The sequence below is a fragment of the Kitasatospora sp. NPDC036993 genome, assembly GCF_055607525.1.
In genome coordinates, this window is the sequence record NZ_JBVJRP010000003.1 from 458102 (window position 1) to 513199 (window position 55098).

Below are 55098 nucleotides of genomic sequence, written 5' to 3' on the forward strand. Positions count from 1 at the left end.
CGGGTCTTCGTGGACCTCTCCCGGAACCGGTCCCGGCGCTACTGCGACAGCCGCACCTGCGGCAACCGGCTGCACGTCGCCGCCTACCGGGCGCGCCAGCGGTCGGCGGAGGCCGTCCCCTCCGCCTGATCCGCCGGCCTGACCCGCCAGGTCGATCCGCCGGACCGCCGGCTCAGATGCCGCGCTTGCGGAGGATCTCCTCGACATCGGCGAAGTCACCGAGGGCGTCCTCCCGCTTGCCCCCGGCCGGCTTCTTCGGGGCGGCCTTGGGCGTCGGCGTCACCGCCGGACGCTCGGGGGCCGCGGCCGCCGGGCGCTCCTGAGCGCCCTCCACCGGGGTGCCGCGACGACTCACCCAGCGGGTGGTGACCAGCAGGACCGCCGAGACGCCCAGCAGCGCGATACCGGTCCACACCCGGGGGTCGAGGACCAGCTTGGTCGCCCAGTCCGCGAACTCCCGTGCGATCGTGCTCGCCAGCGGGAAGAGTCCGGTCAGGTAGATCCCGGCGGGCAGCAGGGCCACCGCGAACCAGCGGGTCGCCGACAGGAAGCGCCGCCGGTAGGCCCGCAGCCCCGCGAAGGCCACCCCGCCCGCCGTGAGGATGAAGCTGATCGCCGCGCTCAGCACGGGGCCGCTCCTTCGTGTCCGGTCGTTCTCGTCATCGGTCTCTTCCTCTCGGTCCGCCCTCGGGCGCACCTCCGGCCGGAGCGGGCGCCCACTAGTGGAACACTGGGGGAATGATCGATGGTTCCCTCCCCCGCCTCGAGTTCTGGTGCGACCTCCAGTGCCCGGACTGCCACGCCGCGCTGGACGACGTACGGGCGCTGCGCGCGCGGTACGGCGACGCGCTGTCCGTGGAGCTGCGGCACTTCCCGCTGGAGAAGCACAAGCACGCCTACGCCGCCGCGGAAGCGGCCGAGGAGGCGTTCGCGCAGGGGCTGGGCTGGCCGTTCGTGGAGGCGCTGCTGGCCCGCACCGAGGAGCTGGGCACCCGCGGACAGCAGGTGCTGCTGGACGTGGCCGGGGAGGTCGGGGCCGACGTCGACGAGGTGGACACCGCGCTGATCGACGGCCGGCACATGCTGACCGTCGACGCCGACCAGGCCGAGGGCAAGGCGATCGGCGTCACGGGCACGCCGACGTACGTGATCGGCGGCAGGCGCCTCGACGGTGGCCGGAGCCAGGACGGGCTGCGCGCGGAGATCACGGCCGTCATCGAGGCGGCGAAGGGTTCCTGACGACACGTCGGATCACAGCGGCTTGCCGTAGCGGCGCTCGGTGACCTCGTAGCCCAGCGAGGCGTAGAGCCGGGCGGCGACCTCGTTGCGGGCGAAGACGTTGAGGCCGAGGTTACGGACCCCGGCGGCCAGGCACTCGCGTTCGGCGACCAGCATCAGCGTGCGTCCGTGTCCCCGGCCCCGGTGGGCCGGGGACACCTCGACGCCGCACACCCAGGCGAGCGGTTCGCCGTCCGGCAGGTCGTACAGGCGCAGCTGCACCCAGACCGATCCGTACGGGCCTTCGCCCTCGGCGCCGTACAGCCTGCGCATGACCACACCGGGGGTCTCGGCGCCCTGCGGGACCGAGGCCGGCCGGCCGCCGCCGGCCCTGGCGCGGGCCTGCTCCTCGGTGAGCCCGGACTCGACCAGCGAGCGGCGGTAGTCCACCGTGGAACGGGCGAGCCAGCCGTCGAAGTCCGCCGGGTCGAACGGGCGCACGCTCACCCCGGCGGGCAGGTCCGCGACGGCGGCCAGCCGCTTGGACATCAGCAGGGCCCGCTCGGTGTAGCCGAGGGCGACGGCGAGCCCGCGGGCCGTCCCGGCCCGTTCGGGGACGCCGACGTCGACCCGGGCGCAGCCCCAGCCGCGCAGCACCTCCTCGGCAGCCAGCCCGCCGAACGTGCCCCGGCCCCGCCCTCGCCCCTCGGTGATCTCCAACTCGGATATCTCGCCCCAGAGTTGGTCGGCCTGCGGTTCGGCAGTGGTGCGCAGCGCGCCCACCTGGCGGCCGTTCGAGAGGATCAGCCAGCGTCTGGTGCGGCCGCCGGCCGCGGTGGGTGTCTCCGGGCCCTCGGGGCGCAGCGTGGTGGTCATGTGGTGCTCCCTTCCCTGCCGCTCGGAGGGTTATCCACGTGGCCGGCGCGCTCTCTCCCGGCCGGGGCCCGCCCGGAGGGGGATCAGGGGTCGAGGTCGTCGCCGCCGCGCTCGGCGAAGACGGCCATGGCCTTGGCGGTGACCGGGCCGGTGCCGGGCAGTTCGCGGTCGTCGACGCGGGTGACGGCCTGGACGTCGCGGGTGGTGGAGGTCAGGAAGACCTCCTCGGCGTTCCGGAGGACGTCGAGCGGGAGGTCGGCCTCCTCGGCGCCGCACCAGTCGACGACGAGCTGCCGGGTGATGCCGGCCAGGCAGCCGGAGGCGAGGGTGGGGGTGAGCAGGCGTCCGTCGACGACCACGAAGACGTTGGAACCGGTGCCCTCGCAGAGCAGGCCGGCGGTGTTGGCGAACAGGGCCTCGGAGGCGCCGGCCCGGTGGGCGGCGGCCAGGGCGACGACGTTCTCGGCGTACGAGGTGGTCTTGAGGCCCGCGACGGCGCTGTGCTCGTTGCGGCGCCAGGGGACGACGGCGACGGCGGTCTCGTCGGGGCGGCGGCCGATCGCGCCGAAGGCGACGACCAGGGTGGGGCCGGCGGTGCCGCGCTCGGAGCCCAGCGGGCTGTCGCCGCCGGTGTAGGTGACGCGCAGCCGGCCGAGCGGCGCGGGGTTGGCCGCGAGGACCCGGGCGCAGGCCTCGCGGACCAGGTCGTGGTCGGGGTCGGCCAGGCCGAGGCCGCGGGCGGAGCGGGTGAGCCGGTCGAGGTGGCGGGTGACCGCGAAGGCCCGGCCGTCGACCGTCTTCAGGGTCTCGAAGACGCCGTCGCCGGTGGTGAGGCCGTGGTCGAGGACGGAGACGGCCGCATCGGCCGAGTCGACGAGGGCGCCGTTGACCCAGCTCGTGCTGCTGGTGTGCATCGAGTACTGCTCCTAGGCGGTGGGGCTCAGGCCCCGGTCGGGTCGAAATCGCTGCCGGGTTCGCTGCCCGACGCTATCGCGACCAGGCGGGCCGCCTTCAGCTCGGTCTCGGCCCACTCCCGCTCGGGGTCGGAGCCCCAGGTGATGCCGGCGCCGGTACCGAAGCGCAGGACCGGAGCGCCGGGGTCCTCCCGGTCGATCCAGAACGTGCGGATGCCGACGGCGAGTTCGGCCTCGCCGCGGTCGGCGTCGACCCAGCCGACGGCTCCGCAGTACGGGCCGCGCGGGGCGGTCTCCAGGGCTTCGATGATCCGCAGGGCGCTGGACTTGGGGGCGCCGGTGACGGAGCCGGGCGGGAAGGTGGCGGCGAGGAGTTCGGGCCAGCCGGCGCCCTCGCGCAGGGTGCCCTCGACGGTGGAGACCAGGTGGACCAGGCCGGGGTGCTTCTCGACGGCGCAGAGGTCGGGGACGGTGACGCTGCCGGTCCCGCAGACCCGGCCGAGGTCGTTGCGGACCAGGTCGACGATCATCACGTTCTCGGCGTGGTCCTTGTCGAGGAGGTCGTCCTCGGTGCGGCCGGTGCCCTTGATCGGTCCCGAGGAGACGGTGCGGCCGGCGCGGCGCAGGTAGAGCTCGGGCGAGGCGGTGGCGATCTCGACGCCGTGCCCGGGCAGCCGGATGGTGCCGGCGTAGGGGGCGGGGTTGCCGCGGGCGAGCAGGCCGGTGAGGGCGTCGACGTCACTGCGGTCCGGGTCGGGCAGCGGCGCGGACAGCACCCGGCAGAGGTTGGCCTGGTAGACCTCGCCGGCGGCTATGTGCTCGCGGATGCGGCGTACGCCCGCGGTGTAGGCGGCACGGTCGAGGGAGCTGTGCCAGCTGCCGGCGTCCGGCCCGCGCCAGCCGGCGCCGGAGGGCGGGGCGGGGGCCGGGCGGACCTCGTCGAAGCGGGCGCAGGTGAGGCGGCCCTCGAAGTCGTGGGCGACGGCCCAGTGGCCGGCGGAGTCCAGGGCGGCCGGGTCCGAGGTGACGTCACGCAGTCCGGTGGCCAGGCGGCCGCCGAAGCGGGCGAGCGGGGTGCGGGGGTCGGGGTGGCCGGACACGGTTCTCCTGCTCGGTGGCGCTGGGGCGGTGCCTGAAGTGTAGGTCGGGGGGCGTGGGTCGGGGTCGGCTCACGCCCCCGCGCGCGAGCAGCTGTGTGCGTCGCGCGGGTGTGCGCCGGGTGACCTGCGGATGATCGTCCGGGAGCGCCGCAGGTGGTGGCGGGTGACCCGGGAGGGCTGACGGGACGGCACTCACCGGCCATTCCCTCGGCATGCTGCGGGAACGGATTTTTAGCTGGCCCGGGAATCCGCTAGAGTTCAACACGTCGCCAGGGAGCGCAGCCGCAGAAAAGCGGTGAAGGTCCCCGGGAGACAGGCGGACGTGGCTCAGTTGGTAGAGCATCACCTTGCCAAGGTGAGGGTCGCGAGTTCGAATCTCGTCGTCCGCTCGGTGGAGAACAGTGTAAGATCGTTCTTCATGTGTTGCCTGGTGGAGTGGCCGAGAGGCGAGGCAACGGCCTGCAAAGCCGTGTACACGGGTTCAAATCCCGTCTCCACCTCCAAGAGGTTCCCCCGGTTCGCCCGGGAGGCCTCCCCGCGCGATTAGCTCAGCGGGAGAGCACTACCTTGACACGGTAGGGGTCACTGGTTCAATCCCAGTATCGCGCACGTCAGGCCCTTCGAGGCCTGCTGCGACACCGCCGCACCAGGCGCGATTAGCTCAGCGGGAGAGCACTACCTTGACACGGTAGGGGTCACTGGTTCAATCCCAGTATCGCGCACAGTAACGGATCCTCCGGGGTCTGCTGCAACACCGCCGCACCAGGCGCGATTAGCTCAGCGGGAGAGCACTACCTTGACACGGTAGGGGTCACTGGTTCAATCCCAGTATCGCGCACGTCAGGCCCTTCGAGGCCTGCTGCGAGACCGCCACATCAGGCGCGATTAGCTCAGCGGGAGAGCACTACCTTGACACGGTAGGGGTCACTGGTTCAATCCCAGTATCGCGCACAGTGAGGACCGGGGTCGTGATCCGTGAGGATCGCGGCCCCGGTCCTTTTGCGTTTCTCCGGCAAGGGCCGGAAAAGGAGAAGAGCCGCGCACGGACGCCCTCACCGACGTCCGCACGCGGCATCTCCGCCTGCCGGGGCGCTCTGCGCACCGCTCTCGCCCGTCCGCGAGTCGTCGCGGCCGCGGCCCTCCCCGGCGACACCGTTCCCCGTCCCCAGGGGTTCGGTGTCAGTCTTCGGCCGGCCCCTCCGAGCCGGTGTCCTTCCTTCTTCCTGCTGCTCCTCCCGCTCAGCGGGTGATCAGTTCGGCGACGGCCTGGGCCTGGTTCGCCATCTGGTCCCACCCGCCGAAGAGCAGCATCAGGAGCACGGCGCACGGCAGGGCCATGGCCAGCGCCACGGCGGGGTGCCGCGTGGGCTGCTCGGTGGACCGGGACTGGACGAAGGCCTGCCGGCGGCGGTGGGGGTTTCCCGTGAGCTGCGGTGGCATGTCCTTGCTCCTGATCCGGTCGAGTTGGCGCGGTGAACGGCTTACCTCGGGGGACGAGCTCCCCGTCCACCGCTGAACACAACGCTATTGGTCAGGGGGCCTTCCGGGCGTCATGCCGTCGTACTGTTCCTCGGACGTACCGGAGGATGACGAGCGGTCCCGGGACCTACTACCGCAGGGGGAGGGAAGGCTCATCCGACCCCCGAGGGAACCCTGAGGGGCAACCCCGAGAAACCCTCCGGCGACTCCGTGACCTGCGAGACCGTGCAAGATCGGACAATCGCATGGTGGCTTCAGGTGTTGCGTATCAGCACACCGCAGCAGGCAGTCCGTAAGCTGTGCCAGACAGGAACTGACGATGGCCCAACCGACGGGGCCTCACCCACAGGCTGACGGGGAACGGAACATGGCGATGATGCGGCTGAGGCGTGAGGACCCCCGCATCGTCGGGCCGTACCGCCTGCACCGGCGACTCGGCGCCGGCGGCATGGGCGTGGTGTACCTCGGGTCCGACCGCCGCGGGCAGCGCGTCGCCCTCAAGCTGATCCGCGCCGAACTCGCCGAGGACCTGGAGTTCCGCACCCGTTTCGCCCGCGAGATCGCCGCCGCCTCCCGGATCCGGGGCGGCTGCACCGCACGCGTGGTCGGCTCGGACATCGAGACCGAACGGCCCTGGCTGGCCACCGCGTACGTGCCGGGCCCCTCGCTCTACAAGCGGGTCGGCGACGAGGGGCCGATGAGCTGGCCCGAGGCCGCCAGGATCGGGGCCGCGCTGGCCGACGGGCTGGTCAAGGTGCACGAGGCGGGGGTGGTCCACCGGGACCTCAAGCCCTCCAACATCCTGCTCTCCCCCCGGGGTCCGCGGATCATCGACTTCGGCATCGCGTGGTCGCGCGGCGCCAGCACCCTCACCCACGTGGGCACCGCGGTCGGCTCCCCCGGCTTCCTCGCGCCCGAGCAGGTCCGCGGGGCCGCCGTCACCCCCGCCACCGACGTCTTCGCCTTCGGGGCCACGCTCGCGTACTCCCTCACCGGGGACACCCCGTTCGGGTCAGGGGCGTCCTCCGAAGTGATGCTGTACCGGGTCGTCCACGAGGAGCCCGACCTGTCGGCGGTGCCGCCGCAGCTCGCGCCGCTGATCCGGGCCTGCCTGGCCAAGGAGCCGGCCGAGCGGCCGGGGGCGGCCGCACTGCACGAACGGCTCACCGAACTGGCGTCACGCGGCGCGGCGATGGGAGCCGCCGGTGGCGGGGCCCGCGGGGCACGTCCCGGGCGGGGCGGCGCCGCGGCGGCTCCGCCTCAGGCACCGGCCCGGCAGGAGGGGGGCCGGCAGGGTGTTCCGGCGCCCGGACGCTCGCCCGAGCCTCCGGGCGCGGCACGGCCCCGGGCGGCTGCCGGCCGCCCCGGTGCGCAGGCGGCCGGGGCCGCCGGGCGGCGCCCGCAGGGGCCGACCGCTCCGCTCCCCCGGCCCGAGGCGACGCCGGTGACCCGCCCGCTGCGGGCCCGTCCGGACCGGTCGCAGACCCCTCCCCCGGCCCGGCCCGGTCCCCGCGACCGGGCGCGTCCCCGGGACCGTCAGCACACTCCGGCCCCCGGCGGTCGGCCCGGCACCGCGCGGCAGCGGCTGCTGCGGCAGCGGCTGGTGGTCTTCGTCACGGTGACGATCGGGGTGGCGCTGGCCATCGCGGCGGCGCAGGGGTGCGAGAACCGGGGCAACCAGAGCGTGCGGCCGCCCACCGGCGTGGTCACGAGCGCGGGTTCCGGCGCGAAGACCGCCGCGGGTGGCGGCGAGCAGGCCGTGCCCGGGACGTCCGCCGACGTCGTGCCGCAGTCCTCGGCCGCGCCGCTCCCGGCCGCCGCCCGCGCGGGTGCGGACGGCGGACTGACGTCCCCGCAGGTGCCGGTGCCGGCGGTGGACTGGCCGAACCGCAGCTACCCCGACTGGGCCGGCGGGCCGGCCATCGTGCTGCAGAACGGGCACTCGGCCGCGGGCGGGCCGCAGGTCGCGCTGAGCGCGGTGCTGCCGGCGAGGTACAAGGGCCTGCCGGCCGCGGTGGTCGTGCTGCGGCGGGCCGACGGCTCGGCGCCGGTCGACCTCGTCCAGCTCTACACCTTCGCCGGGGACTCCCCGGTCGCCGCCGCCTCCCGCACCTCGGTGGCGGACCCGCAGGCGGCGGCCAGCTGGCGGCTGGAGGGCAGCACGGTCGTCCGCGAGGAGCACGCGGCCGCCACCGGCGCGGTCACCTCCACCCGCTACACCGTCCGCGCCGACGGCACCCTCGACGAATCCTGGCCCGGCGCCACCACTCCGCCCCCCGCCGCCGCCCCGGCCCCGCCCACCGCCCCCACGGGCTGACCGCGCGACGTCGGGCAGGCCTGCTTCAGGCTGGCGGGTTTCCGGCTGGCCGCTTCCGGCGCGGGGCGGTTCCGAAGGCGCAGCGAACACGCACGAGACGTCGGACCGGCCGACTTCTCGAGCCCCGGCGCGGGTGGAGGGACTACGGGGTGGCGGTACTGACGGCGTAGAACGCGACGGCCGCGGCGGCGCCGACGTTGAGCGAGTCGATGCCGTGGGCCATCGGGATGCGGACCGGGTGGTGGGCCGCGGCGATGGCGTGGGGGGTGAGGCCGTCGCCCTCGGCGCCGAGCATCAGGGCCGCCTTGGGGAGGCGGTCCGGGGTGAGGGTGCGGAGGTCGACGGCGGTGTCGGCGGGGGTGAGGGCGAGCAGGGTGAAGCCGGCCTCGCGGACGGCGTCCAGGGCGGCGGGCCAGGGGTCCAGACGGGCGTACGGGACCGCGAAGACGGCGCCCATCGAGACCTTGACGGCACGCCGGTAGAGCGGGTCGGCGCAGTCGGGCGAGAGCAGCACGGCGTCCATGCCGAGGGCCGCGGCGCTGCGGAAGATGGCGCCGAGGTTGGTGTGGTCGACCAGCCCTTCCAGCACGGCGACCCGGCGGGCCCCGGCGAGCACGTCGGCGGCGTCCGGGAGGGGCTTGCGCTCCATCGAGGCGAGGGCGCCGCGGTGCACGTGGTAGCCGGTGACGGCCTCGGCGAGCCCGGGCTCGACCACGTGGACGGGGGCGTCGGCCTCGGCGATGACGTCGCCCATCGCCTCCAGCCACTTGGCGGTGAGCAGCATCGACCGCATCCGGTAGCCGGCGGCGAGGGCGCGGCGGATGACCTTCTCCCCCTCGGCGATGAAGAGGCCTTCGGCGGGCTCGCGGCGTCGGCGCAGCTCGACGTCGGTGAGGCCGGTGTAGTCGGCGAGGCGCGGGTCGGCCGGATCGGTGATGGTGCGGGGTTCGGACACCCTGTGATCTTGCCAAGCCCTGCCGGGGAAGGCCAAACGGCCGGGGAGCGGGGTGGTCCCCGGCTAGCCGTAGTGCAAATATGACCGTATGGCCCGAAATTCGGGCCGATCCTGGGCTCCGTCGGCCTCTGCCGCCACTGGCACCGCCGGCTCCTCCGGTGGGCGCCCACACGGTCGGCCGCAGCTGCCGCACGCGAAGCGGCGGTGGTCGGTGTGGCACCGTTCGGTGGCGGGGCAGGTGTTCGCGCTCCAGGTCCTGGTCGTACTGCTGCTCGTGGTCGCGGCCGCGGTGGCGCTGGTGGTGCAGTCCCGCAACGACACCGAGCACGAGGCACGCAACCGTTCGATGGCGGTGGCGCAGACCTTCGCCGGCTCCCCCGGCATCGTCGACGCGCTGCGCTCCCCCGACCCCACGGCCATCCTGCAGCCGAGGACGCAGTCCGCCCGGATCTCCGCCGGCGTGGACTTCATCGTCGTGCTGAACAACCAGGGCATCCGCTACACCCACCCGAACCCGGAGCGGATCGGCCAGAAGTTCGTCGGCACCTATCAGCCCGCGCTGCGGGGGCACGTGGTGTCGGAGGAGGTCGCGGGGACGCTTGGTCCGCTCGTGCAGGCGGTGGTGCCGGTGTACGCGCCGGACGGCTCGGTGGTCGGGCTGGTCGCGGCGGGTGTCACGCTCAGCAGCGTCAGCAGCGCGAGCGAGCGGCAGCTGCCGGTGGTGCTGGGCGCGGCGGCGGCCGCGGTGGGGCTGGCCACGCTCGGGACGGCGCTGATCAGCCGGCGGCTGCGGCGCCAGACGCACGGGCTCGGACCGGTCGAGATGACGCGGATGTACGAGCACCACGCGGCGGTGCTGCACGCGGTGCGCGAGGGCGTGATGATCGTCGGCGGGGACGGGCGGCTGCTGCTCTGCAACGACGAGGCGCGCCGGCTGCTGGACCTGCCGCCGGACGCCGAGGGCAGGCCGGTGACCGGACTGGGCCTGGAGCAGGCGCCGCTGGAGCTGCTGACCGCCGGCCGGCCGGTGACCGACGAGGTGGTGCCGTCCGGGGAGCGGCTGCTGGCGGTGAACGTCCGGCTGATCGACCGGCCCGGCGACCGGCCCGGCTGCGTCGCCACGCTGCGCGACTCCACCGAGCTGGCGGCGCTGTCCGGCCGGGCCGATCGCGCCCAGCGCCGGCTGCGGCTGCTGTACGACGCCGGGGTGACGGTGGGCAGCACGCTGGACGTGACGCGGACCGCGGAGGAGCTGGCGCAGGTCGCGGTGCCGCGGTTCGCGGACTTCGTCACGGTGGACCTGGCGGACCAGGTGCCGGCCGGGGAGGAACCGCCGCCCGGCCCCTCGCTGGGGCGGATGCGCCGCGCCGCGTTGGCCGGCGTACAGGACGACGCGCCGTTCTACCCGGTCGGCACGGTGCTGGACGTGGTGCCCTCGACCCCCCTGGCCGGGGCGCTGAACAGCGGGGAGCCCGGCATGGAGCCGCGCCTGGCGGAGGCCACCCGGTGGCGGGAGCAGGACCCGGAGCGGTCGGCGCAGGTGCTGGCGTACGGGGTGCACTCGCTGGTCCGGGTGCCGCTGCGGGCGCGCGGGGTGCTGCTGGGGGTGGCCAGGTTCTGGCGGGCGCAGCGGGCGGAATCGTTCGAGCCGGAGGACCTGGCGCTGGCCGAGGAGCTGGTGGCGCACGCGGCGGTGTGCATCGACAACGCCCGCCGCTACACCCGGGAGCACACCATGGCGGTGACGCTCCAGCACAGCCTGCTGCCGCGCAGGCTGCCCGAGCAGACCGCGCTGGACGTGGCGCACCGCTACCTGCCGGCCCAGGCCGGGGTGGGCGGGGACTGGTTCGACGTGATCCCGCTGCCGGGCGCGCGGGTGGCGCTGGTGGTCGGGGACGTGGTCGGGCACGGACTGCACGCGGCGGCGACGATGGGCCGGCTGCGCACGGCGATCCACAACTTCTCGACCCTGGACCTGCCGCCGGACGAACTGCTGGGGCACCTGGACGAGCTGGTGAACCGGATCGACCAGGACGAGGCGGCGGGCGGCGAGCGCGCGGAGCTGGCCGGGGCGACCTGCCTGTACGCGATCTACGACCCGGTGTCGCGGCGCTGCACCCTGGCCACCGCAGGGCACCCGCCGCCGGCCGTGGTGGACCCGCAGGGCCGGGTGGTGTTCCCGGAGCTGCCGACCGGGCCGCCGCTGGGTCTGGCGGTGCTGCCGTTCGAGACCGCCGAGCTGGAGCTGGCCGAGGGCAGCCGGCTGGTGCTGTACACGGACGGGCTGGTGGAGGACCGGAAGCGGGACATCGACGAGGGGCTGGAGCTGCTGCGGGCCGCGCTGGCCGGATCGCCCCGCACGCCCGAGCAGACCTGCGCGGACGTGCTCGGGGCGATGCTGCCGGTGCACCAGCAGGACGACATCGCGCTGCTGGTGGCGCGGACCAGGGTGCTGGCGCCGGACCAGGTGGCGCAGTGGGAGGTGCCCTCGGACCCGGCGGCGGTCGGCGAGGTCAGGGCCGCGGTCGCGGAGCGGCTGACGGCCTGGGGGCTGGCCGAGGCCGCGTTCGTCACCGAGCTGATCCTGAGCGAGCTGGTGACCAACGCGATCCGGTACGGCTCCGGACCGATCCGGGTGCGGCTGCTGCGGGACCGCTCGCTGATCTGCGAGGTCTCGGACGGCAGCAGCACCTCGCCGCACCTGCGGTACGCGGCGACCGAGGACGAGGGCGGGCGCGGGCTGTTCCTGGTCGCGCAGTTCGCGGACCGCTGGGGGACGCGCTACACGGCCACCGGGAAGGTCATCTGGACGGAGCAGCCGCTGGAGTAGCCGTGGGGCGGGAGGCCGGCCGGGCGGGCTTCCCGCTCCGGCCGGCCTCCTGCCCCGGGCCGGCCTACGGCCGGAAGGCGGCGGCCAGCACGTTGACGACGTCGCCGACCACGATGACCGCCGGGGGCTTCACGCCCTCGGCCTCGACCACGGCGGCGACGGTGCCGAGGGTGGCGTCCACCCGGCGCTGGGCCGCGGTGGTGCCCTCCTGGACGACCGCGACCGGGGTGTCCGCCGGCCGGCCGTACTCGACCAGCCGGGCGGCGATCGCGCCGATCTTGTCCACGGCCATCAGCAGCACCAGGGTGCCGCTCATCTTCGCGGCGGCCTCCCAGTTGGTGAGCGAACGCTCGTCGTCCGGGCCGACGTGGCCGGAGATCACGGTGAACTCGTGGGTCATGCCGCGGTGGGTGACCGGGACGCCGGCCGCCGCCGGGACGCTGATCGAGCTGGAGATGCCCGGGACGACGGTGACCGGCAGTCCGGCCTCGACGCAGGCCAGCAGCTCCTCGCCGCCGCGGCCGAAGACGTACGGGTCGCCGCCCTTGAGCCGGACCACGAACTTGCCGGCCTTGGCGTGCTCGACCAGGGTGCGGTTGATCGCCTCCTGGGCCATGAACCGGCCGTACGGGATCTTGGAGGCGTCGATCACCTCGACGTGCTCGGGCAGTTCGGCGAGCAGCTCGCGCGGGGCGAGCCGGTCGGCGACCACCACGTCGGCGTCGGCGAGCAGACGTCGGCCGCGCACGGTGATCAGGTCGGGGTCGCCGGGGCCGCCGCCGACCAGGGCCACGCCGGCGCCGTGCGCGCGGTACTGGCGGGCGGCGAGCGAGCCGTCCCGCAGGCCGTCCACGATGGTGTCGCGCAGGGCGGCGGAGTGCCGCGGGTCGCCGGTGAGGACGGCGACGGTGGCGCCCGCGTCGCGGCCGCTGGCCGGGGTCCAGGCGGTGGCCGCGGCGGCGTCGTCGCTGCGGGAGCAGAACACCCGCTCGCGCTCGGCCTCGGCGCTGACCGCCGTGTTGACGGCCTGGTCGTCGGTGGCGACCAGGACGTACCAGGCACCGGCCAGGTCGCCGTCCCGGTACGGGCGGGCGTGCCAGGTGAGTTCACCGGTGTCGGCCATGGCCTGGACGGCCGGGGTGGTGACCGGCGATATCAGGTGCAGTTCGGCGCCGGAGGCGATCAGGGCGGGCAGCCGCCGCTGGGCGACCTGGCCGCCGCCGACCACGACGACGCGGCGGCCGGCCAGCAGCAGGCCGACCGGGTAGGGGGTACGGCCCTCGGTGCTCGGGTGCGGGGTGGGCGCGGTCATCGGCGGTGCTCCTGGATCGGGGGGAGGGTGTGGGGACGGTACGGCACGACACCGCTCCGCGGTCCGGCGCGCCCTCGGGCCGGTCCACGGAGCGGTGACGGGGTGCGTCAGGCCTTCTCGGTGACCCCGGCGGAGTCGAAGGTGGCTACATCGTGCATCGCCCGGGCCGCGCTCTGCACCAGCGGCAGGGCCAGCAGGGCACCGGTGCCCTCGCCGAGCCGCAGGTCCAGGTCGATCAGCGGACGCAGGCCGAGCTTCGCCAGCGCGGCCTGGTGGCCGGGCTCGGCGGAGCGGTGGCCGGCGATGCAGGCGGCCAGCACCTCGGGGGCGATGGCCTTGGCGGCCAGCGCGGCCGAACCGGCGATGACGCCGTCCAGGACCACGGGGGTGCGCAGCGACGCGGCGCCCAGCAGGAAGCCCGCCAGCGCGGCGTGCTCCAGGCCGCCGACGGCCGCGAGGACGCCGACCGGGTCGCTCGGGTCGGGCCGGTGGAGGGCCAGCGCGGCGCGGATGACCTCGATCTTGCGGGCGTGGGTCTCGTCGTCGATGCCGGTGCCGCGGCCGGTGACCTCGGCCGGGTCGAGGCCGGTGAACACCGAGATCAGGGCGGCCGAGGCGGTGGTGTTGGCGATGCCCATGTCGCCGGTGACCAGCGCCTTGTTGCCCGCCGCGACCAGGTCGCGGGCGGTCTCGATGCCGACCTCGATGGCCTTGAGGGCCTCCTCGCGGGTCATCGCCGGGCCCTGGGTCATGTCGGCGGTGCCGGGACGGACCTTGCGCGGCAGCAGGCCGGTGGCGCGCCCCTGCTGGACGGCGTCCGGCAGCTCGGCGGCGACGCCGACGTCGACCACGCAGACCTCGGTGCCGATCTGCTTGGCGAAGGAGTTGACCACCGCTCCCCCGGCCAGGAAGTTGTCGACCATCTGGGCGGTCACCTCCTGCGGCCAGGGGCTGACGCCCTGGGCGTGCACGCCGTGGTCACCCGCGAAGATCGCCACGCAGGCGGGCTCCGGGATCGGCGGCGGGCACTTGCGGGACAGGCCGCACAGCTGGGCCGAGATGATCTCCAGCATGCCGAGCGAGCCGGCCGGCTTGGTCATCCGCTTCTGCCGGTCCCAGGCCTCGCCGAGCGCCTTGGCGTCCAGCGGGCGGATGCCGCGCAGGGTCTCGGCGAGCAGGCTCTGCGGCTCCTCGCCGGGCAGCGCGCGGTTGCCGTACTGCTCCTCGTGGACGACCCAGGACAGCGGGCGCTTCTTCGCCCAGCCCTGCTGCTCCAGCTCGGGCTCGTCCGGGAACTCGTCGACGAAGCCGACGCACAGGTAGGCGACGACCTCCAGGTGCTCGGGCAGGCCGAGCTCGCGGACCAGTGCCTCGTCGTCGAAGAAGCTCACCCAGCCGACGCCCAGGCCCTCGGCGCGGGCGGCCAGCCAGAGGTTCTCGACCGCCAGGGCGGCCGAGTACGGGGCCATCTGCGGCTGGGTGTGCCGGCCGAGGGTGTGCCGGCCGCCTCGGGTGCGGTCGGCGGTCACCACGATGTTGACCGGGGTTTCGAGGATGGCCTCGATCTTGATTTCCTTGAACTGCTTGGCCCGGCCCTTGGGCAGCGAGTCCGCGTACGCCTCGCGCTGGTGCTCGGCCAGGGCGTGCATCCGCCTGCGGGTCTTCGCCGAGCGGATCACCACGAAGTCCCAGGGCTGCGAGTAGCCGACGCTGGGCGCGGTGTGGGCGGCCTCCAGGACGCGGATCAGCACCTCGTGCGGGATCGGGTCCGGACGGAAGCCGTTGCGCACGTCGCGGCGCTCGCGGATCACCTGGTGGACGGCCTCGCGGCCGGCCTCGTCGTAGCCGGGGGCGGCCGGGCCGCGCGGCTCGGCGGGCTCCTCGGGCTGCGGCTCGGGCTGCTCCCCCGCCTCGTCGGCGGCGGGCTGCTCGGGCTGCTGGGCCTGCTGCTCGGCGGCGGGCTGCTCGACGGCCTCGGCGGTCTCGGCGACCTCGACGGCTTCGGCGACCTCGGTGGCGGGCTGCTCGGTGGCTTCGGCGGGAGCCTCGGCGCCCTGCCCCGCGGCCTGCACGGCTTCGGCGGCGACGGGCTCCGCGACGGCGACGGGCTCGGTCCCGGCCGGGGCCTGCGCCTGCTCGGCGGGGGCCTCGGCCTCCGGAGCGGCGGCCGGCTGCCCGGCGGCGGCCTCGGCGGGTACCACGGCCTCGGCGGCCTCGGCAGGGGCGGCGGCGTCGGCGGCGGGCTGCTGCTCGGCCGTGGCCTCCGGCGCGACGGCTTCGGCGGGCTGCGCCGGCTCCGTCCCGGCGGCGGCCTCGGTCGCGGCCTCGGTCGGCACCTCCGCGACGGGCTCGGCGGCGACGGTGGCGTCAGCCGCCGCGGGCACCTCGGCGGTCTGCTCCGCGACCGGCTCGGCGGGCGCCTCGGCCGGGGCCGCGGCCTCCTGCTGCGGCTGCTCGGCCTCGGCGACGGGCTCGTTCACGGCCTGGCCCGAAGGCATCTCGCCGGTGCCGGCGGCGGTCTCGGCGACCGGCTCCACCACGGGCTCCTCGACGGCCTCCGGCGCGGTCCCGGCCGGCTGGGCCTGCTCGGCGGCCGGAGCGGACTCGGCGCCCGCCACGGCCTCGACGAGCTGAGCGGCCTCGACGGCATGGACGGCCTCGGCCGGCCCGGCGGCCTGCGGCGCGTCGGCGGCCGCTATGGGCGCGGGCTGCTGCGGGGCCGCTTCCTCGACGGCCGGAGCCTGCGCGGGCGCCTGGACCTTGGGCAGGCCGTGCGGGGTGGGCGCGGCGAGGAAGGCGGAGATCCGGCGCGGCTGACCGGCCGGGGCCGCGGCCTCGGGCTGCTCGGCGGGCAGCGCGGCGCCGTCGGCGGCAGCGCCCTCGACCGCGGCGGCCTCCGTGACGACGGGCTCGGCGACGGCGGGCTCGACGACGACGGCCTCGACGGCGGGCACGCCGGCCGCCTCGGCCACCGGCGGCACGGCCTCGGCCGGCTCCGCCACGACGGCCTGCGGAGCGACCGCGACGGCCTCCACCACGGCCTCGGGGACGGTCCCCTCCCGAACGGCCTGAACGGCCTGGACGTCCTGGACGTCCTGGACGTCCTGGACGTCCTGAACCGCGGCGGCCTGGACGACCTCCGGCATCTCGACGACCTCGATCACCTCGATCGCCCCGACCGTCTCGACGGACGGCACGGCCTCGACCGGGTACGCGTGCAGCGGCACCTGCTGGACCTGCTGCGCCTGCTGGGGCTGGTGGAAGTCCGGCGCCTGCGCCGGCTGCTGCCCGTCCACGACGGGAACGCCCGGGGCCACCGGAGCGACCGGCGCCACCGGGACGGCCTGCGGCGCGGCGACCGGAGCCTGGGCGACGGCCTCGGCCACCGGCGGACGGCCGACCACCGGGATGCCGTGCGCGGGCGTGCCGCCCTGCGAGGGGCCGCGGTCGGCCAGCGAGCGGACCGGCACCTGGCCGGTCATCAGCGACGGGTCCGGGATCGGCGGCCCGGCGTGCAGCGGGCGGCGCGGCTGCTGAGCCTGCGTCATCGGCTGCTGCACCTGCGGCTGCGTCTGGACGGGATGCCTGCCGTGCTCGGCGCCGAGCACCGGCGGGTCCACCGGCGGCCAGGACGGCTCGACCGGCGTGCCGTCCTGCTGCGGCGCGAGCGGCACCTGCTCGGCCGGGACGGCCGCCAGCGGCTCGCCCCAGGAGCCCTGCGGTCCCGGCATCAGCAGCACGTCGTCATCGTCGTCCAGGCCGTCCGGCGTGTCGGGCTGGTCGAGGAAGTGGAAGGCGGGGCGCGGGGCGCCCTGGTCGACGGCCCAGCCCTCGCCGGGGTGGCCGGGCTGGGGCATCCCGGGAACGCCGTAGCCGTGCTGGCCCTGCGGCGGGATGACGCCCGCGCCCGGGGGCATCGCACCGGACACGCCGCCGATCGGGGCCGCCGGGTTCGGGATCACACCGCCGTCCGTCACGAGGCCCTGGAGGGGTGCAACGCCCGCGACGCCCTCCGGTCCGCCGAGCCCGTCGGGCCCGGCGTGCAGGTGCTCCGGCATTCCCTCGCCCGGGACGTGGCCGCCATCGGTCATTGTCAAAGCTCCTTCCAGGCCGCTGCCGCGCCCTCGGCGACGCGATCACCGATCGCAGCGCCCATCCGCGCGGGCCGAACCAGCACCGACCCGCCCCTCATTACATGTGGCCGCCGCGCCGTGGCGCTGCGGCCCAAGTCCTTCCGGCGCACTGCGGCACCCGGCCCGGTGCACCTCCCGTACGGGACGGCACGTCGTCTGAAACAACGACAACCCGGAGCAACCGGCACGACCGCACCGGACCCTACGGCATTCTCCAGGTCCGGCACGAGGCCCGTCGAATTGCCCACACTCCGAACGGAACCGGGTTGCACCGCGTCAAAAAGGTGACAAACCGACTGAATCGGGTGGGTCGCCGACCGATGCAGCCGCCCAGGACGTCACACTACCGGCACGGCGCGGTCACCTCTCGAATAGGTGTCCGGATGCGACCTGGATCACCGTCCACGCCCGCGGACGGTCCCGGTGCACGCCCCCGGCCCGCCCGCCGGGGATCCGCCGGACGGGCCCGAGGCCTTCACACGATCTGCTCACCCCAGAGCACCAGCGCGCCGGTTCCGGCCGCTCCCAGCGCCAGCCCGTCGCCCTCCCCCACCGGCCGCAGCGGGGTCGCCTGGAGCAGCGCGCCGTCCGCCCGGTAGCCGGCCCCGTCGATCGCCCGGCGGACCTCCTCCGCCTCGGCGAGGGTCCGGGGCAGCGCGACGAACCGCTCGGGCCGGCGGGCCAGCACCGCGCGCACCACGTCGAGGCCGCCGGACTCCACCACCGCCGCGTCCGGCTCCGGCAGGCCGCCCAGCACCTCGGGGCCGCTCCCGTACACCGCCTCCACCTCGACGCCGTAGCGGCGGGCGTTGACGGTCAGCCGGGCGCAGGCCGAGCGGGAGCCCTCGACCGCGACCACGGCGGCGCCGAACCTGGCCGCCTCCACCGCGAGGGCGCCGCTGCCGGCGCCGACCGACCAGACCAGGTCCCCCGGACGGGCACCCAGACGGGCCAGCACCAGGGCGCGCACATGGGCGGGGAGCGACTCCGGCGCGCCCGGTGCGCCCGGTGCGCCCTCCACGCGCCCGGCGCCCGCATAGGCGTCACCGGGGAGCGCCCAGCCGCGTTCCGCGCCGGGGTAGCCGACCGGGCGCCCGGCGAGCCAGCCGGCCGCCTCGGTCACCGCGGACTGGGCGGCGCCGCCGATCACCAGCACCACGTTGGGGTCGCGCCACACGTGGTCGGCGATCCGGTCGGAGGTGAGGACGGTGACGTCCTCGTCCGGCGTGCCGAGGGCCTCGCAGACCACGAAGGTCCGGTGCACCCCGCGCAGCATCAGGGCGAGTTCGGCCGGCCCGGCGCCCGGCGCGGTGAGCACCGCGACCTTGGGGTGGGCCCGGCAGATGTTGGCCGCGCGGCGCAGCCGTCCGCCGTGCACGCTGACCACCTGGGCGTCCTCCCAGGGCATGCCGGCCCGGGCGAAGGCGGTGGCCACGGAGGAGACGGCGGGCAGCACCTCCAGTTCGAGGCCGAACTCGGGGCGGCGCAGGGTGCGCACCACGCCGAAGAAACCCGGGTCGCCCTCGGCGACCACGACGGCCGCGCCGCGGTGCTCGGCGATCCTGCGGGCGGCCTCCCGGATGCTGCCGAGGGTGATCCGCTCGGCGGCCTCCGGCACCGGGAGGGCGTTCAGTTGGTAGGGGGCGCCGGCCACCAGGGTCGCCGCGGCCAGGGCCGCGCCGGCGGCCTCGGTCAGCGGGGTGCCGTCCCACCCGATGACCGTGATCCGGTCAGCCATCTGCGGCCGTTCTCCCTCGACTCGGTGCGCCACTCGATCCGCCGTCGTGCGGTGCCGGAGCCGAGGCTACCGGGTGCGTTCGGCCGGAGCCCGACAACTCGCACACATGTCCGCGCTGGGTGAACGGCCCGCGCGCCTCAGTCGCGCAGCACGTAGCGGTGGTCGCCGTGCCAGCCCGCGCGGTGCAGCTCGGGCGACTCCAGGTCCTCGGGGAGCAGGCTCCACAGGATGAGGTCGCTGCGGCTCTCTCCCCCGGTCCGGTGGCCGGGAGGTGCCGCCGGCACCTCGCCGGACTCCCCGCGCACTATCCAGGCGCTGCGCAGCACGCCCTCGCTGATGCCGCCGACCTTCTGGGCGACCTGCTGGGCGGCCGTGTTCCCGGCGGCGGTGCGCAGTTCCAGGCGCAGGAAGCCGCGGTCCTCGAACAGCCACTGGGCGACGCCGAGGACGGCCTCGGGGGCGTAGCCCTCGCCGCGCGCCCAGACGGCGGTGACGTAGGAGATCTCGGTGCTGCGCAGCCGCCAGTCGGTGTTGCGCAGCTCGACCAGGCCGACCAGGCGCTGGGTCAGGTGCTCGGTGACGGCGAAGACGATGCCGCGCCCGGCGGCCCGGTGGCCGGGGGCGAGGGTGCGGGCGAGCTCGGCCGCGTACTCCTCGGTGAAGGGCTGCGGCAGGTCGGTCCAGGCGAGGACGAGGTCGTCGGCCATCATCGTGGCCAGGCCGGGGGCGTCGTCCTCCGCCAGGGGGCGCAGCAGCAGCCGTTCGGTGCTGATGGCGGTCTCGGGGAAGCTCGCTGCCATGCCGTCTCTCCTCGCCGGGTCGTGAACACAACACCGTACGCCTCCGTCGTGCCCCGGATGCCACGCGGTGCGCCGCCCGCACGACGGTACGTCAGATCGCGGCCGGCCGGAGTGTCCCTGGTGCATACTGCCCGACCGGGCCCCCGCCGAGGTGCGGCGGGGGCCCGGTCGGGATCGGGGCGTCGGGCGGGGGCGCGGCTCAGAACGCCGGGATGACCGCACCCTGGAAGGTGTCCTCGATGTACTTCTTGACCTCGTCGGAGTGCAGCAGCTCGGCCAGCTTCTTGACCCGCGGGTCGTTCTCCTTGCCCTTCTTGACGGCGAGGATGTTGGCGTACGGGTTGCCCTCGGCCTTCTCCAGCACCAGGGCGTCGGTGGTCGGCTTCAGGCCGGCCTCGATCGCGTAGTTGCCGTTGATGACGGCGGCGTCCAGGTCGGCGATGGAGCGGGGCAGCTGGGCGGCCTCCAGCTCCTTCCACTTGAGGTTCTTCGGGTTGCCCGTGACGTCGGCCGGGGTGGCGGCGGTTCCGGCGCCGTCCTTGAGGGTGATGAGCTTGTTGTCGGCGAGCAGCTTGAGCGCGCGGCCCTCGTTGGTGGCGTCGTTGGGCAGGCCGACGGTGGCGCCGTCCGGCAGGTCGGCGAGCGACTTGACCTTCTTGGAGTAGGCGCCCAGCGGCTCCAGGTGCACGGTCTCGACCGAGACGATGTCCGTGCCGTTCTTCTTGTTGAAGTCCTCCAGGTACGGCAGGTGCTGGAAGTAGTTGGCGTCGGCCGAACCGTCCTGCACCGCCGTGTTGGGGGTCACGTAGTCGGTGACCTCCTTGATCTCGAGCTTGAGGCCCGCCTTCTCCGCGAGGTTGTCCTTGACGTACTTCAGGATCTGGCCGTGCGGGGTGGGGGTGGCCGCGACCTTGAGCGGCGCGTTGGGGTCCGAGGAGGAGGACCCGGAACTGCCGCAGGCGGCGAGCGAGAGGGCGATGCCGGCGGTGGCGAGGATGCTGGTGAACTTCAGGGCGTTGCGCACGAAAAGTGCCTTTCTGCGTCGAACGGGGAGCCGCGTCCGGGGTCGGACGAGGGGAGGTCTAGTGGGCGCCGAGGTCCTCGTCGGCGGTGGTGGCGGGACGCGGGCGCAGCAGGCGGGTGCGTCCACCGCCGTGGCCCCGGCCGGCCAGCCGGCGCACGGCGTAGTCGCCGGCCAGCTGGATCACGGTGACGATGATCGCGATCTCCGCCACGATGATCCACATGAAGGAGGTCTCGAACCGCAGGTAGCCGTACCGGTAGGCGAGGTCGCCGAGACCGCCGCCGCCGACCGTGCCGGCCATCGCGGAGTAGCCGATCAGCGCGATGACCGTGGTGGTGACGGACGCGACGATGCCGGGGAGGGCCTCGGGGACCAGCACCTTGCGGACCAGCGTCCAGGTGCCGCCGCCCATCGCGTGGACGGCCTCGATCAGGCCGCGGTCGACCTCGCGGACGGAGGTCTCGACCAGCCGTGCGAAGAACGGGATCGCGCCGACGGTCAGCGGCACGGTGGCCGCCTGCCAGCCGAGGGAGTTGCCGGTCAGCCAGCGGGTGAAGGAGATCAGCGCGATCATCAGGATGATGAACGGCATCGAGCGCGTGAGGTTCACGATCGCGCCGAGCACCTTGTTCACCGGCTGGTTCTGGAGCACCCCGCCCTTGGAGGTGAGCACCAGCAGGATGCCGATGGGCAGCCCGAGGAGGACGGTGCAGAGGGTCGAGACCCCGACCATCTGGAAGGTCTCCTGGGTGGCGGGCCACATCAGTTCCTGCATCTGGTCCCAGGTCATGCCACCGCTCCGTTCGCCGCGTCGACCACGTCCACCTGGAGGCCCTGCTCGCGCAGGTAGCCGATCGGCACCACGTTGTCCTGGTGGCTGCCGGGGAGTTCGACCCGCATCCGGCCGACCATCCGGCCGGCGATGGTCTCCACCGCGGCGCCGAGGATGTTGATGTCGATCTGGTAGGTGCGGGCGAGCTGGGAGACGAACGGCTGGGCCGAGCTGTCGCCCTGGAAGGTGATCTCCAGCACGGTGGAGCCGGTGTGGCCGGTGCCGAACTCGCTGAGCGGGAACAGCTCGCGGGCCAGCTCCGACCCGGGCCGCGCCAGCAGGTCGGTGAGCTCGCCGGACTCGACCACCCGGCCGCCGCGCATCAGGGCGGCGGAGTCGCAGACGGACTTGATGACGTCCATCTCGTGGGTGATCAGCAGGACGGTGAGGCCCAGCTGCTGGTTGAGGTCGCGCAGCAGCTTGAGGATCGAACGGGTGGTCTCCGGGTCGAGCGCCGAGGTGGCCTCGTCGGAGAGCAGCACCTTGGGGTCGCCGGCCAGTGCCCTGGCGATGCCGACGCGCTGCTTCTGACCGCCGGAGAGCTGGGTGGGGTAGCTGCGGGCCTTGTCTCCGAGGCCGACCAGGTCGAGCAGCTCGGCGGCCTTGCGGCGGCGCTCGGTGCGGTCCAGGCCGATGATCTCCAGCGGGAGCTCGACGTTCTGCTGCACCGTCCGCGAGGAGAGCAGGTTGAAGTGCTGGAAGACCATGCCGATCCGGCGGCGGGCCTCCCGCAGCTCGCGGCCGGCCCGGTTCTCGCCGCCGGACAGCGCGGTGAGCTCGACCCCGTCCACGGTGACCGTGCCGGAGGTCGGGCGCTCCAGCATGTTCACGCAGCGGATGAGGGTGGACTTGCCGGCACCGCTGGTGCCGACGACTCCGTAGACCTCGCCCGGGCGGACGTGCAGGTCGACGCCGGCGAGGGCGGTCACCTCGCGGCCTCGGGAACGGTAGACCTTCGTCAGGTCCGTGGTGGTGATCACAGCGGCTTTCCGTGGGTCGGGGGCGCGGGCGGCGCGGGACGACCGCCCGACCGGGGTGCGGTCGGCGGCATCGTCACGGCGCTGCGCCGGGGGGATCCGGGCTCGCCACCCCTTGATCGTGGCCGTTGGACGGCCGGGCCCGCGGGCACGGCAGGGGGAGGAGTCCGGGAGGAGGGGCGCGCTCGCACGGGCGGGAGCGGCGCCGGATTCTCGCTTCGGGGCGCGAGGGGAAGGCGCCCTCAGGGGGGCGCCGGGGGCGGTGGCCCTCAGCAGTGACACATTCGACGACACATGGCACGCTCACCTGCCGGCAGGGTGCCGGTGGGGGTCCAGTTCGTCGTCGCAGTCATGTGAGCCAGTAAAACAGATGGGTCGATATCCGCCCAATCATTTGGCGGAGCTGTCCGCAATGCGGACATGCATCGCCGCCACCAGTACGGAGACGGCCCGGCGCCGCCACCGTTGGTCCGGATGGCGGCGGCACCGGGAACGCGCGCGGGACCGCGGGCTCAGGCCGTCGCGGCGAGCGGCGTCATGGCGGGCTTCGCGAGGTGGACGAAGCTCAGCCGGCCGTCGACCTGCTCGACCCGGGTCTGACAGTACCCCTGGCGGGCGTACAGCCGCAGGTTGCCGAGGCTGCGGTGGCCGGTGAACAGCTCGTAGGCGTTCACCGGGCCGTCCTGGGCCATCCGACGCTCCAGCGCGTCCAGCAGCCGGCCGCCGAGGCCGTGGCGCTGCATCCGCGGATGGACGACCAGGCGCCCTATCCGGCCGACGCCGTCGGCGCCGACGTGGCCGCGGACGGTGCCGACCACCTCACCGCCCAGCCGGGCGACCAGGACGTGCTGCTCGGACAGTTCGGCGCGCAGGCTCTCCAGGCTCTGCGTCAGGGGCTCGATCGCCCAGTCGCCGTACAGCTCGGCCTCGGGCTGGTAGCCGAGGTACTGGAGCTTGAGGATCTGCTCCGCGTCCTCGACCTCCGCGGCCGAGATGATCACGCTCTTGCCCATGTGGAGGGGCCTCCCCAGTCGTCGTGCGCGGCGCGCAGAGGGTGGCGCGCTCACGCTCAGTATCCGAGTGATCGCGTCACCGTCAAGGGCTGCGTTCGCCAGCGCTCTACCCGGGCGTCAGCTTCCCTCAACCTTCCGGGGGGCATACGTGAGGAGGGTCACCCCGGGTGCCGCACGGGTTCCGTACGGCCGTTCCCGGGCCGTTCAGGGGTACCGCTCCGCGTGGAGCAGCATCCGCAGGCAGGCCAGGCAGCGGGAGCGGGTGGGGCCGATCGAGCCACGCGGCATGCCGAGCCGCTCGGACAGCTCACGGTACGTGGGCGGCGGGTCCTCGGCGAGGGCGGCGATCAGCTGCGGACATCGGCCGGGCAGGGCGGCCACGGTCTCGCGGACCACACGGCGGCGGCGCTCGGCGAGGTAGACGTCCTCGGCGGAGGGGACGGGTGGGATGGCGGTGCACACACCGTGCATGACGGCGCCGGGCGGGGCCGGTTACGCCCGGGCCGGGGCGCGGACGCGGGAGGGGCGCGCCGGTCGGACCGCCGCGCCCCTCCCCCGTGACGTCAGGGATCGACGCCCTCGCCGGGGCCGGCCCCTCCGTCGGGGATCAGCCCTGTGCCCACTCCCGCTGCCGCGCCAGGTCCGCCTTCACCTCGGCGAGCTGGACCGCGACCGCCGAGGGGGCCGTACCGCCGCGCCCGTCGCGGGAGGCGATGGCGCCGTGGACGCTGAGCACCGAGCGCACCTCGGGCGTCAGGTGCCCCGAGATCGCGGCGAACTGCTCGTCCGTCAGGTCGGCCAGTTCGATGCCCTCGGCCTCGCAGACCTTGACGCAGGCGCCGGCCACCTCGTGCGCGACCCGGAACGGCACGCCCTGCTTGACCAGCCACTCGGCGATGTCGGTGGCGAGCGAGAAGCCGGCCGGGGCCAGCTCCTCCAGCCGCTCCCGGTGCACGGTGAGGGTGGCCATCATCCCGGTGAACGCGGGCAGCAGCACCTCCAGCGTGTCGCAGGAGTCGAAGACCGGCTCCTTGTCCTCCTGGAGGTCCCGGTTGTAGGCGAGCGGCAGCGCCTTGAGGGTGGCCAGCAGGCCGGTCAGGTTGCCGATCAGCCGGCCGGACTTGCCGCGGGCCAGCTCGGCGATGTCCGGGTTCTTCTTCTGCGGCATGATCGAGGAGCCGGTGGAGAAGGCGTCGTGCAGCGTGATGAAGCCGAACTCCTTGGTGTTCCAGATGATCACCTCCTCGGCGATCCGGGAGAGGTTGATCCCGATCATCGCGGTCACGAAGGCGAACTCGGCGACGAAGTCGCGCGAGGCGGTGCCGTCGATGGAGTTGCCCACCGAGCCGCCCTCGAAGCCGAGTTCGGCGGCGACGGCCTGCGGGTCGAGGCCGAGCGAGGAGCCGGCCAGCGCCCCGGAGCCGTACGGCGAGACGGCGGTGCGGGCGTCCCACTGGCGCAGCCGCTCGGCGTCCCGGCCGATGGCCTGCACGTGCGCGAGGACGTGGTGGGCGAAGAGCACCGGCTGGGCGTGCTGGAGGTGGGTGCGGCCCGGCATCGCGGTGTCCGGGTGCGCCTCGGCGAGGCCGACCAGGGCCTGCTGGAGGTCGAGCAGCAGGCCGCCGATGGTCCTGGCGTGGTCCCGCAGGTACATCCGGAACAGGGTGGCGATCTGGTCGTTGCGCGAGCGCCCGGCCCGCAGCTTGCCGCCGAGGTCGGGGCCGAGGCGCTCCAGCAGGCCGCGCTCCAGCGCGGTGTGCACGTCCTCGTCGGCGACGGTGCCGGTGAAGGTGCCCGCCTCGACGTCGGCGAGCAGCAGGTCCAGGCCGGCCAGCATGCCGGCCAGTTCCTCGTCGGAGAGCAGGCCGGCCTTGTGCAGGACCCGGGCGTGGGCCTTGGAGCCGGCGATGTCGTACGGCGCGAGGCGCCAGTCGAAGTGGACCGAGGCCGAGAGCTTGGCCAGCGCCTCGGACGGGCCGTCGGCGAAGCGCGCGCCCCAGAGGCGGACGTCGGCGGACTGCTGGACGGTCATCGCGGTGGCTCCTTCATGCATGTGCAGTAGGTGGCATAAGTATGCATCAGGCCGTATGAAACACAAAACCCCGGCCGATCGCTGTCTCCGTCGGCCGGGGTCGTCCCGGGGAAGGCCCTACTGGGCCTTGGCCTGGGCCAGTTGCATGAGGTGATCGGCGAGCGCCTGGCCGCCGGCCGGATCACGGCTGATCAGCAGCACGGTGTCGTCGCCGGCGATGGTGCCGATGATCTCGAACACCTCGGCCTGGTCGATCGCCGAGGCCAGGAACTGGGCGGCGCCGGGCGGGGTGCGCAGCACCACCAGGTTGCCCGAGGCCGTCGCGGAGACCATGAGTTCGCCGGCCAGCCGGGCCATCCGGCCCTCGCTGGCCGACTCCCCCATCGGCGCCCGCGGCGTGCGGTCGCCGCCCTCGGCCGGGACCGCGTAGATCAGCGCGCCGTCCCGGTTGCGGATCTTGACCGCGCCCAGCTCGTCCAGGTCCCGGGAGAGGGTGGCCTGGGTGACCACCAGGCCGTCGTCGGCGAGCAGCTTGGCGAGCTGGCTCTGCGAACGCACGGGCTGGCGGGTGAGCAGGTCCACGATCCGCCGGTGGCGCGCCGTGCGGGTCTGCGGGACCTGCGGCGTCGGGCCGGTGACGGACGGGCCGGAGTGGGATGCGGTCATGTGATTATTCTCCCGGAGAACGGTCAACTCGCATCGGCCGGGGCGCCTTCGCGCACCGCCCGGAGGATGCCCGGCAGCGCGGCCAGGAACGCGTCCGCCTCCTGCTCGGTCAGCACCAGCGGCGGGGCCAGCCGGACGGCGTCCGGGACGGCCGCGTTGACCAGGAAGCCCGCCTCCTGCGCGGCGGCCTGGACCTCGGCCGCGACCGGCTCGGTGAGCACGACGCCGAGCAGCAGACCCGCCCCGCGCACGTGCGAGACCAGCGGGTCGCCGAGCGCCTCGACGCCGTCGCGCAGCCGCTCGCCGAGCTTGCGGGCGTGCTCCAGCAGGCCCTCGGACTCGATGGTGTCCAGCACCGCGAGCCCGGCCGCGGCGGCCACCGGGTTGCCGCCGAAGGTGGTGCCGTGCCGGCCCGGGGTGAACAGGTCGGCGGCCGGGCCGAAGGCCAGCACCGCGCCGATCGGCAGGCCGCCGCCGAGCGCCTTGGCCAGGGTGACGACGTCCGGCTCGACGCCCTCGTCCGCCTGGTGGGCGAACCAGTGGCCGGTGCGGCCGATGCCGGTCTGGATCTCGTCCAGGACCAGCAGGGTGCCGGTGGCCCGGGTGATCTCGCGGGCCGCCCGCAGGTAACCCTCGGGCAGCGGGATCGCGCCGTTCTCGCCCTGGACGGGCTCCAGGAAGACGGCGGCGGTCTCGGTGGTGACGGCCGCGCGCAACGCCTCCACGTCACCGAACGGGACGTGGGTGACGTCGCCGGGCAGCGGGCGGAACGGGTCCTGCTTGGCGGGCTGGCCGGTCAGCGCGAGGGCGCCCATGGTGCGGCCGTGGAAGCCGCCCTGGAGGGCCACCAGGTGGGTGCGGCCGGTCAGCCGGCTGATCTTGAAGGCGGCCTCGTTGGCCTCGGCGCCGGAGTTGCAGAAGAACACCCGGCCGCCCGGCCGGCCGTCCAGCCGCAGCAGCCGCTCGGCGAGGGCGATGGTGGGCTCGGCCATGAAGAGGTTGGAGACGTGGCCGAGGGTGGCGATCTGCCGGGTCACGGCCTCGACCACCGCCGGGTGGGCGGTGCCGAGGGCATTGACGGCGATGCCGCCGAGCAGGTCGGTGTACTCCTTGCCGTCGGCGTCCCAGAACGTGCTGCCCTCGCCGCGCACCAGCGGGACGCGGGGGGTGCCGTAGTTGTCGGTGAAGGAGTGCTGCCACCGCTCGGCGAGCTGCTCGTTGTGCGTCACTGCGGTCACGCCGTTCATGCCAGTCCCCCGGTCACGGTCGGTTCGTCGTCCGGCACGACCATCGTGCCGATGCCCTCGTCGGTGAAGATCTCCAGCAGCAGGCTGTGCTGGACCCGGCCGTCCAGCACGCGGGCGGTGCCCACGCCGGAGCGGACGGCGCGCAGGCAGCCCTCCATCTTGGGGAGCATGCCGCTGGCCAGACCGGGCAGCAGCTCCTCCAGCTCGCTCGCGGTGAGCTGGCTGATCACGTCGTCGGACTCCGGCCAGTCCTTGTAGAGGCCCTCGACGTCGGTGAGGACGACGAGCATCTCGGCGCCGAGCGCGACCGCGATGGCGGCGGCCGCGGTGTCGGCGTTGATGTTGTAGACGTGGCCGTCGGTGCCGCGGGCGATCGAGGAGATGACCGGGATGCGGCCGTCGGCGATCATCGCCTTCACCGCGCCGGCCTCGATGTTGACGATGTCCCCGACCAGGCCGATGTCGACCTGCTCGCCGTCCACCACCGCGTACCGCTTGACCGCCGTCATGGTGTGCGCGTCCTCGCCGGTCATGCCGACCGCGAACGGGCCGTGCCCGTTGAGCAGGCCGACCAGCTCGCGCTGCACCTGGCCGGCCAGCACCATCCGGACCACGTCCATGGTCTCCGGGGTGGTGACCCGCAGGCCGTTGGTGAAGCTCGACTCCAGCCCCAGCTTGTCGAGTTGGGCGCTGATCTGCGGGCCGCCGCCGTGCACCACGACGGGGTGCAGGCCGGCGTAGCGCAGGAAGACGACGTCCTGGGCGAAGGCGGCCTTGAGGCTGTCGTCCACCATGGCGTTGCCGCCGAACTTGATCACGACGGTCTTGCCGTGGAAGCGCTCCAGCCACGGCAGCGCCTCGATCAGCGTCATGGCCTTGGGCAACGCGGTGTTGTTGCGGGCCTGTTCGCCCTTGGGTGCGATCTGCACGGTTTCCGGTGTCCTTGTCGGATCGGGTGGGGTAGGCCGGATCAGCTGGAGTCAGGCCGGATCAGGTGGAATGAGGCCCGATCAGCTGGAACCGGGCCGGATCACGTGGAGTAGGCGCTGTTCTCGTGGACGTAGTCGGCCGTCAGGTCGTTGGTCCACACCGAGGCGCTCGCCGTACCGGCGTTGAGGTTCGCGCTGATGACGACCTCCCGGCCGGCCATGTCCACCAGGTCGCGGTCCTCGCCCACGCCGCCGGCCTTGCAGACCCAGACGCCGTTGATCGCGACGTCCAGCTCGTCCGGGTCGAACGCGGCGGAGGTGGTGCCGATGGCGGCCAGCACCCGGCCCCAGTTGGGGTCCTCCCCGTGGATGGCGCACTTGAGCAGGTTGTTGCGGCTGATCGTCCGGGCGACCTCGACCGCCTCGTCCTCGGTGGCGGCGCCGGTGACGTCGATCCGGATGTCCTTGCCGGCGCCCTCGGCGTCGCCGATCAGCTGGCGGGCGAGGTCGGCGCTCACCTGGCGGACGGCCTCGGCGAACTCGGCCTCGTCCGGGGTGGTGCCGGTGGCGCCGGAGGCGAGCAGCAGCACGGTGTCGTTGGTCGACATGCAGCCGTCGGAGTCGATCCGGTCGAAGGTGGTGCGGGTGGCGCCGCGCAGCGCGGTGTCCAGGGCGGCGCTGTCCAGGTCGGCGTCGGTGGTGAGCACCACCAGCATGGTGGCGAGGCTCGGGGCGAGCATGCCCGCGCCCTTGGCCATGCCGCCGACCGTCCAGCCGGCCGGGCTGGTGTACTGGGCGGTCTTGTGGACGGTGTCGGTGGTCTTGATGGCGATCGCGGCGGCCTCGCCGCCGGTCCCGCTCAGCTCGCCCGCGGCCAGGGTGACCCCGGGCAGCAGGATGTCCATCGGCAGCCGTACGCCGATCAGACCGGTGGAGGCGACGGCGACCTCGCCCGCGTTGAGCCCCAGGTCCACGGCGGCCCGCTCCGCGGTGGCGTGGGTGTCCTGGAAGCCCAGCGGGCCGGTGCAGGCGTTGGCCCCACCGGAGTTGAGGACGACGGCGGAGACCCGGCCGCCCTTGAGGACCTGCTCGGACCAGAGCACCGGCGCGGCCTTGACCCGGTTGGCGGTGAAGACGCCGGCCGCGGCGAGCGAGGGCCCGTCGTTGACCACCAGGGCGAGGTCGGGGGTGCCGGAGGCCTTGATGCCCGCGGTCACCCCGGCGGCGCGGAAGCCCTTGGCCGCGGTCACTCCGACGTTCGTGCTCTTGCTCACGGTGCGACTCCGTTCACGGGAAGGCCGAGCTCCTCGGGCAGTCCGAGGGCGATGTTCATGCTCTGCACCGCACCGCCGGCGGTGCCCTTGACCAGGTTGTCGATCGCGCTGATCGCGATGATCCGCCCGGCGGCGGCGTCCAGGGCGACCTGGACCAGGGCGGTGTTGGCCCCGTAGACGCTGCTGGTCTGCGGCCACTGCCCCTCGGGCAGCAGGTGGACGAAGGGCTCGTCGGCGAACGCCTCGGTGTACGCGGCGCGCAGGCTCTGCGCGGTCACGCCCGGCCTGGCCTTGGCCGAGCAGGTGGCGAGGATGCCGCGCGGCATGGGGACGAGAGTGGGGGTGAAGGAGACGGAGACCGGCTCGCCCGCGAGCGGGGTGAGGTTCTGCATCATCTCCGGGGTGTGCCGGTGGACGCCGCCGACGCCGTACGGGCTGACGCTGCCCATCACCTCACTGCCCAGCAGGTGCGGCTTGGCGGCCTTGCCGGCGCCCGAGGTGCCGGAGGCGGCGACCACCACGGCCTCCGGTTCGGCGAGCCCGGCGGCGTACGCGGGGAACAGTGCCAGGGAGACGGCCGTCGGGTAGCAGCCGGGCACGGCGATCCGGTTGCTGCCCTTCAGCGCGGCACGGTGGCCGGGGAGTTCGGGCAGGCCGTACGGCCAGGTGCCGGCGTGCGCGGAGCCGTAGAACTGCTCCCAGTCGGCGGCGGCCTTGAGCCGGAAGTCGGCGCCGCAGTCGATCACCAGGACGTTCGGGCCGAGTTCCTCGGCGACGGCGGCGGACTGGCCGTGCGGCAGCGCCAGGAACACCACGTCGTGGTCGGCCAGCACCTCGGTGGTGGTGGCTTCCAGGACGCGGTCGGCGAGCGGGAACAGGTGCGGCTGGAGCAGCCCCAGTCTGGTGCCCGCGTTCGAGCCGCCGGTCAGCGCCCCGATCTCCACCTCGGGGTGGCCGAGCAGCAGGCGCAGTACCTCACCGCCCGCGTACCCGCTCGCGCCGGCGACGGCGACTCGCAATGCCATGGCGTTCCTCCTTCGTCTTGGCATGAATATACGCGTGACGGAAAATTCATGCAAGGAGTCGACGCCTGACCCCCGCCGTGGCGGGGGTGTGCAACCGGTCAGCGCTTGACGGCCCGCAGCACCACGAACTTGGGGTTCCCCGCGACGACTCGGCAGTTGCCGAAGAGGCGGCGTAGCTTGACGTGGTAACCGAGGTGGCGGTTGCCGACCACCCAGAGTTCGCCGCCCGGCCGCAGCGCCCGCTTCGAGTCGGTGAACATCCGCCAGGCGGTGGCGTCGGTGGTGGCCTGGTGGGAGTGGAACGGCGGGTTGTTGAGCACCAGGTCCACCGAGCCGGGGGCGGTCACGTCCGCGGCCAGGGCGTCGGCGGCCACGAACTCGGCCGGGGCGTCCGGGCCCAGGTTGGCGCGGAAGGTCTCCTCGGCGGAGGCCACCGCCTGGTGCGACTCGTCCACGAACACCAGCTCCGCACCGGGCCCGGCCAGCGCGGCGGCCGTACCGACCACGCCGTTGCCGCAGCCGAGGTCCACCACCCGGGCACCGGGGGCCGGGACGGGCAGGTGGGCGAGGAAGAAGCGGGTGCCGATGTCGAGCCGGTCGGCGCAGAAGGTGCCCGCGTGGTTGACCACCGTACGGCCGGAGACCGGACCGATGTCCGACGGCAGCGCGTAGCGGGTCGGCCACGGACTGGGGCCGGGGTCGAGCGCCGGGTCGGGGGTGCAGAGGATCAGCCTGGCCTTGCGGACGGCCAGCGAGGTGCGGGTCGGGCCGAGGATCCGCTCGAAGAGCCGGAGGGTGGAGGTGTGGATCTCGGTGGTCATGCCGGTGCCGACCACCACGGTGCCGGCGTGGACGGCCGGGGCGAGCCGGTGCAGCTGATCCTCCAGCAGGGCCAGGCTCTTGGGAACGCGCACCAGCAGCACGTCGATCCGCTCCGGCGGGGTGTCCCTGGTGGTCAGCAGCCGGGACTCGTCGACGGCGGCGCCGGCCCGGGCCAGGTTGGCCAGGGTGGCCAGGCGGCCGAGGTGGGAGTCGGTGATCTGGACCGGCCGGTACGCGGCGAGCGCGGTGGTCAGCGCGCCCCAGCGGTCGCCGAGGACGGCGACCGTGCGGCCGGCCAGCTCCGTCGCGGCGCCGGCCGCGCTGTCCGCCTCCCCGGCGAGGTGGCGCAGCAGGTACTCGTCGGCGGCGTCCCAGGCCCGCAGCCGCTCGCGCGGATCCGCTGGGTGACGGGTGAGCTCGAAGGTGCCCCAGGGAGTGGCCAGGGAGGTGTCCGGCGGGGTCGCGGCGGGCGTGGTCTGCGGATTCATCGTGTTCTCAGGCTATCCGACGACCCCAGGGAGACGGTTACGGACGGATACTGGAAGAGCCCGACCGAGAGGGGTGAGGGCGATGCAGTGGAAACTCGCAGTCGTGGTGGTCCCCGTATCGGACGTCGACCGCTCGAAGCTCTTCTACGAGGAGCAGGCCGGGTTCACCGTCGACCACGACACCCGGCTGCGGGACGGCCACCGGGTGGTCCAGCTGACTCCCCCCGGCTCGCCCTGCTCGATCGTCGTGGGCACCGGGATGACCGAAGCTCCGCCCGGATCGGTCAAGGGGCTCCAGCTGGTGGTGCCGGACATCGAGAAGGCGCACGCCGAACTGCTGGCCCGGGGCGTACAGGTCAGCCCGGTCCAGCACTTCGTGGCGGGGGGCCGGGTGAACGGGCACGGCGAGGCGTGGAACAACTTCGTGTTCTTCAACGACCCGGACGGGAACGCCTGGGCGGTCCAGGAGGCGCCGGCCGCCGTGCAGTCCTCGGGTGGTCCCCGAGGAGTCCTTGGGTAGGCTCCGGGAATGGCTGAACACGAGGGAAGCGTGCGGGTGGACAGCTGGATCTGGTCGGTCCGGCTGGTCAGGACGCGGGCGCTGGCGGCCGCCGCCTGCCGGGCCGGGCACGTCCGGGTGAACGGCGAACGGGCCAAGCCGGCCCAGGCGCTGAAGCCCGGGGACGAGGTCCGGGTCCGCGAGGAGGGGTACGAGCGGGTCGTGGTGGTGCGGAAGCTGATCCGCAAGCGGGTCGGCGCCTCGGTCGCGGCGGAGTGCCTGGCCGACAACAGCCCGCCGCGGCCGCCGCGCGAGTTCGTCGCGGCGGCCGGGACACGGGACCGCGGGACGGGGCGCCCCACCAAGCGGGAGCGCCGCGACCTGGACCAGCTGCGCGGGCACTGAGCGGCACCGGCCCGTCACGCGACGCCGAGCCGTCACACGGCGGCGGTCCGTTACGCGGTGGTCCGTTACGCGGTGGCGGTGGTGGCGGTGAGCACCCTGGCGAGGAAGCCGCCGAGGTTGCCCACCGTCCGGTCGATCTGCTGCTCCAGCGGCAGCGACTCGTCGGGCCTGGTGACCAGGGTGGACTTCTTCAGCCCGCGCACGTAGAGCGAGCAGGCCAGGTCGGCGCAGATGTACGTGCCGACCGTGTTGCCCTCGCGCCCGGCCGCCCCGGCCCTGCGGGCGGCGAGCAGCGCGACCCCTGACCCGGCGTGCGCGGTGATGCACAGCGAGCACACGTTGGTCTTGGTCAGGCTCCGCCGGATCACCGGCGAGCGCAGCGTCACCCCGACGAGCTCGCCCCCGTACGGCGCCACCAGGTACGCCCGGTCGGGCGCGCCCTGGTCCCGCCAGCCGAGGAAGTCCAACTGCTCCCACGGAAGTTCGGCAAGCCCCCGGGGCAGGTTGAGCCGGCGGGCCTCGCCCTTGGAGCAGTTGACGAAGGACGCGCGGATCTCGTTCTCACCCAGGGGTTCCATGCCGCGGAAACTAGCACCGGCCCGCCCGCCGTGTCGCGCCGATTTCACCCGGTGCGGACCGGATGGGCGGCCTGGACCGCGAGCCGCCGCGGGGCGTCCTCGCCGATCCGGGTGAGCAGGTCGTCCAGGGCGAGGAAGGCCTCCCAGCGCTCCCGCCCGCCGGCGGCGGCGAGCCGGTCGACCACGCGGTCCTCCAGATCCTGGACGCGCTTGTTCTTCCAGGCCTTGTCGGCCAGGCTCACCAGCAGTTCCTCGACGGTGACGCCGGGTTCCCCCCAGCTCGCGTGGCTGCGGGCGAAGCGGGCGAGGTGCTCGGGCACGCCGTGGGAGAGCAGCAGGGCGTGGCCGGCGGCCTCGTGCCGGGAGCCGGGGGCGGAGAGTTCCTCGGGGTGGACGGTCTTGCCGATGTCGTGGGTGGCGGCGCCGTACCGGACCGCCCCGCCGTCGAAGACCAGGCCCTCGCGGGCGCAGAAGTCGGCGATCTCCTCGGCCACCTGGTGCACCAGCGCGAGGTGGGCGACCAGTCGGGGCGGGGCGTCGACGGCCCGCAGCAGGCCGGCGACATCGGGGGGCAGCGGCGGCAGGGTGGTGGTCACGGCCGGAGGGTAGCCCGCCCGGTGACGGCTTGTCAGTGGGGGTCCGTAGGCTTCGACGGGCCGGTCCCGGCGCAGGAGGGGGGTGCCGGACCGGCCCGACGGAGCCGGGAGGGGCTACTTCTTGAAGGCGACACCGGCGTACGCCGAGACGTCCTGCCAGCCCTCGGGGAGTTCGGTGGTGGGCACGTGGCCCGCGGTGGGGCGCCAGAGCGGGAGCTGGACGAGCCCGGGGCCGGTGAACTCGAAGTCGCCGAAGAAGGGCTCGACGCCGGCCCGCGACCGCAGCACGAGCGGGGCGCTCGCGCTCTTGTAGATCCGGGTGCCCTCGGCGGCGCTCTCACGGGAGGCGAAGTCCGGGCTGCCGTGGGAGAGGATCAGCGCGCTGCCCGGGGCGAGCGCGTCGCGCAGGGTGCCGACGATCCGCTGGGCCCCCTCCTCGTCGCGGATGAAGTGCAGGACGGCGACCAGCATCAGCGCGACCGGCCGGGAGAGGTCGACGGCTCCGGCGAGCGCGGGGTGGCCGAGGATCGTGGCCGGGTCGCGCAGATCGGCCTCGATCACCGAGGTGTGCCCGGCCGGGTGGCTCGCCAGCAGGGCGCGGGCGTGGGTGGCGACGATCGGGTCGTTGTCCACGTACACCACCCGGGCGTCCGGGGCGACCCGCTGGGCGACCTCGCTGGTGGAGCCGACCGCGGGGATGCCGGTGCCGATGTCGATGAACTGGCGCACGCCGCGGCTCGCCGCGAACTCGACGGCCCGGCCGAGGAACTGGCGGTTGGTGCGGGCCATCAGGGGCAGCGCCGGGTAGGCGGATATCGCGGCCTGGGCGGCCTTGCGGTCGGCCTCGAAGTTGTCCTTGCCGCCGAGGTAGTAGTCGTACATCCGGGCGGTGTGCGGGACACCGGTGTCCAGCTCGCTCGGCGGCCGCCAGTCGTCGGCTCTGGCCCAGCCCCACTCGGTGTCCGCGGTCCGGCCGATCGCCGCGCTGTCCTCGTACATCCTGTCCGCCCCCAATGCGCCATGCCGGAATCGTTCGGCTACCGCCCGTCCACGCGGTGCGCGGTGATCGTATCCAAGGACACACCGTGGAAACAGCGGGAGTTCAGGTTTACGCAACACCCGGTGACGGGGTGTGTGCACGTCAAGCCCGGAGCGGCCGCCCCTCCCGGATCGCCCGCCGGGGCCGTCGTCCCTATGCTGGCTGCCGATGACTGCCGACCGCCGCACCGTACTGCGCACCACCGCCAGGTTCGCCGCCCTCGCCGCCACCGGTGCCCTCCTCACCTCCTGCGGCACCGGAACGCCCCGCCGGGCCGACCCGGGGGCGCTCGCCGCGCACCCCGGCACCGTGGACCCGCAGCACACCACCGACCCGGCCTGGAACGGCGGCGAGGGCCCTGCCTCCGCCACGCCCACCGCCTCGGCGGAGCCCCGGGCCGCCGACGGGCCGACGGCGGCCGCCGCCCAGCCCGCCACCCCGCCGGCGCCGCCCGCGCTGCCGCCGCTCGCGCCCGGCACCCCGGTCGAGGTCGCGTACGGGCCGCGCACCGGCGGGAACGTGGCGCTCACCTTCCACGGCAGCGGTGACCCGAAGCTGGCCACCGCGCTGCTGGAGGCCGCCGAGCAGCGCGGCGTCAACGTGACCGTGATGGCCGTCGGCAGCTGGCTCGACCAGCAGCCGCAGATGGCCCGGCGGATCCTGGACGGCGGCCACGAGCTGGGCAACCACACCCAGAACCACCTCAACATCTCCGCCATGACACCGGACCAGGCGCGCGCCGAGATCGCCCAGTGCGCGGAGCGCCTCCAGCGGCTCACCGGCTCGATCGGCCGCTGGTTCCGGCCCTCCGCCGCGCAGTACGCCACCCCGATGGTGCGGGAGCAGGCCAGGGCGGTCGGGTACGAGCACGTGCTGTCCTTCGACGTCGACCCGCGCGACTACAACGACCCCCCGGCCGCCGAGCTGCAGCGCCGGGTGCTGAACGCGGCGCGCGGCGGCTCGGTGGTGGCGCTGCACCTGGGCCACCAGTGCACGGTGGACGCGCTGCCCGCCATCCTGGACGGCCTGGCGAAGGCCGGGCTCAAGCCGGTGACCGCCAGCCGGCTCTGCGCGTGAGGACGTGTGGGGGCGCGTGAGCCGGTGATCAGACCATCGGGTCGTCGTCCTTGTACGGGCGCAGCCGCAGGGTACGGGCGTCCGAGTCGCGGATCGCGTCGGCCCGGTTGACCAGCTCCTCCAGGTCGTCCCGTCCGGCGTGGATGAACCGCCCGTGCAGCCCGTCGAAGCGGCCCCGGGCGGCGTCCACCGTGACCGCGACCATGTACGGAATGGAGCCCCAGGCGGTGGCGTCCCTGAACATCGGCATCCCCGCGGTCATGTCGGTGGCCACCGCGCCGGGGCTGATGTCGAGGACGACGATGCCGTTGCGGGCGAGTGAGTCCGCCATGTTGTCGGAGAGCTGGAGCAGCGCGCCCTTGGAGGTGGCGTACGCGGTGTAGTTGCCGTCCGGGCGCAGCGCGAAGCCGGAGTTGAGGTTGACCACCCGGCCCTGCCGCCGGGCGACCATGCCGGGCAGCACGCAGCGCAGCAGGTTGTAGGGGCCGCGCAGGTTGGTCTCGATCACCTGCCACCACTGGTTGGCGTCGGTCTCCCAGAGCGGCACCTCGGCGCGGTCGACCAGGCCGGCGTTGTTGACCAGCAGGTCGGTCGGCCCGAGGTCGCGCTCGACCACCCGGACCGCCTCGCGCACCGAACCGGGGCGGGTCACGTCGGCGGTCACGGCGACACCCCGGGAGCCGCGCTTGACGCACTCCTTGAGGGTGTCGGTCAGCGTCTCGTGGGTGCGTCCGACCAGGCCGACGGACATCCCCTCGGCGGCCAGGCCGATGGCGATCTCCCGGCCGATGCCCCGGCCGGCGCCGGTGATCAGGGCGACCTGTCCTACGAGCGATCCCGTCGACACCGCGTGCTCCCTTCGCCGTCCCCGGCCCTGTCCGATTCCGCCCCGGCCCTGCCGTCCTCCGCCCCCGGCCCCCGTCTGCGGCATTCTGTCGGCCGCCGGGCGGAGCCGGCTCCGGCACACGGAGCCGGGGCCGCCGCCTCACTCGTTCGGGGGAATCCTGACACTGGCACCGCGCCGGGGAGGGGGTGACCTACTGGCCGGTACGGAGTAGTAACGTCGTCGGGGCGGTGCCCGGTGCACCCGTTCCGGCACACCGGCCCCGTCGTCCAGCGGCTCGCTGGGCCACCCCGCAGCTGGGCGACCCCCAGCTCCACCGAAGGGCAACTGAGTGAGTGACATCGCGCGCGTCGGAGTGATCGGCTGCGGCCTGATGGGGTCGGGCATCGCCGAGGTCTTCGCCCGGGCCGGGTTGGACGTCCTGGTGGCGGAGGCCAGTGGCGAGGCGCTGGAGTTCGGCCGCACCCGGCTGACCAACTCCCTGGACACCGCGGTCAAGCGGGGCAAGCTGACCCCGGAGCAGCGGGACGAGGCGCTGGCCCGGCTGTCCTTCACCGTCGAGCTGTCCGACTTCGCCGACCGCGACCTGGTGGTCGAGGCCGTCGCCGAGCGCGCGGACATCAAGGTCAAGATCTTCGAGACCCTGGACCGGGTGGTCGAGCGCCGCGACGCGATCCTCGCGTCCAACACCTCCTCGATCCCGATCGTGAAGCTGGCCGCCGCCACCACCCGCCCCGAGCAGGTGATCGGCCTGCACTTCTTCAACCCGGCGCCGGTCCAGAAGCTGGTCGAGGTCATCCCGACCCTGACCACCTCGGCGACCACCACCGAGCGGGTCGAGGCCTTCGCCTCGCAGGTGCTCGACAAGGAGCCGATCCGCGCCCGCGACCGGGCCGGCTTCGTCGTCAACGCCCTGCTGGTGCCCTACCTGCTGTCCGCGGTGCGGATGTTCGAGTCGGGCGTGGCCACCGCCTCCGACATCGACAAGGGCATGGAGGCCGGCTGCGCCCACCCGATGGGCCCGCTGCGGCTGTGCGACCTGATCGGCCTGGACACCATCGTCTCGATCGCCGAGTCGATGTACGACGAGTACAAGGAGCCGCTGTACGCCGCTCCCCCGCTGCTCTCCCGGATGGTCGACGCGGGCCTGCTGGGCCGCAAGTCCGGCCGCGGCTTCTACGACTACACCGCGAGCGCCTGACGCCCGCGGCGCCTCCGGGCACGGGGGCCCGGCGACCGTGAACCGGTCGCCGGGCCCCCGTTTTTGACCTGGCGTCAGCTGTTGATGGTGTAGCTGTCGCCGTACACCTTCCACTTCAGCGGCGGGTTGAGGTCGAAGTTCTTGGCGTTGAGGAAGACCAGCTGCTCGGTGTCGACCCGGCTGGTGTCGGAGTGGGCCTCCTCCTTCTTCATGACCACCTTGCGGGCGTCCAGGAAGGCCTTCAGGTAGGTGGCCTCGTCGCCGCCCTGGGCAGGCGTCCTGGCCTTCTTCATCGCGGCGGCGCGGATGCCGCCGAAGCTGTCCGAGCTGGTGCCCGGGCCGTGCATCACGATGGCGTCGTAGTAGGCGAACTGGCCGAGCGCGCGCAGGCCGTCGCTCTTGCCCTGGCTGACGGCGGGGTTGAAGTACACCCGGTCGCGCTCGTCGTTCTGGGCCTGCTGGAAGACGGTGTCCTTGGCGGCGGTGGCCCAGTCCTTCTCGAACGCGGAGCCGAGGCCGGCGTGCGAGTCGGTGCCGTTGACCTTCTTCAGGGCCGGCAGGTACTTGGCCAGGACGTTGCCGGGCTTCAGGTCGGTGTAGTGCTGGACCAGCTCCAGCATGTCACCGGTGCCGGAACAGAAGCCGATGATGCCGGCGGTGTAGCCCCGGCCGTCCTTGATGTCCTCGATGTACTTGTACTGGGCCTTCCAGTCCAGCGACGAGTTCTCCGCGCTGGACACCAGCTGCATGGCGATGTCCTTCTTGTGCGGGTCGTCCAGCCCGGCCGCGGCCAGCCGGACGGCGGCGGCGGCCGGCGACGGGGCGGCCTGGGCCGCCGTGGTGGCCGCGACGGTCAGGGGGGCGGCCACCAGGGCGGCGGCGAGGGCGATGCGGAGGGCACGACGGGGCTGCGAACGCATGGAACGGCTCCGATTCCTCGATGGGTTAGGAAACTTTCCTAACAAGAAGAAGGAAACGCCCTCGGCCGCGCTCCCGCAAGGGTTTTGACGGAACCTCTTCAAGAGATCTTGGGGCCGCGGACCGGCCCGCGCCGTCGCGCGGCTCAGTACGCCCGGCGCCTCACCCACCAGACCGCCCCCGCGCACGCGGCCACGCCCAGGGCCGCCGTCCAGCCGGACTCGACGAACTGGAACGGCCAGAACCGGTCCGCCGGCTGGTACACCTCGTGGGCGGTGTAGCCGCCGTCCCGCACCAGGGCCTGGAGCCGGGCGAAGTCCCCGAGGCCGTAGAACGCGTCGCCGGGGATCCGGTTCCCGGCCGGGTCGGAGAACCAGACGTTCAGCACCCAGCGGTCGTCCAGCGCCATGGGCACCATGGAGTGCCTCGGCTCCTCCAGCGGAGGCAGGTAGTGGGCGCGCACGGCGTGGGCGAGGAACGGCAGCGCGACCGAGGCCGCCAGGCCGGCCCCCACCGCGGCCACCGTCCGGCGCAGCACCGCACCGGCCAGCGCCGCGACCCCGAAGGCCACCAGCACCCGGCCGACCAGCACCGGCGGCGTCTGTACGAAGACCTCCGGGCTGAACCGCCCGTCCCTGAGCGTCAACGGCTCGCTCCACCAGCGCAGCACCAGTCCGAACAACGCCGCCACGACGGTCAGCGCCGCGCCGCCCACGACCAGGCCGCCCACCGTCCAGCGGGTCCGCCCGGCGCCCTGGGTCCAGGCGAAGCGCACCGTGCCGTGCTCGAACTCCCTTGCCAGCAGCGGCCCTCCGAGGAAGGCCCCGAAGGCTCCGCCGAGGACGTAGAGCACGGCTCCGAATTCCTGCAGTCCGTCGCCGTACTGGCGCAGGAACTGCTTGTAAGCGGCCGTGCAGGCGTCGGCGGCCGGGTCACAGGAGTTCGCGCCCGTGCGCTCCAGGCCGTCGTGCAGGTACCAGCCGTGGGCCAGCAGCGCCAGCGAGACCACGGCCATCATCGTCAGCAGGGTCACCAGCGCCGGCCGGTGGCGCAGCCCGGCCGCCCGCAGCACGGCGGAGCGGGACGGCGCGAGGGTCGGGGACGTCACGGCAGCAGCACCTTCTCGTTCGGAGGGACGGCTCCGCGCGGTCCCGGGAGGGCGGAGGCGGCCGGCTCGCGCAGGTAGGCGAGCACCAACTCCGCCAGCCCGACACGCTGTTGGCGCCAGGAGCCGGAGACCGGAGCGTCCGCGCCGCCGGTACGGACCAGCAGGTGGGACTGGGCACCGGCGCGGCGGTCGCGGACCACCGGCAGCCGCCCGGCGACCTCGCCGGCCTCGGCGGTGGGACCGGTGAGCATCCGGTGGCCGCCCAGCAGGTCGTCCACCTCCCCCGCCACCTGGACCCGGCCGGCGCCGAGCGCCACCAGGTAGTCGCAGCTCTGCTCCAGCTCGTTGACGGCGTGCGAGGAGAACACCACCGACATGCCGTCCTCGGCCACCGCGGTCAGCAGCACGGCCATGAAGTCGTGCCGGGCGAGCGGGTCCAGGGCCGCCAGGGGCTCGTCCAGCAGCAGGAGTTCGGGGCGCTTGGCGAGGGCCAGGGCGAGCGACACCTGGGCCTGCTGCCCGCCGGAGAGGCGGCCGTACCTGCGGTCCAGCGGAATGCCGAGGCCCTCCAGGTGGGCGCGGGCCCGGCCCCCGTCCCAGCGGCGGTTGAGGTGGCGCCCCATCGCCAGCAGGTCGCGGACGGGCAGGCCCGGATAGAGTGCGGCGTTCTGGGCGACGAAGCCGATCCGGTCCAACGCGCGCGGCGAGCCGGGCGCCTGGTCGCCGAGGACGGTCAGCGCGCCCTCGCTGGGCAGGGCCAGCCCCGCGGCGAGGCCGAGCAGCGTGGTCTTGCCGGCGCCGTTCGGGCCGACCAGGGCCACCACGTGCCCGGCGGGCACGGCGAGCCGGCAGTCCCGCAGCGCCCAGGAGCGGCGGTAGCGCTTGCCGAGCCCGGCACAGTCGATCACCGTGTCCACGGCCATCAGGCCACCACCCCGTCCCGGCCCTCGCGCAGGTCGCGCAGCGCGTCCTCGAACACCGCGGCCATCCCCTCCTCGTCCAGCCCGGCGGTCCGCGCCGAGCGCATCCAGTCCAGCAGCCCCCGGCGCAGCGCGGCCCGTTCGCGCAGCGGCACCACCCCGGCCGGCAGGCCCCGTACGAAGGTGCCCTGGCCCCGGCGGCCGACCGCGAGGCCGCGGTGCTCCAGCTCGCGGTACGCCTTGAGCACCGTGTTCGGGTTGATCGCCAGTGCGGCCACCGCCTCGCGCACCCTGGGCAGCCGGTCCCCCTCGGTCAACCAGCCCATCCGCAGCGCCTGTTCGACCTGCTGCACGAGTTGCAGGTAGGTCGGGACGCCGGAGGCCGGGTCCAGGCGGAACTCGATCGGGGAGGGCTGGTCCGCTTCTTTATCTACTTCCATAGGTAAAGAGATAAGCGACGGACTGATGATCCGTCAACCCCGGGAAAGACGAAGGGCCCCGGCCCGGACTCGTGGTCCGGGGCGGGGCCCTTCGTCAGCCGCTGCCGCGTCAGGCGCCGCGCAGCACCGCGCCGGTGCGGGCGACGGCCTCGGCGACGGCCGCCTCGCGGGCGGCGGTGGCCTCGTCGGCGGTCAGGGTGCGGTCGACCGCGCGGAAGCGCAGCGCGTAGGCCAGCGACTTCTTGCCCTCGCCGACCTGCTCGCCGGTGAACACGTCGAACAGCCGGATGGCCTCCAGCAGTTCGCCCGCGCCGGAGCGCAGCGCGGCCTCGACGTCGGCGGCCGGGACGGCGGTGTCGACGATCAGCGCGACGTCCTGGGTCGCCACCGGGAAGCCGGAGACGGTCGGGCCGTTGACCCGGGCCGCGCCGTCGGCGGTGAGCAGGTCGATGTCGATCTCCATCGCGGCGGTGCGGGCCGGCAGCCCGAGCGCCTTGACCACCCGCGGGTGCAGCTCACCGGCGTGGCCGACCACCCGGTCGGTGCCGGCCACCAGCAGCTCGGCGCAGCGGCCCGGGTGCCAGGGAGCCAGCTGCCCCTGGCGGACGGTCAGCTCGACGCCGGCCGCGCGGGCCACCGTACGGGCCGCCTCGACGGCGTCCGCCCAGAAGGCCTGGGCGCCCTTGCCCCACCAGCCCGACGGCAGCCGCTCGCCCGCGAGGGCGACGGCGATCCGGCGCGGCTGGTCCGGCAGCGCGGCGTCCAGCTCGGCGAGCTCCTCGTCGCTGGGCCGGTGGTCGACGGCCGGACGCGGGGCCACGGACAGCTCGTCCTTGGGCAGGAAGACCGTGCCGGTCTCGAAGACCGCCAGGTCGGTGTTGCCCCGGCCGACGTTGCGGCGCAGCGCGCCGAGCAGGCCCGGCAGCAGCGTGGTGCGCAGCGCCGGCTCCTCGTCGTTCAGCGGGTTGACCAGCTTCACCGTGCGACGGCGCCGGTCGTCCGCCTCCAGGCCGAGCGCCTCGAAGGCGGCCTCGCCGATGAACGGGTAGTTGTTGACCTCGACGTAGCCGGCCCCGGCCACCGCGACGCCGATCCGGCGGTTCACCCGCTGGGCCTCGGTCAGGCCCTTGCCCGGGGGCACGTCGGGCATCCGGGCGGGGACGTTGTCGTAGCCCTCCAGCCGGATGACCTCCTCGGCGAGGTCGTACGGGTCGGTGAGGTCGGGACGCCAGGTCGGCGGGGTGACCTCCAGGACGTCGGCACCGGAGACCGAACAGCCGATCTCCTGGAGACGCCGGGTGACGGTCTCGCGGCCGTACCCGGTGCCGGCCACCCGGTCGGGCAGGTCGGCGGCGATGGTGATGGTCCGCACCGGGTGCGGGGCCGCGATGTCGGTGACCCCGGCCTCGGCGGTGCCGCCGGCGATCAGGACCAGCAGGTCGACGGCGCGCTGCGCGGCGGCGCGGGAGGCGTCCGGGTCGACGCCGCGCTCGAAGCGCTTGGACGCCTCGGAGGGCAGCTTGTGCCGCTTGGCGCTGCGGGCGATGGCGACCGCGTCGAAGTGCGCCGCCTCGATGATCACCTCGGTGGTACCCGGGCCGGCGGCCGGGTCGAGGATCTCGGTGGAGGCGCCGCCCATCACGCCGGCCAGGCCGATCGGGCCGCTGTTGTCGCAGATCAGCAGGTCCTCGGCGGAGAGCTTGCGCTCCACGCCGTCGAGGGTGGTGAGGGTCTCGCCCTGCTCCGCCCGGCGGACCGTGATCGGGCCGTCCACCCGCTGCTTGTCGTAGGCGTGCAGCGGCTGGCCGACCTCCAGCATCACGTAGTTGGTGATGTCGACGGTCAGCGAGATCGGCCGGATGCCCGACTTCTGGAGCCTGCGCTGGAGCCAGATCGGGGACTTGGCGTTCGGGTCGACGCCGATGACCGTACGGGCCACGAAGCGGTCGCAGCCGGTCTGGTCGTTGACCTTCACCAGGTAGCCGAAGGAGTTCGCCGGCGGCACGTCGAGCAGCGCCGGGTCGGCCAGCGGCAGCCCGTACGCGGCGGCGGCCTCGCGGGCCACGCCGCGCATGGACAGGCAGTAGCCGCGGTCCGGGGTGACGGCGATGTCGAGCACCTCGTCGACGAGCTGGAGCAGCTCGATGGCGTCGGTGCCGGGCTCGAACTCCGGCGGGAGCACGATGATGCCGTCGTGGTCGTCACCCATGCCCAGCTCGCGGGCGGAGCAGATCATGCCGGCCGAGGTGTGGCCGTAGGTCTTGCGGGCCGCGATCGGGAACGGGCCGGGCAGCACCGCACCCGGGAGCACGACCACGACCTTGTCGCCGACGGCGAAGTTGGTCGCGCCGCAGACGATCTCCTGCGGCTCACCGGTGCCGTTGGCGTCGCCGACGTTGACGAAGCAGTGCCGGATCGGCTTCTTGAAGCCGGCCAGCTCCTCGATGGAGAGCACCTCGCCGACCACCAGCGGGCCCTTGAGGTCCGTGCCGAGCTGCTCGACGGTCTCGACCTCCAGGCCGGCCCTGACCAGGCGCTCCGCGACGTCACGGCCCGTCTCACCGGCCGGCAGGTCGACGTACTCGCGCAGCCAGGAAAGCGGGACGCGCATCAGATCTCCATCCCGAACGGGAGGGTGAAGCGGACGTCACCCTCGACCATGTCGCGCATGTCGGCGACGTTGTGACGATTCATCAGGATCCGCTCCAGGCCCAGGCCGAAGGCGAACCCGCTGTAGCGGTTGGGGTCGACACCGCAGGCGACCAGCACCCGTGGGTTGACCACGCCGCAGCCGCCGAGCTCGATCCAGCCCTCGGAGGAGCAGGTGCGGCACGGCCGGTCCGGGTTGCCGACGCTCGCACCGCGGCACACGAAGCACTGGAGGTCGATCTCCGCGCTCGGCTCGGTGAACGGGAAGTAGGACGGGCGCCAGCGCAGTTCCAGGCCGCCGCCGATCAGCTTCTCGACCAGCACCTCGATGGTGCCCTTGAGGTCGGCGAAGGTGATGCCCTCGTCCACCGCGAGGCCCTCGACCTGCCGGAAGACCGGGGTGTGGGTGGCGTCCAGCTCGTCCGTCCGGTAGACCCGGCCCGGGCAGACCACGTAGACGGGGGGCTCGCGGTCGAGCATGGTGCGGGCCTGGACCGGGGAGGTCTGGGTGCGCAGCACCACGCCGGAGTCGGCGGAGCCGTCCGGGGCCTGGACGAAGAAGGTGTCCTGCATCGAGCGGGCCGGGTGGTCCGGGCCCAGGTTGAGGGCGTCGAAGTTCAGCCACTCGGCCTCGACCTCGGGGCCCTCGGCCACCTGGTAGCCCATCGCGACGAAGGTGTCCTCGATGCGCTCGGCCATGGTGGTCAGCGGGTGCCGGGCGCCGCGCGGGGCGCGGTCGTACGGCAGCGTGACGTCCACCGCCTCCTCGACCAGCACGCGGGCGTCGCGCTCCGCCTCCAGTTCGGCCTGCCGCTTGGCGAGGGCCTGGTTGACGGCCCCGCGGGCCTGGCCGATCAGCTTGCCCGCTGCGGCCTTGGCGTGCGGGGGGAGGGCGCCGATCTCGCGGTTGGCGAGCGAGAGCGCCGAGCGGTCGCCGGTGTGGGCGACCTTGGCCTGCTTCAGCTCGTCCAGGGAGCCGGCGGCGGCGAACGCGGCGATCGCCTCGTCCCGCGCCTGCTCCACCACCTCGGGCTTGAGTGCCTCGACCTCGACCGGGTCGTACGACTTGTTGGGTGCCGACATCTCTATCTTTCCCGTGCTCCTGCTCGTCCGTGCTCAGGTGTGGGGTCGCCTTCACGTCACGCCCGGCGGGGCCGGGGCACGGGCAGCCGGTCGCCGTTCGCCGGAGGCTCACGGGAGTGGTGTCCGCGGCTCAGCCGCGCAGGGCGTTGCGCAACGCCAAAGGTCGAGTGTAGTCGCAGCGCGTAGCGCGGCTGCCGTGAAGCCCGCCCGGCCCCGACCTACAACATGCTCTGCTTGTCGTTCATGCTCCTTCAGAGCATGAAGTCGGGCACGCCGGCGGGCAGGATAAATCGGAACCGGGCGCCGCCACCGGGCGCGCGGTCGACGCGGATCGAGCCGCCGTGGGCCTCCACGATGCCCTTGACGATGTAGAGGCCCAGGCCCGTGCCACCGCGCTTGGAGCCGCGCCAGAAGCGCGTGAAGACGCGCGGCATCGAGTCCTCGGGGATGCCACTGCCTTCGTCGCTCACGGTGACCGCTGTGCCTTCCACGATGCGGGGCGGGGTGCCGTTGCGCTCCCAGAGGGGCGCCTCGACGACCTCCTTGGCCGGTGCCACCTCGATCGTGACAGTTCCCTCGCCGTGCCGCACCGCGTTTTCCAGCAGGTTGGCGAGCACCTGGTCGACCTTGTCCGGGTCGGCCCACAGCACCGTCAGCGGCTCGCCGATCCGGATGTCGAAGCGCTCCTCGGGGATGCCGGTGGCGACCTTGCGCTCGACGTGCCGGCGCACCGCCGCCGCCAGGTCGACCACCTGCTTGCGCAGTTCCAGCCGGCCCGCGTCGATCCGGGAGATGTCCAGCAGCTCGGCGATCAGCCGGGTGACCCGGTCGGCGTCGGCGTCCACGGTCTCCAGCATCAGCCGCTTCTGCCCGTCGGTGAACCGCTCCCACTTGGCCAGCAGCGTCGCCGTGAAGCCCTTGACGCTGGTCAGCGGGGAGCGCAGCTCGTGCGCCACGGTGGCGATGAGCTCGGCGTGGCTGCGCTCGGTGCGGCGCCGGGCCTCGGTGCCGCGCAGGGCGATCACCAGGCGCTCCAGCGGCCCGCCGGGCGCGCCGCGGACGTACCGGGCGGAGACCAGCACCTCACGCCCTCCGGGCAGCAGCAGGTTGCGCTCCGGCTGGCGGGTGCGGATGGCCAGTCCGCCGTACGGGTCGGTCAGCTGCCACCAGCGGCGGCCGTCCAGGTCCTCCAGCGGGAGGACGTCCTCCAGGGCGCCGCCGAGCGCGGCCTTCGGGAGCACGCCGGTGAGCCGGGCCGCGGCCCGGTTGAAGCAGACCACCCGGCCCAGCGCGTCGGCGACCACCAGGCCGTCCGGTAGGTCGTCCGGGTCGAGCTCGGGTCCGCTGCCGACCATGGGTTGCCTCCCCGATTACCCACCGTGCCGTTCCCCCCACAGAGGCAGACCCTAGCGCCTCCCAGGCGCCCGCAGTAGGGCTTGCGGGGTGGATCCTGTCCGATCGGACCGGGGCGGCCGGGGCGCGTGCGCCGCCTGGCGGAGGCGGGGTCGGCGCGGAGCACCCGCGACCTCCCCGGGTACGTCAGGCCTGCGCGCGGCAGCCGCCGGGCGAACGCTGCGCACGCGCCGAGGCGTACAGGCAGACGGCCGCCGCGGTGGCCAGGTTGAGGCTCTCGGCGTGACCGTGGATCGGGACGCGCACGACCTCGTCGGCGAGCGCGCGGGTCTCCTCCGGAAGCCCCCACGCCTCGTTGCCGAACACCCATGCGCCGGGCGCGCCCAGGGTGCCCTCGTCCAGCTCCCGGTCCAGGTCGCGCTCGCCCGCGCCGTCCGCGGCGAGCACCCTGACACCGGCCTCGCGCAGCCTGCCGACGGCCTCCTCGACCGGCACGCCGACCGCCACCGGCAGGTGGAACAGGCTGCCCACGGAGGCCCGGACGGCCTTCGGGTTGTAGAGGTCCACCGAGGCGTCGGTGAGCACCACGGCGTCCGCGCCGGCGGCGTCGGCGGTGCGCAGCACCGTCCCGGCGTTCCCGGGGTCGCGCACGTGGGCGAGGATCGCGACCAGCTTGGGGCGGGCCTTGAGCACCTCGTCGAACGGAGTGTCGATGAAGCGGCAGAGCGCCACGATGCCCTGCGGGGTCACGGTGTCGCAGATCCCGGCGATCACCTCGTCGGTGGCGGTCAGCACCGGCAGCCCCTCGGCCAGGACGGCCTCGACGATGTCCGCGTGCCGCTCGGCGGCCTCCAGGCCCACGTACACCTCGACCACGGCGTGCTCGGCCGTCCCCGGCAGCCGGCCGAAGGAGACGGCCTCCCGGACGGCCTGCGGGCCCTCGGCCAGGAAGCGGCGCTCCTTGGTGCGCTGGTTCCGCTTGGCGAGCCGGCGGGCGGCGACGACGCGCGGCGAGCGCAGGGAGGTGAGCAGGGGGGTCTCGGTGCTCGGCATGGTCTCGGTTCTCTGGAGGCGCTGACGGAGGCTGGAGCTGACGGAGGCTGGAGGAGGAGGGAAGAACGCAGAACCGGACCCGCAGGAGAGCCTGCGGGTCCGGTGAGAGCTCAACCGATCTCGGAAGATCAGGCGGCGTCCGCGGCGGCCTTCGGGGCGTTCACGTCGGCCGGCAGCGCCTTCTGGGCGACCTCGACCAGGGAGGCGAACGCACCCGGGTCGTTGACGGCCAGGTCGGCCAGCATCTTGCGGTCGATCTCGACGCTGGCGGCCTTCAGGCCCTGCACGAAGCGGTTGTAGGTGATGCCGTTGGCACGGGCCGCAGCGTTGATGCGCTGGATCCACAGCTGACGGAAGTCGCCCTTGCGCTTCTTGCGGTCGTTGAAGTTGTAGACCAGCGAGTGGGTGACCTGCTCCTTGGCCTTGCGGTACAGGCGCGAGCGCTGGCCACGGTAGCCGCTGGCGCGCTCCAGGATGACCCGGCGCTTCTTGTGGGCGTTGACTGCCCGCTTGACGCGTGCCACTTGATTACTCCTTGGGTTGGACCACGGACTACTTCACGTGGTCCGTCATTCGAATGGGTCGGGAAGGATCAGCTGCCCCGCCGACGGCTCGCACCGGGCGGGAGGGCGATCACTTGCCGAGAAGCTTCTTGATCTTCTTGGCGTCACCGGGGGCGGCCACGACGGTCCCGGCCAGCTTGCGGGTCAGCGTCGAGGGCTTGCGCTCCAGGAGGTGGCGGCGGCCGGCGCGCTCGCGCAGCACCTTGCCAGAGCCACTGATCTTGAAGCGCTTGCTGGCGCCACTGTGCGTCTTCTGCTTCGGCATTTCGCCGTATCTCCTCGTCGGTCCCGTCCACGCCCGCGCGGCTGCTGCCACGCGGGCGCGAACTGGATGGATCTGCGGTGACCGGGCGGGACGCCCCGTCACCCTGTGGGCCGGTCTCCCGGGCCTCCTGGCCGGTGAAGGCTCAGGCGCCCTGGGAGGCGGCCGGCTGCTCGACCGGAGCGTCGGCCTCGTCGGCCGGCGCCTCGGCCGGGGCGTCCTGCGCCTCGGTCACGGCGTCGTCCGCCTCGGCCGCGGCGTCCAGGGCGTCATCCGCCTCGATCGCAGCGTCCAGGGCGTCGTCCTCCTCGGCGTCCGCAGGGGCGTCGGAGCCGGCGACGCGGCCCTGACGCTCGGCCTTGCGGGCGTCCGCGAGGGCGCGGGCCTCGGCCATCGCCTCGGTCTTCTTCTTGTGCGGGCCAAGGACCATGATCATGTTGCGGCCGTCCTGCTTGGGCGAGGACTCCACGAAGCCCAGGTCCTGGACGTCGTCGGCAAGCCGCTGAAGCAGACGGAAGCCCAGCTCGGGGCGGGACTGCTCACGACCGCGGAACATGATCGTGATCTTGACCTTGTCGCCCTGCTTGAGGAACCGAACGACGTGACCCTTCTTGGTGTCATAGTCGTGCGGGTCGATCTTCGGCCGGAGCTTCATCTCCTTGATGACCGTGTGCGCCTGGTTCTTGCGCGCCTCACGGGCCTTCATGGCCGACTCGTACTTGAACTTGCCGTAGTCCATGAGCTTGCACACCGGCGGCCGGGCGGTCGCCGCGACCTCGACCAGGTCGAGGTCGTACTCCTGCGCGAGCTCCAGCGCCTTGGCAAGCGGCACGATGCCGACCTGCTCGCCGCTGGGACCGACGAGTCGCACCTCGGGGACGCGAATCCGGTCGTTGATGCGGGGCTCGGTGCTGATGGGGCCTCCTCGGTTGCACCTTCTGCGATGCGGCCGTCGGACGGCGGTCGCACGTAGTGGACTCGACCACTGGGCGGGGCTTCATTCGTGCTGCGCTGTCCGGTACGTACACCGCCACACGAAAAAAGCCCCGCTCGGTACAAGCGGGGCTCCACACAACCGGGGGCGACGCCCGGTGAGGGGCGCTGCGGCGACTCGGCGCCAGAGGCGCCCGTCGCGGACCGGGACCCGTCGACCCTGAGGCCGACCAGGTGGGAGACTTTCGCGGTTGCCCTCTCGGGCCTCCTCGGTGGAGCCTCCACTTGCTGGCCAGGTGCCCATACGGGATCCCGGCCGGTCAGTCTCGAAGCTTACAGGGTCACGCTGTCGAACGCTATTCCGCCCCGCCCCGCGGCCGCGGACACGACCGTCTCCCGGCGCGGATACGGCCGTGTCCCGGTGCGGATGGCCCCCTTGTACGCTCCATGGGTACGGACCGATCGACACGATGGAACGAGCCCCCCTTGAGCAGCGAGCCCACCCAGAACCCCGGCGCGGACGACGACGCGATCGGCTTCGACGACCTCACCCGCGACATCGCCGAGGTCCCGGCCGTCGAGGTGATCACCACCGTGGCGGTGCACCTGATGAGCGCCGCCGCCGTCAAGTGCGGTCTCGCCGAGGGCGGCGAGAAGGACAAGGACCTGGACGAGGCCCGCAAGCTGATCACCGCGCTGGCCGGGCTGGTCACCGCCGGCGCCCCCGAGGTCAGCAACTTCCACGCCGCCCCGCTGCGCGACGGGCTGCGCTCGCTCCAGCTCGCGTTCCGCGAGGCCTCCATCGTCCCGGACGCGCCGGGCACCGGACCGGGCGAGAAGTTCACCGGGCCGGTCTACTCCTGAGGCCGGCTCCGGACGGGAGTACCTACTAGGCCAGTAGGTACTCCCGTTCCCGTCTACCGCTGGTAGAGCCGCTCCCCCGGCAGCTCCGCGTTCGCCGGCAGCACCGCGAGGTCCAGCCCCCGGTCCAGCCGCACCCGCAGCACCGGGTCGGCGGCCACCGCCTGCCCGACCCGCTGCGCGGCCGCCTGTAGCCCGGCCTGGTCCAGCGCCGGGTCGAACACCACCGCGAGCACCCCGTCCGAGTCCTCCGAGCCCGCCAGCAGCCCGCTGACCACCTGCGGCTCGGCCGCCAGCAGCCCGCGGACCGCCTCGCGCACCTCCGGGTCCAGGACCGGCGGCACGAACGCGCGGTTCTCCGCGAGCGCCCGCAGCCGGGCACCGCCCAGCTGGAAGGGCACCGGCCCCGCCGGGTCGATCAGCAGGGTGTCGGCGCGCTCCGAGAAGGCGACCATCGCGGCCTGCGGGGCCGCCGTCGGCGCCGGCCGGGCGTCGGCGCGCCAGCGGGCGAGCGCCTCCAGCGACGTGAAGGCCGGCAGCGCGCGGCGCCCGTCCGGGGCCTCCAGGACCGGGACGGCCATGTCGCTGGTCTTGTCGTGCCGGTGCCCGTGCTCGTCCACCTCGACCTCGCCGAGGATCGCGACGATCGGGACCATCAGCCGGGTGGGGGTCAGCGCCGCCAGCACCGCCGGCTCGGCCGCGCGGTCCTGCGACCAGCGGGCGAGCGCCTCGACGAGCGCCGGGTCGGCGGTGCCGTCGTCGTCGGAGAAGCCGGGATTCGGGATGCTCTTGCCGACGAACGCCGGGTTGGAGAAGTCTTTGCGGTCCACCCGCCCGACCCTATGCCACCGGGCGCGAGCGGCCCCGGTTCCCTGCACGCGGGGCCTACCCCCCGGTAGCGCGGTGTGGCACCCTGCGCGCATGGTGATCCTCGACGCGCCCGCGACCGCGCCCGCCCCGGTCTCCGACCGCCTCCGGTACGACCGCGCCACCGCCCACCTGGACGGTCCGGTGGCCGTCGTGGACCTCGCCGCGTTCGACGCGAACGCCGCCGACCTGGTCCGCCGGGCGGGCGGCAAGCCGATCCGGCTGGCCAGCAAGTCGGTCCGCTGCCGGGCGCTGCTGGAGCGGGCCCTGGCCGTGGACGGCTTCCTCGGGGTGATGAGCTTCACCCTGGACGAGTCGCTCTGGCTGGCCCGCACCGGCGTCCGCGACGTCCTGCTCGCCTACCCCTCCGCCGACCGGGCCGGCTTCGCCGAGCTGACCGCCGACCCGGAGGCCGCCCGCGAGATCACCGTCGTGCTGGACGACCCTGCCCAGCTGGACCTGATCGACGGGGCCCGGGGCGGCGACGCCGAGGTCCGGGTCTGCCTGGAGCTGGACACCTCGCTGCACCTGCTCGGCGGCAGGATCCGGGTGGGCGCCCGGCGCTCACCGCTGCGCACCCCCGAGGACCTCGGCGCCTTCGCCGAACTCGTCCAGCGCCGCCGGGGCTTCCGGGTGGTCGGCCTGATGGCGTACGAGGGGCACGTCGCCGGGGTCGGCGACCGGGTGCCGGGACGGCCGGTGCGCTCGCAGCTGATCCGGCTGATGCAGGCCAGGGCGAGGACCGAGCTGGCCGAGCGGCGGGCGGCGACGGTCCGGCGGCTGCGGCAGGTGGCCGACCTGGAGTTCGTCAACGGCGGCGGCACCGGCAGCGTGGAGTCCACCGTGGCCGAGCGCGCCGTCACCGAGGTGGCGGCCGGCTCCGGGCTGTACCTCCCGCAGCTGTTCGACAACTACCGCTCCTTCCGCGGCCGCCCGGCCGCGCTGTTCGGCCAGCCCGTGGTGCGCCGCCCCGGCCTCGGCGTGGTGACGGTGCTCGGCGGCGGCTACCCGGCCTCCGGCGCGGCCGGCCCGGACCGCTCGCCGGTCCCCTACCTGCCGGCCGGGCTGCGTTACGACCCGATGGAGGGCGCCGGGGAGGTGCAGACCCCGCTGCTCGGCCCGGCCGCGGACGACCTGCTGATCGGCGACCGGGTCTGGTTCCGGCACGCCAAGGCGGGCGAGCTGTGCGAACGCTTCGCCGAGCTGCACCTGGTCGAGGGCGACCGGATCGTCCGGACCGTGCCGACGTACCGGGGTGAGGGGAGGACGTTCCTCTGACGCTTCGTCCGCCGCTGCCCTAGCGTGGTGCCCGACACCGCGGCAGTGACGAGGGGAGCGGCATGGACGCCGAGATCACGGAGATTGCGACGAGGGGTGCGACCGCGCTGGCCGGCCTCATGGTCACCTCGGCCTGGGACCGGGTCAGGCCGCGGGTCGCCGCGCTGTTCGGCCGCAGGGCGGACTCGGTCTCCGAGGAGCTGGACGAGGCCCGGGCCGAGCTGGTCGCGGCGCGGGAGGGCGACGGCGAGTCCGCCGCCCGGAGCGTGCAGGGCGAGTGGGAGCCGAAGCTGCGCCGGCTGCTGGCCAACGACCCGGCCGTGGTCGCCGAACTCCAGGCCGTCCTCGACGAGTTCGCCCCGAAGCCGGCCGAGCGGCCGAACGTGGTGCACAACGAGCTCAAGGACATGACGGTCAGCGGCGGCATCGTGATCCAGGCCGGCACCATCACGGCCCGCGACATCGGGAGCTGACCTTTCCGGAGCCTTAACTGGGCCCGATGGAACGGCTAACCACTGCCGTCCATCGGGCCTTTGCGCTGTTCCGGGGCCTACAGTGCGTCAACAAGCACAGCACGCGCGGCTATTGCCATCTGGTCCAGACCAATCCTACGCTCTGGCCGGGGGCCGCGCGCCGGGCCGGCGGCTCCCGAACGGGCAGGCGTGCCCGTTCCCCCACGCACGCCCGGAACGACGGTCAAGGAGTCCCCACCCCATGTCCATCAAGCGAAGTGCCCTGTCCGTCGGCGTGATCGGCGCCGCGGTCCTCGCGGTGGCCGGTGCCACCGCCGGCACCGCCAGCGCCCACGGCACGATGACCAACCCCGTGAGCCGGGTCGCCGCCTGCTACGCCGAGGGCCCCGAGCACCCGGTGTCCCAGATCTGCAAGGACCTCGTCGCCGCGAGCGGCACCCAGCCGCTCTACGACTGGAACGAGGTCAACATCGCCAACGCCAACGGCAACCACCAGGCGGTGATCCCGGACGGCAAGCTCTGCTCGGCCAACCGCGACAAGTACGCCGCGCTGGACTGGCCGCGCACCGACTGGCCGGCCACCGCGGTGAAGGCCGGCGCCTTCACCTTCCAGTTCCGCACCACCGCGCCGCACGTCGGCACCCAGACCGTCTACATCACCAAGCCGGGCTACGACCCGACCAAGCCGCTCAAGTGGTCGGACCTCGACGCGACCCCGGTGGCCAAGGTTCAGGTCGACCGCAACGCCGTCAACGGCTCCTACTCCTACTCCGGCACCCTGCCGCAGCGCACCGGCCGCCAGGTCCTGTACACGGTGTGGCAGCGCAGCGACAGCCCGGAGGCCTTCTACGCCTGCTCCGACGTCGACTTCGGCGCCTCCACCACCGCCGTGTCCGCGCTCGCCGCCCAGGCCCCGGCCGCGCCCAGCGACGCCCAGATCGCCGCCGACGCGTCCAAGTCCACGGTCGCCCACCACGGCCACGGCGGGGACCCCGACTCCCCGGCCGGCCAGGTGGTCCCGACCGCCTCCGCGGCCGTGGGCGGCACCTCGTCCACCGGTCCGCTGCTGCTCGCCGGCGCCGCCGCGATCGGCGTCGGCTGGGCCGGCATGGTGCTCCGGCGCCGTCGCGTCGAGGCTGTTCGACACGACTCCTGACGCCGGACGCGGGACCGGGCCGGCCACACCCCCGTCCGGTCCGGTTCCCGCGGCACCACCCGCGACAGCGAACGGCGGCGGCCCACCCGGAGGATTCCCTCCCGGGTGGGCCGCCGCCGTGTGAGGAGCGCGGGGCTCGGGTGAGCGCGAGCTCAGGTGGTGGTGCCCCCGGCGCCGCCGGAGCCCGAGCCGGTCCCGGGCAGCCCCGGGATGCTCGGCAGCTTGCCCTTGTAGTCGGTGATGCCCTTGACGATGGTGTCCATCACCGCGACGTCCGGCGCCTTGTCGGCGATGTCGAAGCCGAAACGCACCGAGACCAGCGACTTGCCGTCGGCCGACGGGAAGACCACGCTCTGCACGTAGCCGTTGTTGCCCTTGGGCGCGTCCACCTTCCAGCGGACCAGGTAGCCGTCCTGGCCGTTGACCTTCACGGCCTCCGACTTGAGCTCCTCGTGCCCGGTGATGTCGCCGTACGAGGTCTTGGCCGCCGCGACGACGTCGGCCTTGGCCGCCGACTGGGCGTCGGTGCCGCCGCCGGCGATGCGGCCGGTGTTCACGCCGCCGAGGGAGCAGTCGCCCTCGCCGCCCGCGCAGGTGTAGGAGCCGACGGTGAGCAGGGCGTAGCCGTCGCTGGTGGTGCCGGCCTCCCAGCCGGACGGGGCCGGCACGGTGAGGCGGTTCACCACGTCGACCGCCTTGTCGGCGCTCGGGCGGGTCTTGCCGCCCCCGCTGCCGCCGCTTCCGTTTCCGCCGTTGCCGTTCCCCCCGCTGCCGCCCTTGCTGTCCCCGCTGCCGCCGTTACTGCCGCCGTCCCCGTTGCCGGGGTCGCCGAAGCCCGGGAAGCCGCCCCACGGCCCGTAGCCGCCGCCCTGCGGGGCCGGGCGGGCGGAGCGCTGCGGGTGGTCCCCGTGGCCGTCCATCGCGAGGTAGGTGACGCCGGA

General features: G+C 73.9%; 50 protein-coding genes, 6 tRNA genes and 1 pseudogene (2 of these 57 only partly in view). 18 read left to right on the top strand and 39 right to left on the bottom strand.

The annotated features are described in order from the left end of the window. Positions 1–129, top strand: partial view of a CGNR zinc finger domain-containing protein gene (locus ACZ7C5_RS08310; protein ID WP_188301499.1) — the 3' end only. 441 nt of this gene lie to the left of the window's left edge; the window shows 129 of its 570 coding nt (coding positions 442–570); its start codon lies beyond the left edge, outside the window; its stop codon occupies positions 127–129. A 43-nt stretch (positions 130–172) separates the two neighbouring features. Here the strand turns inward: ACZ7C5_RS08310 and ACZ7C5_RS08315 are convergent, their stop codons facing one another. Continuing rightward, the gene (locus tag ACZ7C5_RS08315; RefSeq protein ID WP_470322268.1) at positions 173–628 is read right to left on the bottom strand and encodes a hypothetical protein; all 456 of its coding nucleotides are present in this window, start codon (positions 626–628) and stop codon (positions 173–175) included. A 110-nt stretch (positions 629–738) separates the two neighbouring features. Between ACZ7C5_RS08315 and ACZ7C5_RS08320 the strand changes: the two genes are divergently transcribed. Continuing rightward, the gene (locus ACZ7C5_RS08320) at positions 739–1239 is read left to right on the top strand and encodes a DsbA family protein (protein ID WP_470322269.1); all 501 of its coding nucleotides are present in this window, start codon (positions 739–741) and stop codon (positions 1237–1239) included. A 12-nt stretch (positions 1240–1251) separates the two neighbouring features. Here the strand turns inward: ACZ7C5_RS08320 and ACZ7C5_RS08325 are convergent, their stop codons facing one another. The 3 genes from ACZ7C5_RS08325 to ACZ7C5_RS08335 form a co-directional block, all read right to left on the bottom strand. After that, positions 1252–2094: a GNAT family N-acetyltransferase gene (locus ACZ7C5_RS08325; RefSeq protein ID WP_470322270.1), complete on the bottom strand. Its 843-nt coding sequence runs from the start codon at positions 2092–2094 to the stop codon at positions 1252–1254. 83 nt (positions 2095–2177) lie between these two features. Next, positions 2178–3008, bottom strand: coding sequence for an aminotransferase class IV (locus ACZ7C5_RS08330; protein WP_470322271.1), 831 nt, complete (start codon positions 3006–3008; stop codon positions 2178–2180). 26 nt (positions 3009–3034) lie between these two features. Then, the gene (locus ACZ7C5_RS08335) at positions 3035–4108 is read right to left on the bottom strand and encodes a chorismate-binding protein (RefSeq protein ID WP_470322272.1); all 1074 of its coding nucleotides are present in this window, start codon (positions 4106–4108) and stop codon (positions 3035–3037) included. Positions 4109–4424: 316 nt separating this feature from the next. Here ACZ7C5_RS08335 and ACZ7C5_RS08340 point away from each other — a divergent pair. The 6 genes from ACZ7C5_RS08340 to ACZ7C5_RS08365 all read left to right on the top strand — a co-directional run bounded on the left by ACZ7C5_RS08340 (position 4425) and on the right by ACZ7C5_RS08365 (position 5059). Next, positions 4425–4497: transfer RNA gene (locus ACZ7C5_RS08340), tRNA-Gly, on the top strand. Between the two features lie 40 nt (positions 4498–4537). After that, positions 4538–4611: transfer RNA gene (locus ACZ7C5_RS08345), tRNA-Cys, on the top strand. Positions 4612–4645: 34 nt separating this feature from the next. Further along, positions 4646–4717, top strand: a tRNA-Val gene (locus ACZ7C5_RS08350). Between the two features lie 41 nt (positions 4718–4758). Then, positions 4759–4830, top strand: a tRNA-Val gene (locus ACZ7C5_RS08355). A 44-nt stretch (positions 4831–4874) separates the two neighbouring features. After that, a tRNA-Val gene (locus ACZ7C5_RS08360) sits at positions 4875–4946 on the top strand. A 41-nt stretch (positions 4947–4987) separates the two neighbouring features. Beyond that, positions 4988–5059, top strand: a tRNA-Val gene (locus ACZ7C5_RS08365). Between the two features lie 288 nt (positions 5060–5347). On the opposite strand, the gene ACZ7C5_RS08370 is transcribed toward ACZ7C5_RS08365, so the two are convergent. Continuing rightward, the gene (locus ACZ7C5_RS08370) at positions 5348–5548 is read right to left on the bottom strand and encodes a hypothetical protein (protein ID WP_188301493.1); all 201 of its coding nucleotides are present in this window, start codon (positions 5546–5548) and stop codon (positions 5348–5350) included. Between the two features lie 406 nt (positions 5549–5954). On the opposite strand from ACZ7C5_RS08370, the pseudogene ACZ7C5_RS08375 reads away from it, so the two are divergent. Beyond that, a pseudogene (locus ACZ7C5_RS08375) lies at positions 5955–7211 on the top strand (serine/threonine-protein kinase); the annotation flags it as partial. Between the two features lie 835 nt (positions 7212–8046). Here ACZ7C5_RS08375 and ACZ7C5_RS08380 read toward each other — a convergent pair. Next, positions 8047–8859: a TrmH family RNA methyltransferase gene (locus ACZ7C5_RS08380; protein WP_401087537.1), complete on the bottom strand. Its 813-nt coding sequence runs from the start codon at positions 8857–8859 to the stop codon at positions 8047–8049. A gap of 88 nt (positions 8860–8947) precedes the next feature. On the opposite strand from ACZ7C5_RS08380, the gene ACZ7C5_RS08385 reads away from it, so the two are divergent. After that, positions 8948–11689 (top strand): SpoIIE family protein phosphatase, encoded by a 2742-nt coding sequence (locus ACZ7C5_RS08385; RefSeq protein WP_470322273.1) that lies wholly within the window; start codon positions 8948–8950, stop codon positions 11687–11689. 64 nt (positions 11690–11753) lie between these two features. Here the strand turns inward: ACZ7C5_RS08385 and cobA are convergent, their stop codons facing one another. From cobA to ACZ7C5_RS08465, 16 genes are all read right to left on the bottom strand, one after another. Further along, on the bottom strand, positions 11754–13001 hold the full coding sequence (cobA, locus tag ACZ7C5_RS08390) for a uroporphyrinogen-III C-methyltransferase (RefSeq protein ID WP_470322274.1): 1248 nt from the start codon (positions 12999–13001) through the stop codon (positions 11754–11756). Between the two features lie 107 nt (positions 13002–13108). Further along, positions 13109–17092 (bottom strand): nicotinate-nucleotide--dimethylbenzimidazole phosphoribosyltransferase, encoded by a 3984-nt coding sequence (cobT, locus tag ACZ7C5_RS08395; RefSeq protein ID WP_470322275.1) that lies wholly within the window; start codon positions 17090–17092, stop codon positions 13109–13111. A 517-nt stretch (positions 17093–17609) separates the two neighbouring features. Next, positions 17610–18872: a precorrin-6y C5,15-methyltransferase (decarboxylating) subunit CbiE gene (gene cbiE / locus ACZ7C5_RS08400; protein ID WP_470322276.1), complete on the bottom strand. Its 1263-nt coding sequence runs from the start codon at positions 18870–18872 to the stop codon at positions 17610–17612. Between the two features lie 137 nt (positions 18873–19009). After that, positions 19010–19672, bottom strand: coding sequence for a GNAT family N-acetyltransferase (locus ACZ7C5_RS08405; RefSeq protein ID WP_401087543.1), 663 nt, complete (start codon positions 19670–19672; stop codon positions 19010–19012). A gap of 199 nt (positions 19673–19871) precedes the next feature. After that, the gene (locus tag ACZ7C5_RS08410) at positions 19872–20696 is read right to left on the bottom strand and encodes a MetQ/NlpA family ABC transporter substrate-binding protein (RefSeq protein ID WP_401087544.1); all 825 of its coding nucleotides are present in this window, start codon (positions 20694–20696) and stop codon (positions 19872–19874) included. Positions 20697–20754: 58 nt separating this feature from the next. Beyond that, complete coding sequence (locus ACZ7C5_RS08415; protein WP_401087547.1) at positions 20755–21486, bottom strand: methionine ABC transporter permease; 732 nt, start codon at positions 21484–21486, stop codon at positions 20755–20757. Continuing rightward, positions 21483–22508, bottom strand: a complete 1026-nt coding sequence (locus ACZ7C5_RS08420; protein WP_470322277.1) for a methionine ABC transporter ATP-binding protein — start codon at positions 22506–22508, stop codon at positions 21483–21485. The genes ACZ7C5_RS08415 and ACZ7C5_RS08420 overlap by 4 nt, the downstream gene beginning before the upstream one ends. 509 nt (positions 22509–23017) lie before the next feature. Then, a complete protein-coding gene (locus ACZ7C5_RS08425) occupies positions 23018–23518 on the bottom strand; it encodes a GNAT family N-acetyltransferase (RefSeq protein ID WP_401087551.1) in 501 nt (166 codons plus the stop codon). A gap of 204 nt (positions 23519–23722) precedes the next feature. Beyond that, a complete protein-coding gene (locus ACZ7C5_RS08430) occupies positions 23723–23980 on the bottom strand; it encodes a winged helix-turn-helix domain-containing protein (RefSeq protein WP_401087553.1) in 258 nt (85 codons plus the stop codon). A gap of 145 nt (positions 23981–24125) precedes the next feature. Continuing rightward, a complete protein-coding gene (argH, locus tag ACZ7C5_RS08435) occupies positions 24126–25550 on the bottom strand; it encodes an argininosuccinate lyase (RefSeq protein ID WP_401087555.1) in 1425 nt (474 codons plus the stop codon). Positions 25551–25667: 117 nt separating this feature from the next. Further along, complete coding sequence (locus ACZ7C5_RS08440; RefSeq protein ID WP_188299350.1) at positions 25668–26216, bottom strand: arginine repressor; 549 nt, start codon at positions 26214–26216, stop codon at positions 25668–25670. A 23-nt stretch (positions 26217–26239) separates the two neighbouring features. Next, on the bottom strand, positions 26240–27463 hold the full coding sequence (locus tag ACZ7C5_RS08445; RefSeq protein WP_401087556.1) for an acetylornithine transaminase: 1224 nt from the start codon (positions 27461–27463) through the stop codon (positions 26240–26242). Next, positions 27460–28335 carry an acetylglutamate kinase gene (gene argB / locus ACZ7C5_RS08450; RefSeq protein ID WP_401087742.1) on the bottom strand — a complete coding sequence of 292 codons (876 nt, stop codon included), beginning with the start codon at positions 28333–28335 and terminating at the stop codon, positions 27460–27462. Before argB ends, ACZ7C5_RS08445 begins: the two co-directional genes overlap by 4 nt. A 158-nt stretch (positions 28336–28493) precedes the next feature. After that, a complete protein-coding gene (gene argJ / locus ACZ7C5_RS08455) occupies positions 28494–29666 on the bottom strand; it encodes a bifunctional glutamate N-acetyltransferase/amino-acid acetyltransferase ArgJ (protein WP_470322278.1) in 1173 nt (390 codons plus the stop codon). Beyond that, a complete protein-coding gene (gene argC, locus ACZ7C5_RS08460) occupies positions 29663–30691 on the bottom strand; it encodes an N-acetyl-gamma-glutamyl-phosphate reductase (protein ID WP_188299348.1) in 1029 nt (342 codons plus the stop codon). The genes argJ and argC overlap by 4 nt, the downstream gene beginning before the upstream one ends. Positions 30692–30789: 98 nt before the next feature. After that, positions 30790–31956, bottom strand: coding sequence for a methyltransferase (locus ACZ7C5_RS08465; RefSeq protein ID WP_470322319.1), 1167 nt, complete (start codon positions 31954–31956; stop codon positions 30790–30792). Positions 31957–32083: 127 nt separating this feature from the next. On the opposite strand from ACZ7C5_RS08465, the gene ACZ7C5_RS08470 reads away from it, so the two are divergent. Beyond that, positions 32084–32521 carry a VOC family protein gene (locus tag ACZ7C5_RS08470; protein WP_401087559.1) on the top strand — a complete coding sequence of 146 codons (438 nt, stop codon included), beginning with the start codon at positions 32084–32086 and terminating at the stop codon, positions 32519–32521. A gap of 9 nt (positions 32522–32530) precedes the next feature. Beyond that, positions 32531–32905: an RNA-binding S4 domain-containing protein gene (locus ACZ7C5_RS08475; protein ID WP_401087560.1), complete on the top strand. Its 375-nt coding sequence runs from the start codon at positions 32531–32533 to the stop codon at positions 32903–32905. Between the two features lie 65 nt (positions 32906–32970). Here the strand turns inward: ACZ7C5_RS08475 and ACZ7C5_RS08480 are convergent, their stop codons facing one another. The 3 genes from ACZ7C5_RS08480 to ACZ7C5_RS08490 all read right to left on the bottom strand — a co-directional run bounded on the left by ACZ7C5_RS08480 (position 32971) and on the right by ACZ7C5_RS08490 (position 35078). Continuing rightward, positions 32971–33483, bottom strand: coding sequence for an FBP domain-containing protein (locus ACZ7C5_RS08480; RefSeq protein WP_401087562.1), 513 nt, complete (start codon positions 33481–33483; stop codon positions 32971–32973). Positions 33484–33527: 44 nt separating this feature from the next. Then, positions 33528–34079 (bottom strand): HDIG domain-containing metalloprotein, encoded by a 552-nt coding sequence (locus ACZ7C5_RS08485; protein ID WP_470322279.1) that lies wholly within the window; start codon positions 34077–34079, stop codon positions 33528–33530. A gap of 114 nt (positions 34080–34193) precedes the next feature. Continuing rightward, a complete protein-coding gene (locus tag ACZ7C5_RS08490; protein ID WP_401087566.1) occupies positions 34194–35078 on the bottom strand; it encodes an SAM-dependent methyltransferase in 885 nt (294 codons plus the stop codon). 208 nt (positions 35079–35286) lie between these two features. Here ACZ7C5_RS08490 and ACZ7C5_RS08495 point away from each other — a divergent pair, with 208 nt between their 5' ends. After that, on the top strand, positions 35287–36195 hold the full coding sequence (locus ACZ7C5_RS08495) for a polysaccharide deacetylase family protein (protein ID WP_401087567.1): 909 nt from the start codon (positions 35287–35289) through the stop codon (positions 36193–36195). Positions 36196–36223: 28 nt separating this feature from the next. Here ACZ7C5_RS08495 and ACZ7C5_RS08500 read toward each other — a convergent pair whose 3' ends face one another. Then, positions 36224–37042 (bottom strand): SDR family NAD(P)-dependent oxidoreductase, encoded by an 819-nt coding sequence (locus ACZ7C5_RS08500; protein ID WP_188299341.1) that lies wholly within the window; start codon positions 37040–37042, stop codon positions 36224–36226. Positions 37043–37370: 328 nt separating this feature from the next. Between ACZ7C5_RS08500 and ACZ7C5_RS08505 the strand changes: the two genes are divergently transcribed. Next, positions 37371–38240 carry a 3-hydroxybutyryl-CoA dehydrogenase gene (locus ACZ7C5_RS08505; protein WP_188299340.1) on the top strand — a complete coding sequence of 290 codons (870 nt, stop codon included), beginning with the start codon at positions 37371–37373 and terminating at the stop codon, positions 38238–38240. Between the two features lie 74 nt (positions 38241–38314). Here ACZ7C5_RS08505 and ACZ7C5_RS08510 read toward each other — a convergent pair whose 3' ends face one another. From ACZ7C5_RS08510 to infC, 11 genes are all read right to left on the bottom strand, one after another. Further along, on the bottom strand, positions 38315–39160 hold the full coding sequence (locus ACZ7C5_RS08510; protein ID WP_470322280.1) for a chitosanase: 846 nt from the start codon (positions 39158–39160) through the stop codon (positions 38315–38317). Positions 39161–39303: 143 nt separating this feature from the next. Next, complete coding sequence (locus tag ACZ7C5_RS08515; protein ID WP_470322281.1) at positions 39304–40266, bottom strand: hypothetical protein; 963 nt, start codon at positions 40264–40266, stop codon at positions 39304–39306. Then, complete coding sequence (locus ACZ7C5_RS08520; RefSeq protein WP_401087573.1) at positions 40263–41189, bottom strand: ATP-binding cassette domain-containing protein; 927 nt, start codon at positions 41187–41189, stop codon at positions 40263–40265. The genes ACZ7C5_RS08515 and ACZ7C5_RS08520 overlap by 4 nt, the downstream gene beginning before the upstream one ends. Further along, positions 41189–41626, bottom strand: a complete 438-nt coding sequence (locus ACZ7C5_RS08525) for a GntR family transcriptional regulator (protein ID WP_401087575.1) — start codon at positions 41624–41626, stop codon at positions 41189–41191. The genes ACZ7C5_RS08520 and ACZ7C5_RS08525 overlap by 1 nt, the downstream gene beginning before the upstream one ends. 109 nt (positions 41627–41735) lie before the next feature. After that, positions 41736–44237, bottom strand: a complete 2502-nt coding sequence (gene pheT, locus ACZ7C5_RS08530; RefSeq protein ID WP_401087577.1) for a phenylalanine--tRNA ligase subunit beta — start codon at positions 44235–44237, stop codon at positions 41736–41738. After that, positions 44237–45358 (bottom strand): phenylalanine--tRNA ligase subunit alpha, encoded by a 1122-nt coding sequence (pheS, locus tag ACZ7C5_RS08535; protein WP_188299334.1) that lies wholly within the window; start codon positions 45356–45358, stop codon positions 44237–44239. The genes pheT and pheS overlap by 1 nt, the downstream gene beginning before the upstream one ends. Positions 45359–45609: 251 nt before the next feature. Continuing rightward, the gene (locus ACZ7C5_RS08540; protein ID WP_401087578.1) at positions 45610–46713 is read right to left on the bottom strand and encodes a sensor histidine kinase; all 1104 of its coding nucleotides are present in this window, start codon (positions 46711–46713) and stop codon (positions 45610–45612) included. Between the two features lie 184 nt (positions 46714–46897). Continuing rightward, positions 46898–47764, bottom strand: a complete 867-nt coding sequence (locus ACZ7C5_RS08545; protein WP_401087580.1) for a TrmH family RNA methyltransferase — start codon at positions 47762–47764, stop codon at positions 46898–46900. A 128-nt stretch (positions 47765–47892) separates the two neighbouring features. Continuing rightward, complete coding sequence (gene rplT / locus ACZ7C5_RS08550; protein WP_030055649.1) at positions 47893–48288, bottom strand: 50S ribosomal protein L20; 396 nt, start codon at positions 48286–48288, stop codon at positions 47893–47895. 109 nt (positions 48289–48397) lie between these two features. Continuing rightward, on the bottom strand, positions 48398–48592 hold the full coding sequence (rpmI, locus tag ACZ7C5_RS08555; RefSeq protein ID WP_188299331.1) for a 50S ribosomal protein L35: 195 nt from the start codon (positions 48590–48592) through the stop codon (positions 48398–48400). Between the two features lie 142 nt (positions 48593–48734). Continuing rightward, positions 48735–49505, bottom strand: coding sequence for a translation initiation factor IF-3 (gene infC, locus ACZ7C5_RS08560; RefSeq protein WP_401087746.1), 771 nt, complete (start codon positions 49503–49505; stop codon positions 48735–48737). Positions 49506–49969: 464 nt separating this feature from the next. On the opposite strand from infC, the gene ACZ7C5_RS08565 reads away from it, so the two are divergent. Then, positions 49970–50386: a DUF1844 domain-containing protein gene (locus ACZ7C5_RS08565; RefSeq protein ID WP_401087583.1), complete on the top strand. Its 417-nt coding sequence runs from the start codon at positions 49970–49972 to the stop codon at positions 50384–50386. A 53-nt stretch (positions 50387–50439) separates the two neighbouring features. Here the strand turns inward: ACZ7C5_RS08565 and ACZ7C5_RS08570 are convergent, their stop codons facing one another. Beyond that, entirely contained in the window at positions 50440–51213 is a 774-nt protein-coding gene (locus ACZ7C5_RS08570; protein WP_401087585.1) for an SseB family protein, read from the bottom strand. Between the two features lie 91 nt (positions 51214–51304). Between ACZ7C5_RS08570 and ACZ7C5_RS08575 the strand changes: the two genes are divergently transcribed. From ACZ7C5_RS08575 to ACZ7C5_RS08585, 3 genes are all read left to right on the top strand, one after another. Continuing rightward, positions 51305–52528, top strand: a complete 1224-nt coding sequence (locus ACZ7C5_RS08575; RefSeq protein ID WP_470322282.1) for an amino acid deaminase/aldolase — start codon at positions 51305–51307, stop codon at positions 52526–52528. A 62-nt stretch (positions 52529–52590) separates the two neighbouring features. Continuing rightward, complete coding sequence (locus ACZ7C5_RS08580; RefSeq protein WP_401087589.1) at positions 52591–53001, top strand: hypothetical protein; 411 nt, start codon at positions 52591–52593, stop codon at positions 52999–53001. Between the two features lie 241 nt (positions 53002–53242). After that, positions 53243–54157 carry a lytic polysaccharide monooxygenase auxiliary activity family 9 protein gene (locus ACZ7C5_RS08585; RefSeq protein WP_188299326.1) on the top strand — a complete coding sequence of 305 codons (915 nt, stop codon included), beginning with the start codon at positions 53243–53245 and terminating at the stop codon, positions 54155–54157. Positions 54158–54309: 152 nt separating this feature from the next. Here the strand turns inward: ACZ7C5_RS08585 and ACZ7C5_RS08590 are convergent, their stop codons facing one another. Continuing rightward, a protein-coding gene (locus tag ACZ7C5_RS08590; RefSeq protein ID WP_470322283.1) for a DUF2510 domain-containing protein crosses the window boundary here: on the bottom strand, positions 54310–55098 show its 3' portion. It continues 393 nt past the right edge of the window; the window shows 789 of its 1182 coding nt (coding positions 394–1182); the start codon falls outside the window, past its right edge; its stop codon occupies positions 54310–54312.

Bases quoted from the DNA above. Each gene is read 5' to 3' on its own strand.
- ACZ7C5_RS08320 (WP_470322269.1), top strand. From the start codon at position 739: ATGATCGATGGTTCCCTCCCCCGCCTCGAGTTCTGGTGCGACCTCCAG.
- ACZ7C5_RS08325 (WP_470322270.1), bottom strand. From the start codon at position 2,094: ATGACCACCACGCTGCGCCCCGAGGGCCCGGAGACACCCACCGCGGCC.
- ACZ7C5_RS08330 (WP_470322271.1), bottom strand. From the start codon at position 3,008: ATGCACACCAGCAGCACGAGCTGGGTCAACGGCGCCCTCGTCGACTCG.
- ACZ7C5_RS08370 (WP_188301493.1), bottom strand. From the start codon at position 5,548: ATGCCACCGCAGCTCACGGGAAACCCCCACCGCCGCCGGCAGGCCTTC.
- ACZ7C5_RS08385 (WP_470322273.1), top strand. From the start codon at position 8,948: ATGGCCCGAAATTCGGGCCGATCCTGGGCTCCGTCGGCCTCTGCCGCC.
- cobA (WP_470322274.1), bottom strand. From the start codon at position 13,001: ATGACCGCGCCCACCCCGCACCCGAGCACCGAGGGCCGTACCCCCTAC.
- cobT (WP_470322275.1), bottom strand. From the start codon at position 17,092: ATGACCGATGGCGGCCACGTCCCGGGCGAGGGAATGCCGGAGCACCTG.
- cbiE (WP_470322276.1), bottom strand. From the start codon at position 18,872: ATGGCTGACCGGATCACGGTCATCGGGTGGGACGGCACCCCGCTGACC.
- ACZ7C5_RS08405 (WP_401087543.1), bottom strand. From the start codon at position 19,672: ATGGCAGCGAGCTTCCCCGAGACCGCCATCAGCACCGAACGGCTGCTG.
- ACZ7C5_RS08415 (WP_401087547.1), bottom strand. From the start codon at position 21,486: ATGACCTGGGACCAGATGCAGGAACTGATGTGGCCCGCCACCCAGGAG.
- ACZ7C5_RS08425 (WP_401087551.1), bottom strand. From the start codon at position 23,518: ATGGGCAAGAGCGTGATCATCTCGGCCGCGGAGGTCGAGGACGCGGAG.
- argH (WP_401087555.1), bottom strand. From the start codon at position 25,550: ATGACCGTCCAGCAGTCCGCCGACGTCCGCCTCTGGGGCGCGCGCTTC.
- ACZ7C5_RS08440 (WP_188299350.1), bottom strand. From the start codon at position 26,216: ATGACCGCATCCCACTCCGGCCCGTCCGTCACCGGCCCGACGCCGCAG.
- ACZ7C5_RS08445 (WP_401087556.1), bottom strand. From the start codon at position 27,463: ATGAACGGCGTGACCGCAGTGACGCACAACGAGCAGCTCGCCGAGCGG.
- argB (WP_401087742.1), bottom strand. From the start codon at position 28,335: ATGACGCTGATCGAGGCGCTGCCGTGGCTGGAGCGCTTCCACGGCAAG.
- argC (WP_188299348.1), bottom strand. From the start codon at position 30,691: ATGGCATTGCGAGTCGCCGTCGCCGGCGCGAGCGGGTACGCGGGCGGT.
- ACZ7C5_RS08470 (WP_401087559.1), top strand. From the start codon at position 32,084: ATGCAGTGGAAACTCGCAGTCGTGGTGGTCCCCGTATCGGACGTCGAC.
- ACZ7C5_RS08475 (WP_401087560.1), top strand. From the start codon at position 32,531: ATGGCTGAACACGAGGGAAGCGTGCGGGTGGACAGCTGGATCTGGTCG.
- ACZ7C5_RS08480 (WP_401087562.1), bottom strand. From the start codon at position 33,483: ATGGAACCCCTGGGTGAGAACGAGATCCGCGCGTCCTTCGTCAACTGC.
- ACZ7C5_RS08490 (WP_401087566.1), bottom strand. From the start codon at position 35,078: ATGTACGAGGACAGCGCGGCGATCGGCCGGACCGCGGACACCGAGTGG.
- ACZ7C5_RS08495 (WP_401087567.1), top strand. From the start codon at position 35,287: ATGACTGCCGACCGCCGCACCGTACTGCGCACCACCGCCAGGTTCGCC.
- ACZ7C5_RS08510 (WP_470322280.1), bottom strand. From the start codon at position 39,160: ATGCGTTCGCAGCCCCGTCGTGCCCTCCGCATCGCCCTCGCCGCCGCC.
- ACZ7C5_RS08520 (WP_401087573.1), bottom strand. From the start codon at position 41,189: ATGGCCGTGGACACGGTGATCGACTGTGCCGGGCTCGGCAAGCGCTAC.
- ACZ7C5_RS08525 (WP_401087575.1), bottom strand. From the start codon at position 41,626: ATGGAAGTAGATAAAGAAGCGGACCAGCCCTCCCCGATCGAGTTCCGC.
- pheT (WP_401087577.1), bottom strand. From the start codon at position 44,237: ATGCGCGTCCCGCTTTCCTGGCTGCGCGAGTACGTCGACCTGCCGGCC.
- pheS (WP_188299334.1), bottom strand. From the start codon at position 45,358: ATGTCGGCACCCAACAAGTCGTACGACCCGGTCGAGGTCGAGGCACTC.
- ACZ7C5_RS08540 (WP_401087578.1), bottom strand. From the start codon at position 46,713: ATGGTCGGCAGCGGACCCGAGCTCGACCCGGACGACCTACCGGACGGC.
- ACZ7C5_RS08545 (WP_401087580.1), bottom strand. From the start codon at position 47,764: ATGCCGAGCACCGAGACCCCCCTGCTCACCTCCCTGCGCTCGCCGCGC.
- rpmI (WP_188299331.1), bottom strand. From the start codon at position 48,592: ATGCCGAAGCAGAAGACGCACAGTGGCGCCAGCAAGCGCTTCAAGATC.
- ACZ7C5_RS08565 (WP_401087583.1), top strand. From the start codon at position 49,970: ATGGGTACGGACCGATCGACACGATGGAACGAGCCCCCCTTGAGCAGC.
- ACZ7C5_RS08575 (WP_470322282.1), top strand. From the start codon at position 51,305: ATGGTGATCCTCGACGCGCCCGCGACCGCGCCCGCCCCGGTCTCCGAC.
- ACZ7C5_RS08580 (WP_401087589.1), top strand. From the start codon at position 52,591: ATGGACGCCGAGATCACGGAGATTGCGACGAGGGGTGCGACCGCGCTG.
- ACZ7C5_RS08585 (WP_188299326.1), top strand. From the start codon at position 53,243: ATGTCCATCAAGCGAAGTGCCCTGTCCGTCGGCGTGATCGGCGCCGCG.